This is a genomic window from Oscillospiraceae bacterium, assembly GCA_025757985.1.
Taxonomy (GTDB): domain Bacteria; phylum Bacillota; class Clostridia; order Oscillospirales; family Ruminococcaceae; genus Gemmiger.
This window is the reverse complement of sequence record CP107210.1, coordinates 688,264-745,934: the sequence shown is the minus strand read 5'-3', so window position 1 is coordinate 745,934 and position 57,671 is coordinate 688,264. Positions and strand designations below refer to the sequence as shown.

The following is a 57,671-nucleotide window of genomic DNA, read 5'->3' as shown; positions in this document are numbered from 1 at the left end:
TCAGTGTCGGCAATTTCGACCTGATGGATATGCCCGGCGTGCTGTGGAAAAAATTCGACTCGCTGGAAACGGCATCGAATCTGGCATTCATCGGCTCCATCCGCGATGACATTTTGGATATTGAGGAACTGGCCTGCGGCCTGCTTTCCAGCGTGCGGGGCATCTATCCCGCCCAGCTGCTGGCCCGGTATAAGCTGGAGGAGTCGGCGCTTGCGCTGCCGCCCTACGACCTTTTGCAGGCCATCGGCGCCAAGCGCGGTATGCTGATCTCCGGCGGCGAGGTCGATACCGAGCGTGCAGCCAAGATGCTGGTAGGGGAATTCCGCGCCAGCAAATGGGGGAGGCTCTCGCTGGAGCGCCCGCCGCAGCGCGCGGTACAGGAAGAACGGGAAGAGGTGACGGACGATGCCCCGCAGGACGACTGGGACGACGAGCAGTAACGAAGCGCTTTACGCCTTTGACGCTGCAAAGCGTGCTGAGCATGGTGTGGTCTGCGGTGTGGACGAGGCAGGGCGCGGCCCGCTGTGCGGCCCTGTCTGCTGTGCGGCGGTCATCCTGAACCCCGATGATCCCATCGAGGGAGTCAACGACTCCAAGAAGCTGACCGAAAAGCGTCGTGATGCACTGTTTGAGGAAATCACAAATCGTGCGCTTGCATACAAAATTGTCTTTATCACACCGCAGGAAATTGATGAACGCAATATCCTGTGGGCTACAATGGACGGCATGGCGCAGGCTGTGGCCGGGTTGGAAATAACGCCCGATTATGTGCTGATCGACGGCAACCGCTGCCCGCCGGGGCTGATACAGCCCGCCGAGGCTGTGGTCAAGGGGGACGCCAACAGTGCCTCCATCGCGGCGGCCTCCATTTTGGCCAAGGTCAGCCGTGACCGCTATATGCTGGAGCTGGACAAGCAATATCCCCAGTACCAGCTGGCTAAGCACAAGGGCTATCCCACAAAGCTGCACTATGAGCTGATCGCACAGTACGGCATCCAGCCGTTCTACCGACGCAGCTTCCTGAAAAAACAGGGCTACTGGCATGACTGATATAGTCGGTCATAAGGGCGAGGCCATTGCTGCCAAATACTATCAGCAGCGCGGCTGGCTGCTGCTGAACCATAATTACCGCACCCGCATGGGGGAAATCGACCTTATTTTATATAAGGAAAACACGCTGGTGTTTGCCGAGGTCAAGACCCGCGCAGGAACCATGCTGGACCGCCCGGCGGCTGCGGTGGATGCCCGCAAGCAGCAGCGGCTGATTTTGGCCGCCCAACAGTATTTGCAGCGCAGTCCCTATGGGGAGGCTGACATTCGTTTTGATGTGGTGGAGGTCACGCCCGCAGGCAGAGGCTGGCAGGTGCATTGTATTCCCGGCGCATTTGAGTGCTGAGAAACACTGGCGTCAACGCATGAAAGGTAGGGGCGGCCATTGGTCGCCCGCGGAACCCAGCAGCAAGGCCGATGACGGGCATCGACCCCCGCAACCCGTAGTGGCGGATTCCATATCCGCCCGCATCAGCGCTCCACACAACGGTATAGCGCCAACAAGGCTTATACGCATAGAGGAAGAGAATAAGAGAAAGGGTGTACAGTATGCAGTATTTTAGCACCAGAGATTCCGAGCTCCGCGTTTCCGCACAGGAGGCGATCGTCCGTGGTCTGGCACCGCAGAGCGGTCTGTTTGTACCGGAAGCTTTCCCGAAGGCTGATCTGGAGGGCTGGAAGAACCTTTCCTATCCGGAACTGGCCGAGAAGGTGCTGGCGGGCTTTCTGACCGATTACAGCGCTGACTTCCTGCACAATGCCACCGCTGCCACCTACGGCGCAGCCTTTGATGGCAAGGCGGGCCGCACGGTCAAGGTCCGTGAGGGCCTCTATTCCCTTGAGCTGTGGCACGGTCCCACCTGCGCCTTCAAGGACTACGCCCTGCAGCTGATGCCGAAGCTGCTGGTGGAAGCCAAGAAGATGCTGGGCCGCACCGAGACCACCCGCATCCTTGTGGCAACCTCCGGCGATACCGGCAAGGCTGCACTGGCTGGCTATGCTGATCTGGACGGCATCGAGATCGAGGTGTTCTACCCGAACGACGGCACCAGCGAGATTCAGCACCTGCAGATGGCCACCCAAAAGGGCGGTAATGTGCAGGTCTACGCCGTGCAGGGCAACTTTGACGATGCCCAGACCGGCGTCAAGAAGGTCTTTGCCGATGCAGCTGTGGCCGCCGAGCTGGAGAAGCGCGGAATCCGCCTGTCCAGCGCCAACTCGATCAACTGGGGCCGTCTGGTGCCGCAGATCGTCTACTACTTCTACGCCTATTTCCGTCTGGCGGAGCAGGGCGCAGTGGCATGGGGCAAGCCTGTGGACTTCTGTGTGCCGACCGGCAACTTTGGCGATATTCTGGCTGGTTACTATGCCAAGCAGATGGGTCTGCCTGTGGGCAAGCTGGTCTGTGCCTCCAACAAGAACAATGTCCTGACCGATTTCCTGACGACCGGCACCTACGATGCCCGCCGTACCTTCTATAAAACGACCTCCCCGTCGATGGACATCCTGATCTCCTCGAACCTCGAGCGTCTGCTCTGCCATGTCAGTGGCAGCAGTGAAAAGGTCGCGGGCTGGATGCAGGAGCTGAATACGACCGGCAAGTACACGGTGGATGCCGAGACGCTGGAAAAGATCCGGGAGACCTTCGCTGCAGGCTATGCCGATGACGCCGAGGGGGCCGCTGAAATCAAGGCTCGCTTTGATGAGGATCACTATCTCTGTGATACGCACACCGCCGTGGCCTTCCGTGTGGCTGAGACCGTGCGCACCGAGGCACCGATGGTGGTGCTGTCCACCGCCAGCCCCTTCAAATTCCCGCGTGATGTGCTGGCGGCCTTGGGGCAGCAGGCCCCGGTCAGTGATTTCGCTGCCATGGCTGCGCTGACCGCCAAAACCGGCGCGGAGGCCCCGGCCTCCCTGCGCGAGCTGGACAAGCAGGAGGTGCGGTTCAAGACGGTGCTGCAGCCTGCTGAGATCCGTGCCGCGGCCCTGAAATAAGCAACAACAACTAGAAAGTGAGGCTGTATGGCCATCTTTGCAATCGGGGACATGCACCTCTCCCTGGGAACAGACAAGCCGATGGATGTTTTCCCGGGGTGGGAGGGCTACCTGCCCCGACTGGAAGCCAACTGGCGCAAGCTGATAGGCCCGGATGACACGGTCATTCTGGCAGGCGACACCAGCTGGGCCATGAACCTGAACGACACAAAGGCGGATTTTGCCTTTATCCAAAGCCTGCCGGGCCAAAAATGGCTGCTGAAGGGCAACCATGATTACTGGTGGACTACGACCCGTAAGATGGAAACCTTCCTCGCCGCCAATGGCTTTGACACCCTGCATATCCTGCACAACAATGCCTGCATTGTGGACGATACGGCGCTGTGCGGCACCCGCGGCTGGCCGTTTGACGATCTGGCCGCTCAGGGCGAAAAGCTGATGGCCCGCGAGGCCGGCCGCCTGCGGATGAGCCTGCAGGCAGCCGGGGATGCCGCGCAGAGGATCGCATTTCTGCACTATCCGCCCATCTACCCGGGCGCTGCGGCGCAGGAGCTTGTGGATGTGCTGCACGACTTCGGCGTGACCGAGTGCTACTACGGCCATCTGCACGGAAAATCCATCCGCTATGCCACGCAGGGGGAGCGGGACGGCATCACCTACCGGCTCATTTCTGCCGATGGTCTGGCGTTCTGCCCGTATAAAATAAGGTGAAAACGCACAAAAGCGTAAAATTGCATGGCTTTTTTGCCCAAAATCGGTTAAAATTTTTGAAATAAGGCTGGTATTTTCTCTGCAGGCATGGTATAATAACTTGTATTTTTATGTACATCTATTTTTGGAGGAATTTATAAATGAAACTGATTTCCTGTGAAAAGCTCGAAAAGAGCATGGTCGAACTGCAGTTCTCCATTGACGCGGAGACCTTCAAATCTGCTGTCAATACCGCTTTCAAGCGTGAGGGCAAGAAGTACGCCATCCCCGGCTTCCGCAAGGGCAAGGCTCCCAAGGCCATGATCGAGAAGATGTATGGCAAGGACCTGTTCCAGTATGACGCCGTCAACGATCTGTTCCCTGAGAACTATGAGGCCGCCGTCAAGGAGGCCGGCATCGAGGTCGTTGGCCGTCCTGAGCCTGAGGTCGTCTCCATGTCCGAGGAGGAGGGCGCAACCCTGAAGGTCAAGGTTGCCGTCAAGCCCGAGGTCGAGCTGGGCGAGTACACCGGTTTAACCGTCAACAAAGATGTCAAGACTGTGGATGAGGCCGATGTTGACGCTGAGATCAAGCGCATGCAGGACCGCAACGGCCGTCTGCTGACCCGTGAGGGCGAGGCCCAGAACGGTGACACCGTGGATATCGACTTTGAGGGCTTCGTTGATGGTGTTGCTTTCGAGGGCGGCAAGGCTGAGCACTACTCTCTGGTGCTGGGCAGCGGCTCCTTCATCCCCGGCTTCGAGGAGCAGGTCGTCGGCCACAAGGCAGGCGAGGAGTTTGATGTCAATGTCAAGTTCCCTGAGGAGTATCAGGCTAAGGAGCTGGCCGGCAAGGACGCTACCTTCAAGATCAAGCTGCATGAGGTCAAGTACAAGGAGCTGCCCGAGCTGGACGATGATTTCGCCAAGGACGTCAGCGAGTACGACACCCTCGAGGAACTGAAGGATTCCATCCGCAAGGGCATCCAGACCAACCACGAGAAGCAGGCTGAGCAGAGCGTTGAGAACGACCTGATCGATCAGGTCGTGAACGGCATGAAGGCCGACATCCCCGATGCTATGATCGAGAGCCGCATTGAGGAGCTGGTGCAGGACTTCCAGTACCGCATCTCCCAGCAGGGCCTCAAGCTTGAGCAGTACCTGCAGTATATGGGCATGACCATGGACCAGTTCAAGGAGCAGTTCCGTGAGCAGGCCGACAAGCAGGTCAAGATGCGTCTGGCTATGGAGGCCATCGTTGCCAAGGAGTCCATCGAGGCTACCGAGGAGGAGTTCGAGGCTGAGATCAAGCGCATTGCCGATGCTTACCAGATGGAGGCTGACAAGGTCAAGAGCTTGGTTGACGCTGCCGCTGTCAAGAAGGATCTGGCTGTCAACAAGGCCATCGACTTCGTGAAGGAGAAGGCGAACATCGTCCTGGGCGCTGCCGAGGAGAAGAAGCCTGCCAAGAAGACCACCCGCAAGACCACCAAGAAGGCTGCCGCCAAGAAGGACGAGGAGCCGAAGGAAGAGGAGAAGGGCGAGTAATCGCACCTTTCCGTAAACATTGAGTAAAAGGGCCGGTACGGTTGTGCAGCTTTGCCGCCGTATCGGTCCCTTTATCATAAAACCGCTTTTCTGCAAGCTATCAAGGAGGGAAACCTGAATGAGCCTTGTACCTTATGTTGTCGAACAGACTGCGCGCGGTGAGCGCAGCTATGACATCTTCTCCCGCCTGCTGAACGACCGCATCATTGTGCTGAGCGAGGATGTCAACTCCTCCTCCGCCAGCGTGATCGTGGCACAGCTGCTCTACCTCGAGGGCCAGGACCCCGAGAAGGACATCTACTTCTATATCAACAGCCCCGGCGGCTCCATTTCCGACGGCATGGCCATCCACGACACGATGAACTACATCAAGTGCGATGTCTCCACCATCTGTGTCGGCATGGCGGCCTCCATGGGCTCTTTCCTGCTGGCCAGCGGTACCAAGGGTAAGCGCTTTGCGCTGCCCAACTCCGAGATCCTGATCCATCAGCCGCTCATCGGCGGTCAGGGCATCTCCGGCCAGGCCACCGATATCAAGATCCATGCTGACCACATCGTGCGCATCCGTGAGCGGATGAACACCCTGCTGAGCGAGTACACCGGCCAGCCGCTGGAAACAATCCAGCGCGACACCGAGCGCGACAACTATATGACCGCGCAGCAGGCAAAGGAGTACGGCCTGATCGACGATATCCTCTATAAACACTGATTCGGGGGAACAACATGGCAAATCAAACGTCCGGTAAGGACGGAAAAGGACGCGAGCTTATCTGCAGCTTTTGCGGACGCTCCCAAAACGAGGTAGAGCAGCTGGTCATCGGTCCCGGCGTCAATATCTGCAAGGACTGCATCGAAATGTGCTGCAATGTGCTGGAACGCGATGGTGAGCGTCCGGCCCCGCCGCGCGCCGGTATGCCGCCCCGTGACCGCCGCCGTCAGGCCCAGAAGCCCGGCGCAGATTACGGTGCCGATCCGCTCGAGAGCATCCATATCCTGACCCCTGCCGAAATCAAGGCAGGTCTGGATCAGTATGTCATCGGGCAGGATGCCGCCAAGAAGGTGCTGGCTGTCTCGGTCTACAACCACTATAAGCGCATCCTGTCCGGCCAGAACAGCGATGTGGAGCTGCAAAAGTCCAATGTGCTGATGCTGGGCCCCTCCGGCACCGGCAAGACGCTGCTGGCCCAGACGCTGGCCAAGATGCTGAATGTGCCGTTCGCCATTGCGGACGCCACCACGCTGACCGAGGCCGGCTATGTGGGCGAGGATGTCGAAAACATCCTGCTCAAGCTGATTCAGGCGGCGGATTTTGACATTCCGCGCGCTGAAATCGGCATCATCTATGTGGATGAGATCGACAAGATCACCCGCAAGAGCGAGAACCCTTCCATCACCCGCGATGTGGGCGGTGAGGGTGTGCAGCAGGCCCTGCTGAAGATCGTGGAGGGTACGGTCAGCAATGTGCCGCCTAACGGCGGCCGCAAGCACCCGCAGCAGGAGTTCATCCAGATCAACACCAAAAATATCCTCTTTATCTGCGGCGGTGCCTTTGACGGGCTGGAAAAGCTCATCCAGAAGCGCACCGACAATGCCTCGCTGGGCTTTGGCAGCCAGCTGCGTACCACGCTCGACAAGGACGAGACCCGCCAGAAGCTGCTGAAAAAGGTCGAGCCGGACGATCTGGTAAAATTCGGCCTGATCCCTGAGCTGATCGGCCGTCTGCCGGTCGTGACGGTGCTGGATCCGCTGGACGAGGAGGCGCTGGTTCGCGTGCTGCTTGAGCCGAAGAACAGCATTGTGCGCCAGTACAAGGAGCTGCTGCATCTGGACAATGCCGAGTTGGTCTTTACCGATGCGGCCCTGCACGCCATCGCCAGAAAGACGGTGGAGCGCAAGAGCGGTGCGCGCGGCCTGCGCAGCGTTGTCGAGGAACTGCTGATTCCGATCATGTACGACATCCCGTCCGATGCCACCATCACCAAAGTGACGATTGACGCCGACACGGTCGAGGGCGGCCAGCCTCATATCGAGCATGGCGCCATGCGCCCGCGTTATAAAAGTTTGACGGAACAGCAATAAAAACGATCTGCACCGGAGCCAATACGGCCCGGTGCATTTTTGTTCACAAAAATTTTATATAGAAAACACTTGATTTTTCGGTGCAAAGTGGCTATTATATATTTAGCACTCAGAGAGATTGAGTGCTAAATCAAAAATCATCAAAATTCAAAAGAGAAATCTTTTATAAGGAGGAACTTTCACTATGAAAATCAAACCTCTTGCAGACCGTGTTGTCATTAAAATGGTCGAGGAAGAAGAAACCACCAAGGGCGGCCTGATCCTGTCTGGCTCCGCCAAGGAAAAGCCGCAGGTTGCTGAGGTCGTCGCTGTCGGCCCCGGCGGCAATGTGGATGGCAAGGATGTCGAGATGATCGTCAAGGTCGGCGATAAGGTCCTGACCAGCAAGTATTCCGGCACCGAGGTCAAGGTCGATGGTGAGGAATGCACCATCGTCCGCCAGAGCGACATCCTCGCGGTTGTGGAATAATTTGATTTTTCAGTAATTTCTTTCAGATAAAAGGAGAGATCTATTATGGCTAAACAGATCAAGCAGGGCGAGGACGCCCGCAAGGCCCTTTGCGCTGGCATCGACCAGCTGGCCAACACCGTTAAGGTTACCCTCGGCCCCAAGGGCCGCAATGTCGTGCTGAGCAAGAAGTTCGGCAGCCCGCTCATCACCAATGACGGTGTCACCATCGCCAAGGAGATCGAACTGAAGGACGAGTTCGAGAACATGGGCGCACAGCTCGTTCGCGAGGTCGCCACCAAGACCAACGATGCTGCCGGTGACGGCACCACCACCGCCACCGTTCTGGCACAGGCTTTCGTCAATGAGGGCATGAAGAACGTCACCGCCGGTGCAAACCCGATGGACATCAAGCGCGGCATGCAGAAGGCTGTCGCCGCTGCTGTCGACGCTGTCAAGCAGCACAGCCAGAAGGTCAACGGTAGCAAGGACATTGCCCGTGTCGGCACCGTTTCTGCCGGTGATGCTGAGATCGGCCAGCTGATTGCTGACGCGATGGAGAAGGTCACGGCTGATGGCGTTATCACCATCGAGGAGAACAAAACCACTGCCGAGACCTACACCGAGGTCGTTGAGGGCATGCAGTTTGACCGCGGCTATGTGACCCCTTACATGGTCACCGACACCGAGAAGATGGAGACCGTCTATGACGACTGCTCCGTCCTGATCACCGACAAGAAGATCAGCGTCTTCCAGGATGTGGTTCCCCTGCTCGAGCAGGTCATCCAGTCCGGCCGCAAGCTGCTCATCATTGCCGAGGATGTCGAGGGCGATGCACTGTCCAACCTCATCATCAACCGTCTGCGCGGCGGCCTGAATGTTGTTGCTGTTAAGGCCCCCGGCTTCGGCGATCGCCGCAAGGAGATGCTGCAGGATATTGCTACCCTGACCGGCGGCACTGTCATCAGCAGCGACCTCGGCTATGAGCTGAAGGATGCTACCATGCAGCTGCTGGGCAGCGCCCGTCAGGTCAAGGTCACCAAGGAGAACACCACCATTGTCGGCGGTGCCGGTGACAAGCAGGCCATTGCTGACCGCGTGGCTCAGATCCGCAGCCAGATCGCAACGGCAACCTCTGACTTTGACCGTGAGAAGCTGCAGGAGCGCTTGGCCAAGATGGCCGGCGGTGTTGCCGTCATCAAGGTCGGTGCTGCTACCGAGGTCGAGATGAAGGACAAGAAGCTCCGCATCGAGGATGCTCTGAACGCGACCAAGGCCGCTGTAGAGGAAGGCATTGTTGCCGGCGGCGGCACGGCCACCATCAATGCTATTCCGGCTGTCGATAAGCTGGTTGGCGAGTTGGAGGGCGACGAGCGCACCGGCGCCAAGATCGTCCGCAAGGCTCTGGAGGCTCCTCTGCGCCAGATCGCTGCCAATGCCGGTCTGGAGGGCAGCGTTGTTATCGACAACATCCTGAAGGCCAACAAGCCCAACTACGGCTTTGATGCCCAGAAGGAAGAGTATGTTGAGGATATGATCGAGGCCGGTATCGTTGACCCGACCAAGGTCACCCGTTCCGCTCTGGAGAATGCTGCCAGCGTTGCTGCGATGGTTCTGACCACCGAGAGTCTCGTTGCCGATCTGCCCGAGCCGCCGGCTCCGGCTGCTCCGGCCCCTGACATGGGCGGTATGTACTAATTCGGTACACCCAAAAGCAACTACAAGGTCGAAGTCTTGGCGACAAGGCTTCGGCCTTTTTGTATAAGGCGCTGCGGCCATAGACCTGCGGCGGGAAAGCGTGCTATAATAAAGGTACGGCCGCATGACGCCGACTGCTTATACAGTAGTTGTGCAACGGTGCGGCGGTAATAAGCAAAAGCAGCGGGGGAGCCGCCATGAAGAAATATACAAAATATATGGCGCTGGCCGTGACGCTGGCGCTGCTGGGACTGATTTTCTACTTTTCTGCCCAGCCGGGGGCGGTTTCCTACAAGGTCAGCGAGACTGTGATGAACACAGTTCAATCCGGTAAAGCAAAGGCCATCACGCCGCAATGGTTCAGCACCACAAACCTCAATGTCAATGTTCGCAAATGGGCACATGTTTATATCTACTGCGCGCTGGGGGTCAGCATGGCGGTGGCGGTGCATCTGTGGACGGTCAGCCTTGCCCTGTGGCAGAGGACGCTGCTGTCTGCGGCACTGTGTATGCTGTGTGCCGCCGGGGACGAGCTGCACCAGTTCTTTGTCCCGGGCCGTGCCATGCTGCTGAGCGATGTCGGCATAGATGCAATGGGCTTTCTGCCCTGCATCGCGGCGGTCTTTCTCTGCATCCGGGTGTATCGTGGCTGCCGGAAGTGAGCATACTCCCCGTGGGGTGATGCTATGTCTTTGCGCCGCTTTTACGGCCTGTGTGCAGTGCTTGTGCTGCTGGCGGGTATTGTGCTGTGCCGAACCTACTGGGTGGGGCAGCAGACGGCCTATGCGGCCAACGCGGGCGGGCAGACCGTCCAGACGGTGGCGCTGCCGCGCGCGCGGGGGGATTTTTATGACCGGAGCGGCCGCAGGCTGACCGGCACGGCGCAGCGCTATTATGCGCTCTGCATGCCCGGTGAAGCAGGCTACACCGCACTGTTTCCCTATGTCTCCTATGAGGCGCAGGGCCTTTTGTATGAGCGGCGCAATCTTTCGACTCCGTTTTTGATACAGACCGACCGGGACCTGACAGGGCAGGGTATACCCACCTGCACGGTGCCGGAGCATTTCACCGGCACGACTGCCGCCCATCTGCTGGGGTATCTTGACGGGGAGGGCCACGGCGTTGCCGGACTGGAGTGTGCCTACGACGACCTGCTGGCGGCCTGCGGCGATAAGCGCAGCATCACCTGCATCATGACGGCGCGGGGGCGTCTGCTGGCAGACACAGCCCCTGCCGTCACGGTTGAGGAGACCGGTACGGGGCAGGGGGTACAGTTGACACTGGATGCCGATCTGCAGCGCGCCTGCGAGGCGTTAGCGGCGCAGGTCATGCCGCGCGGGTGCATTCTGGTTATGGACACAGCCACAGGTGAGGTGCTGGCCAGCGTAAGTATGCCAACTTTTGACCCGCGAAATATTGCGGCCAGCATCCGCGCAGATGACACCTCCCTGATCAATCGGCCGCTGCGCGCCTTCAGCGCGGGCTCGGTGTTCAAGGTCGTGCTGGCGGCTGCTGCCTATGAGAGCGGGCTGGACTGGTATACCCACGACTGTACCGGCGAGCTGGAGCTGGCCGGGCAGACCTACCGCTGCGCGCAGGGCCGTGCGCACGGCGAGGTAAATCTGCGCGGTGCGCTGGAGCAGAGCTGCAACACCTATTTTATTGAACTGGGGCAGCTGCTGGGGGCTGCGCGTATCTTGTCAACGGCGGAACAATTCGGCTTCGGCACAGCGGTACAGCTTGCCCCGAGCCTGCGGAGCGCGGCGGGTACACTGCCCGATGCGCAGACTCTTGCAAATGACGGACAGCTGGCAAGCTTCAGCTTCGGGCAGGGGGCGCTGACCGTGACGCCGCTGCAGATCACGGCTATGATGAACACCGTGGCCAATGGCGGGGTGTACCGCGCACCGGCATTTGTGAAGGGCATTGCCGATTCGACCGGGGCAGTTGCAGCGCCGTTGGAACCGTCCGCGCCGCGCACGGTCTGTGATGAAAAAACGGCAAAGGTCCTGCGCAGTATGCTTGTGTCGGTGGTGACGGAAGGCATCGGTGCCGAGGCCCGGCCCGCTGCAGGCATGGCGGGTGGCAAGACCGGCACGGCGCAGACCGGTCAATATGATGAAAACGGGGAGGAACTGCTGAACTACTGGTTCAGCGGCTTCTACCCGGCACAGGCACCCCGCTATACTGTAACGGTGCTGCAGGACGGCATATTGAAGCCCGAGCTGTCAAGCGCAGCAATTTTTGAGAAGATCACCGAGATACTGCATGTCTGGGATGCAGCCCTGTAAAAGACGGCAGAATAGGATTTTCGGCTTTCATTTTGCCGCAGGGTATTGCACTTTTGCCTTAAAAAAGATACAATAATAACTATCTATAGATCGTAACGAATCCATGCTGAAAGGGACAGGCCAATGCAGCATATCTTTATCATAAATCCTACGGCGGGCAAAGTGGATGCCAGTGTGGCGCTGATCCCTCAGATCCATGCTGCCGCCAGCCGCGCCGGTGTGCGCCCCACCATTGAGGTGACCCGCCGCGCCGGGCAGGCGCGGGACCTTGCCGCAAAATATGCGTCCTCCGGGCAGGAGGTTTTCCTCTATGCCTGCGGCGGCGACGGTACGCTGAACGAGGTTTTGCAGGGGGCTGCCGGCTATGACAATGCGGCGGTGGGCTGCGTCCCTTGCGGCAGCGGCAATGATTATGTACGCAACTTCGGTACGCAGGCGCAGTTCCTTGATCTGGATGCCCAACTGGCGGCGCGCCCCTTTACGGTGGATATGATCCGCACGCCGCAGGGCTGCGGCATTGACATCTACGCTGCGGGCATTGACGCCCAGGTGGCCAACGGCATCCCCAAGTGGAGACGGGTGCCGCTGTGCGGCGGCACCACGGCCTACACACTGTCGATCCTTGAGGCGGTGTGCAGCACCTTCCGCCATCGGCTGCGCATCACGGCAGATGACCGGCAGATGGAGGATGTTTACATGATGCTGGCGATCTGCAACGGCCAGCAGTACGGCGGCGGCTACTGTGCCGCGCCCCACGCCAGCATGACGGACGGTCTGCTGGATGTTGTCCTTCTCAAGCCTGTGCCGCGCCTGAAGCTGCCCGGGCTGCTGGGTGCTTACAAAAAAGGGGAGCATCTGTTGGAGGATGATGCCGTGGCGGAGAAATTCAAGCCCTACATGACCTTTTTCCGCACAAGCCAAATTGATATAGAGGTGCTGGACGGCAACCCGCTCATCACAACACTGGATGGCGAATGCTCGCCCCAGATGCACATGCATGCGGAAGCAGTGCGCAGTGCGGCGCACATTCTGCTGCCGCCTGAGTTGGCCGCCAATGCAAACGAGACGCCTGTTCTGCAGGCTATGGGAGAGTAAGCAATGTCTGAAAAAGTCAAAATCAAGATCGCCCGCAATGTGGTGCATCTTCCGGCCATCGCCCTGCGCGGGCTGGTGGTGTTCCCCAACAATGTGGTCCATTTTGAGGTGGGCCGCACCAAGTCCATCGCAGCGATCGAGGCTGCCATGCACAATAACAGCAGCGTATTCCTTGTGGCCCAGCGCGAGATGGATGTCGAGGAGCCTGCACTGCGGGACCTGTACGGCTACGGCGTGATTGCGGAGATCAAGCAGGTGCTGCGCGTCTCCGAGGATATCGTAAAGGTGCTGGTCGAGGGCAAGACCCGCGCGCGCCTGCTGGAGCTGGACGGGGAGGATAAATATCTGCAGGCCACGGTGCGCCCGGTGCCGGTACGCGGCATTGCCGCCGACAAGCGCACGCAGGTCGAGGCACTGGTCCGCAGCCTGAAGGACTGCTTTGAGGAGTACCTCTCCTACAGTCCGCAGATCTCCAAGGATGTTGTCTATAACATTATCTCGTCGGATTCGCCGCTCTACCTCAGCGAGTATATGCCCGCCAATCTGCTGCTCAAGTATGAGGACAAGCAGGTCATTCTGAACGAGTCCACGCTGCTGGGCCGTCTGGAAAAGCTGCTGACCCTGCTGCGTCAGGAATGCCAGGTCCTTGAGATCGAACGCGATCTGGACGACAAGGTCAATGCCCAGATGGACAAGGGCCAGCGGGAATACTACCTGCGTGAGCAGATGCACATTATCAGCGAGGAGCTGGGCGACTCCGAGGATACCCGCGCCGAGGCCGATACATACCGTGAGAAGATCCGGGCGCTGGCGCTGGATGAGGAATCCACCGAGAAGCTGCTCAAGGAGTGTGACCGTCTGGCCCGTATGCAGGGCAGCAGCGCCGAGAGCGGCGTGATCCGCAGCTATCTGGACGCCTGCCTTGCCCTGCCGTGGCATACCGCGACCGAGGATGACCTTGATCAGGCCCATGCCCGCAAGGTGCTGGACCGTGAGCATTACGGCCTGCAGAAGGTCAAGGAGCGTATTCTGGAGCTGCTGGCCGTGCGCAAGCTGAATCAGGATGTCAAGGGACAGATCATCTGCCTTGTCGGCCCTCCGGGTGTCGGCAAGACGAGTATCGCACATTCCATCGCCGAGTGCATGAACCGAAAGTTCGCCCGCATGAGTCTGGGCGGTGTCCATGATGAGGCTGAGATCCGCGGCCACCGCCGCACCTATATCGGCGCCATGCCCGGGCGCATCATCAGCGCCATTACAACGGCCAAGTCCACAAACCCGGTCATTCTGCTGGACGAGATCGACAAGCTGGCAGGCGATTACAAGGGCGACCCCTCCAGCGCACTGCTGGAGGTGCTGGACCCCGAGCAGAACCGCACCTTCAAGGATAACTATCTGGATATCCCGTTCGATCTGAGCGAGGTGCTGTTTATCACGACGGCCAACGATGCCTCGACCATCCCCGGCCCGCTCTATGACCGCATGGATGTGATCGAGCTGCCCAGCTATACCCGCACCGAGAAGTTCAACATTGCCAAACGCCACCTGCTGCCCAAGCAGCTGAAAAACAACGGCCTTGACGGCCGCGTGACCCTGACGGCCAGCGCACTGTACGCCATTATTGACGGCTACACCCGCGAGGCCGGTGTGCGCAATCTCGAGCGCACCATCACGGCAGTGCTGCGCAAATGCGCCCAGAAGGTCGCCGCCGGGGAGGAGGAAAAGATCAGCGTCTCCGTCGCCTCGGTCAAGGCGCTGCTCGGCCCCGAAAAGGTCAAGCCGACCTTTATCTCCCGCAGAGATGCCGTCGGCATCGCCAACGGTCTGGCATGGACCAGCGTCGGGGGTGAGATGCTGCCCGTGGAGGTGGCTGTCATCCCGAGCGGCACCGGCAAGATCGAAATCACCGGCAGTCTGGGCGATGTCATGAAAGAGAGCGCCCAACTGGCCGTGACTTACGCCCGTGTCCATGCCGAGGAATACGGTATCGCGGCGGATAAATTTAAAAACACTGACCTGCACATCCACGCCCCGGAGGGCGCTGTCCCCAAGGACGGCCCCTCTGCCGGCGTTACGCTGACCACGGCATTGATCTCGGCGCTGTCCGGCATCCCCGTGAACCACGATCTGGCCATGACCGGTGAGATCACGCTGCACGGGAATGTGCTGCCCATCGGCGGCCTGAAGGAAAAGAGCATGGCTGCCTTCCGCGAGGGCATCTCCACCGTGCTGATCCCAAGAGACAACGAGAGCGACCTGTATGAGGTGGATGCCGAGGTGAAGGAGAAGGTTCATTTTATCCCGGTCGGCAGCCTGTCCGAGGTGCTCAAGCATGCACTGGTGCGCCCCGGCCGCACCCCTGCCCGGGCTGCCCGCGGCGTGCCGCAGGCAACCTCCCTCATTGCCAATGAAAAGCCCGCCGATAGCCACAAGGAGCCTGCTGCGGTGATGTGATTCATCTTGAACGCTACGCTGTAGGGGCGGATTCCATATCCGCCCGCGTGCAACCAGAAACATAAAGGAAAACCCATGAACTATAATAACAGCGAGTTTCTCGCGTCCTACGGCCTGTCCCGTCAGCTGCCGGTCAGCGACCGGCCGGAAATCGTTTTCTCCGGCCGCTCCAATGTGGGCAAGTCGAGCCTTATCAACAAGCTCTGCAACCGCAAAAAGCTGGCCCGTGTCAGTGCTACGCCGGGTAAAACGGCCACTATTAATTTTTACCGCGTGGATACCGCCTATCTTGTGGACCTGCCCGGCTACGGCTACGCCAAGGTCTCCAATGTGGAGCGCGAGCGGTGGGATGATCTGATCAACAGCTATTTTGAGGCGGATCGCTCAGTCTGCCTGCTGGTTCAGCTGCTGGACAGCCGCCATGCCCCGAGCGCGGACGATCTGCAGATGCTGGAATACCTGCACTACCACCGCATCCCGTTTGTGGCTGCACTGACCAAGGGCGACAAGCTGAAAAAAAGCGAGATGGCCGCCTGCAAGGAAGAATTTGAGAAGATCTGCGCGGCCTACGGCTGCCGGGCTGTTGTGCTGACCAGCGCTGAGAACGGCTTGGGCTGTGACGAGCTGCGCGCCCTGCTGGAAGCCAGCATGGCCGGGGAGTGAGCCATGGCCTACAATGAGTTTGCCTATTTTTACGATGAGTTCAACGGCGAGGCCGACTACGATGCGCTCTACCGCTACATCACGGCAGAGCTGCAGGCTCACGGCATCCGGGACGGCATTCTGGCCGACCTTGGCTGCGGCACCGGGGATCTGACGCTGATGCTGACTCAGGCAGGCTATGATGTCATCGGTATCGACCGGTCGGAGGAGATGCTGAGCGTCCTGCGTGAAAAGGCGGATGAGCTGGGCTTGACCGGGCGTCTGCTGCTGCTTCGGCAGGATCTGCTCGAGCTGGACCTCTACGGCACCATCCGTGCGGCGGTATCCACCTTTGATACCTACAGCCATATCGGCCCGCTGGACAGCTTTGAAAAGGCCATACGCAAGGCGGCCTATTTTATGGAGAAGGGCGGCGTGTTCCTTTTTGATTTGAACACGCCCTATAAGCACCGGGAAATTCTGGCGGGGCAGACCTTTGATATTGAGGCCGAGGACGCCGACTGCCATTGGTCCAACCGCTATGCGGAGGACGCGCAGCGGGTGGATATCACCATCGACATTGACTACCATGAAACGGGCGAGCATTTCCGTGAGCAATTCAGCGAGTACAGCTACACGCTGGACACGGTGCGCGCCTTGCTGGAAAAGTACGGCTTTGCCGTGGCAAAGGTCGCTGACGGCGAGGATTTCGGCCCTGTGCGCGCCGACAGCCCGCGCTGGATCATTACGGCTGTCAAGCAATACACACAAGAGGATGAAAGCAATGGAACAGAATCATAACATGCTGCGCGGCATTTCCGAGAACGGCGGCATTGTATTTTACGGCGTGGACTCTACCGAGATCGTCCGCGATATGGAGCGCCTGCACAAGACGAGCGCTGTCACCACGGCGGCGTTGGGCCGCCTGCTGACGGCTGCTTCGATGATGGGCATCATGCTGAAAAGCACGCAGGACTCGGTGACGCTGCAGATCAAGGGCGGCGGCCCGGCGGGCCGTCTGCTGGCGGTTTCTGACGGTACAGGCAATGTCAAGGGCTATGTGGAGCATCCGGTCGTAGAGCTGCCCCCGCGGGCGGACGGCCATCTGGATGTAGGCACTGCTGTCGGCAAGGACGGCACCCTTGATGTTATCCGCGACCTCGGTATGCGCGAGCCTTATATCGGGCAGGTACCGCTGACCTCCGGCGAGATCGCCGAGGATGTAACAACCTACTTTGCCATCAGCGAGCAGATCCCCACGGTCTGCGCTCTGGGTGTGCTGGTGGATAAAGACCTGAGTGTCCGCTGTGCAGGCGGTTTTGTCGTGCAGCTGCTGCCCGGTGCCACCGAGGAGGAGATCGAGCATCTTGAAAAGAACATCAAGGCCATGCCCAGCGTGACAACGATGCTGGAGCAGGGCATGAGCGTGCGCGATATGCTGGAGCTGGCGCTGCAGGGCTTTCAGCCGGATATTCTGGACAGCTACCATGTGACCTATAAATGCGACTGCAGTCTCGAGCGCGTTGAAAAAATGATCCGCAGCCTTGGCAAAAAAGAGGTCGAAAAAATGCGCGATGAGGACCCCATCGCGGAGGTGAACTGCCAGTTCTGCAACAAAAATTACAGGGTCAATCTGAATGATCTGCTGAAAAACTGGCCGGACATCGTTGAAAACGAGGGTGCCAAAAAAGTTTGAAAAAACTTGTAAAAAACGCTTGACTTTTCTGCTCACATAGTCTATAATAACACCTGTCGCCCGGAGAGAGCGACTGAGCAAAAACCTCTCCAACATGCGGCCGTAGCTCATCTGGTAGAGCGCCACCTTGCCAAGGTGGAGGTAGCGAGTTCGAGCCTCGTCGGCCGCTCCATTAGGGGGAAGTTTAGCTCAGCTGGGAGAGCATCTGCCTTACAAGCAGAGGGTCAGCGGTTCGAGCCCGTTAACTTCCACCAAATTTGGCCCGGTAGTTCAGTTGGTTAGAACGCTAGCCTGTCACGCTAGAGGTCGTCAGTTCGAGCCTGATTCGGGTCGCCATTTGCCTCTGTAGCTCAGTCGGTAGAGCAGGGGACTGAAAATCCCCGTGTCATTGGTTCGATTCCGATCGGAGGCACCAGTTTCTTGTATGTTCTTCGTAAAGAATATACAGTATGCGGCCGTAGCTCATCTGGTAGAGCGCCACCTTGCCAAGGTGGAGGTAGCGAGTTCGAGCCTCGTCGGCCGCTCCAAAAAAATAGTGAAAAATCGGCTCAATAAGCCGATTTTTCACTCATATGGTGACGTGGCCAAGTGGTAAGGCAAAGGTCTGCAAAACCTTCATTCACCAGTTCAAATCTGGTCGTCACCTCCATAAGCCTGTGATAGTGATTCTATCGCAGGCTTTTTCATTGGTGAGGAATATACCTTCTTCAACGGGCAGCTTGTATGTAGATTGCCGGCGTTGCTGTTTGCCTTGCAAATTGCGGGGCGGCATGGTATACTAACTTGCGCAACACTTTATATACAAAAAAGCTACAGAGGGATTGGGGTTTAATGATTGAGACGATTGCGGCGGTCAATCAGGCTGTCAATAATTTTGTGTGGGGCGTCCCCGCCATGGTGTGCATCATCGGCGTAGGGCTGCTTCTCAGCGTGCGGACACGCTTTTTGCAGATCCGCAAATTTCCGTATGCCATCAAAACGACCATCGGGCGGATGTTCCGCAAAAAGGATGCCTCGGATGGCTCGATGACGCCGTTTCAGGCGGTATGCACGGCGCTGGCGGGCACGGTGGGCACCGGCAACATTGCGGGCGTAGCGGGCGCCATTGCCATCGGCGGTCCGGGGGCTGTGTTCTGGATGTGGTGTTCGGCGCTGCTGGGTATGTGTACCAAATTTGCAGAGGTCACGCTGGCGGTGCATTTTCGGGAGAAAAACGCGGCCGGGGAATGGGTCGGCGGCCCGATGTACTACATTAAAAACGGTCTGGGTAAGCACTGGCAGTTTTTGGCGGTGCTTTACTCGCTGTTTGGTGTTCTGACTGTCTTTGGCACCGGCAACGCCACGCAGGTCAACACCATTGTAGCAGCCATCGACACGGCGCTGCTGCAGTATAACCTTGTGGGCAGTGAGGTGCTCTCCACCCTGAATCTTGTGGTGGGCATCGCAGTGGCCATGCTGGTGGCGATGGTCCTGCTGGGCGGCATCAAGCGCATCGGCAGCGTCAGTGAGCGTCTGGTGCCTTTTATGGCGCTGTTTTACATTGTGCTGGCCGTGGGCGTGGTTGCGCTGAATCTGCCGCGCTTTCCGGCAGTGATGGAGTCGATTTTTGCCGGGGCGTTTAACCCGGCGGCTTTCACCGGCGGTACGGTCGGCAGCCTCTTTATCAGTATGCAGAAGGGCGTTTCCCGGGGCATCTTCTCCAACGAGGCGGGCCTTGGCACCGGTTCGATCGCCCACGCCTGTGCCGACACGAAAAAGCCGGTCAAGCAGGGCGTGTTTGGTATCTTCGAAGTGTTTGCCGATACCATCGTTATCTGTACGCTTACAGCGATGGTCATATTGTGCAGCGGCACGGCAGTCAGCTACGGCACGGCTGCCGGGGCTGAGCTGACGATCTCCGGCTTTACCACGACCTACGGCGGCTGGGCATCCATCTTCACGGCGGTGGCACTGTGCTGCTTTGCCTTCTCCACCATCATCGGCTGGGGGCTGTACGGCTCACGCTTTATCGCATTCCTCTGCCGCAGCGACAAGGTCGTGCGCCCCTTCTTCGTGGTGTACTCCTTCGTTTCCATCCTGGGTGCTACGATGGACCTGGGCCTGATGTGGAGCATTGCCGATACCTTCAACGGTCTGATGAGCATCCCGAACCTGATTGCGCTGCTGCTGCTTTCCGGCACAGTGGCGCAGCTGACAAAGGAATATTTTGAAAAGGAAAAGGTGTAAGAAATGTTTGTAGGAACTTGGTGGTCCCTGATGCCGCCGATCATCGCCATTCTGCTGGCGCTGCTCACAAAGGAAGTCTATCTCTCGCTGTTCGCCGGCTGTGCGCTGGGTGCGCTGCTGGTGGCAGAGTTTCACCCCTGGGTCGCGTTTGACACACTGTTCAACACGATGATCGACAGCGTCGACTTCTCGATTCTGATGTTCATGATCCTGCTGGGCATGGTCGTTATGCTCATGCAGGAGTCCGGCGGCACCCGCGCTTATGGTGAGTGGGCGGCGAAAAAGCTCAAGAGCAAGCGCGCGACGCTCGTGGCGACCTCGCTGTTGGGTGCGCTGATTTTTGTGGACGACTACTTCAACTGCTTGACCGTCGGCTCTGTCATGCGCCCGGTTACCGACAAGTACAAGGTTTCCCGCGCCAAGCTGGCTTACCTCATCGACGCCACGGCGGCCCCGGTCTGCATCATTGCGCCGATCTCGTCCTGGGCGGCGGCGGTCAACTCCTACGTCCCGGCGGGCAGCTCGATGTCCGGCTTTGAAATGTTCGTCCGCACGATCCCGTTCAACCTGTACGCGATGCTGACGCTCTACATGGTGTTCTTTACCTCGCTGCTGGGCTTCGACTTCGGCCTGATGAAAAAGCACGAGCGCAACGCCGCCCACGGTGACCTGTTCACCTCGGGCGGGGAGGCATTCCAAAACCAGGAAATCAAGGACCCCACCGAGGGCGGTAAATTTGCCAAGGGCAAGGTCATTGACCTGATTGCACCGATGATCGTCATGATCTTTACGGCCATCGCCACGATGATCTGGACCGGCTATCTGAACGGCGGCACGAACCTTGTTGAGGACTTTGCCAACTGCTCCTCGTCGGAGTCGCTGGTCTTTGCGGGTCTTGTCACGGTGGGCTTCCTGCTGCTGTTCTACCTGCCGCGCCGCGTTGTTGGCTTTAAGGACTTCATGAACTCCGTGCCCGAGGGCGGCAAGCTGATGATGCCTCCCATCCTGATTCTGGTGCTGGCCTGGACGCTGAAGGGCATGACCGACGCGCTGGGCATCGGCGACTTTGTGCGTCAGGCCGTCAGCCTGAATGAGGGTCTCATGCGCTTTGTGCCGCTGCTGATCTTCTGCATTGCGATTTTTATTGCGTTCTCCTCCGGCACCAGCTGGGGCACGTTTGCGATTTTGGTCCCCATCGTCGTCAATATGTTCTCCGAGACGGACCCCACCATGATGATCGTAGCGGTATCCGCGGTGCTGGCGGGTGCGGTCTGCGGCGACCATATTTCGCCGATCTCGGATACGACCATCATGTCCAGCTCCGGTGCACAGTCGAACCACATCAACCACGTGCAGACCCAGATGCAGTACGCCATGGTCGTCGTGGCGGCCTGTGTGCCCGGCTACCTGATCGCGGGCTTTACCGAAAACTGGCTCATCACGCTGGTGTCGTCGCTTGCCATTCTGACCGCAGCCCTGCTGTATCTGCGCAGGCGCAGTCTGGCCGAGGACGCCAGGGCATAAAGAAAAAGCAGTGCTTTCCAAGCGGAAGGCACTGCTTTTTTTGTAGGGGCAAATTCCGTATCCGCCCGGCCCAAAGCCTTTAGGCAATACCGCACAATTCCCGCCTAACGGCTCAAGCACCGCTCCGGCGGCTGCGGCGCGGCATCTGCGTTGCCAAAATGCTCGATAAGACATCCAGTATTATCTGCGCTTTTGGCTTAGCAGTTGCCGCACCTCGCTCGCCGTATCGGCGCTTAGAATTATGCGGTATTGCCTTTACTTCAGCGTACCGTCCAGAATCTGCTGGTAATACCACGGCTTTTCGGCGTGAAATACCCGCCCGGCCAGATGGGCAAAGCGCGGGTCGGCGATCTGAGCAGGAAACCGCAGCTCCCACGCGCAGAGGGCCTGATATTTGAACCGCAGCTCCCGGTTGGCGGCGTTGTTTCCATACTTGGAATCGCCCAGAATCGGGCAGCCGATGTGGGCCAGATGGGCGCGGATCTGGTGGGTGCGGCCGGTCACAAGCTCGACCTCCAGCAGCGCCAGACGGCCGCTGACAGCCAGCGTTTCGTAGCCGGTGATGACCTCCTTTGCACCGCCAGCAGTCGTGTCGGTGATGCGCACGATGCCGCGCTCGGCATCCTTCAAAAGGTAATCCCGCAGCAGGGCGGCGGGTGGATTCGGGCGGCCGAAGGTCACGCAGAGATACCGCTTTTCAATGGCGCGGCTCTTGATGGCGGTCGTCAGAAAGGCTTCCGCAGCGCTGCTTTTGGCCAACAGGACCAGACCGCTGGTGCCGGTATCCAGCCGGTGGCACAGCACGGCATGGGTCGGTTTCCCCTCGGCGGCCAGCTTTGCCTGCACGCGGCGCACCAGCGTGTCGCTGTCGGGGCCGTCTACCGCAATGCCTGCGGGCTTATTGGCGATAATGATGTCATCGTCCTCATATACAAACACGGCGGCAGGGGTGGGGCGGTTCTCCAGCTGCTCATCAGTCAGGAAGAGCCTGATGCTGTCCCCGTTCTGTACCCGGGTGGAGAGGGGCTGTTTTTTGCCGTTCAGCTTGATCTTGTTCTCCCGCAGGGCCTTGTTCAGCCGCCCCATGCTGAGGGCGGGAAACTGATCCATCAGATATTTGTCCATCCGCACGGGCAGCAGGCATTTTACATGCAGTTCTTTCATTTTGTCGTCAACTCCTGATCCCACAAAATCGTGGCGTCGTCAATATCAAGGGTGACCATCAGCCAGCCGGCGTCGTGGTCATCCACATCCAGTATCGGGTATTCCTGCCCGTCTGCACACAGCGCTGCGGCATCCGTTAAGCGGGCGCGTGCAAAGGGAGAATCGGCAAAGCAGACGGTCTTTTTTGTGGCGTCCAACACGCCGCGGTTCCACAGCGCATCGGTGTAATCGGCCAGCCGCAGAGGATAGCTTTCGTTATAGGGGGTGCAGAGGGCATCAAAGGTCTGCCCCTGCAGGCCGGGTGCAACGACATACCAGACGGCACCGCCCGGCCCGGTTACCTGTCCGCACCAGGCAAGGCTCCGCACAGGCTCCACAGCCTGCAAAAAAGTCCCCTCATCAGCAAACAGATAGAGCGTATCGCCCTCCGGCGTGCCGGCGGCCAAGGCATCCAGCGCGGTCTGCCGCTGGGCGGCGAGGGCGCTTTCGTCATACCGGGCGGCGAAAGGATCGTCGGTGGTCATGCCGTTGTCGGCAGCCCACAGCGCCAGATGCAGGCAGTCGGCCTGCAGGCCCTGCACCGAGAGGATGTGCCGGTATTGTTCGGCGGCCTGCCAGAAGTCGCTGACCATCTCAGTCGGGAAAGCTGCCGTTTTCTGCGCGCTTGTCATTGCGTCATGCCGTGCAGCCAGTGCGGGGCTGATGTCCCACAGCTGCACGGCAGCCAGCAGTGCGGCCCAGACGGCAGCACGGGGCAGGCGCGTCAGCCCTGCAAAGGCAGCCAGCGTCAGCAGGTCGTACACAGGCCAGAACAGCCGCCCGCCGGAGCGAAAAACAGAAAACAGCTTGATGAGGGACGGCGGCAGCGGCAGAACGGCCAGTGTCGCCCCGTTGGCGGTGATGACATTGCTGACAGCAAAGCAGGTCAGCACGCAGCAGACAAGGCAGAGCGCCCAGTGCCGCCGCACAGCGGCCAATATGCGCCGCCGCGCCGCCGTGAGCGTGATCGGCAGGGTCGCCAACACACCGAGGCCCAGATAGGCGAAGGCATCATAGTTGCCTTCGACCTGATTCTGCGCAGGCAGCAGGCGGCTGTAGAGAACGCCGTTTACCCCTACAGGGTTCCACAGTGCGTTCAGGTTCATGGCAAAATAGCCGTACAGCGCCTGCCCGCCGCTGGTGGCGGTGCCGTAGAAAAAGCCCAGCACCCAGCCCAGCAAGACAGTACAGGCCATATTGGCACCGAGGAAAAGCGCCGGGCGCAGCCATTGCCGTTTTTGCACGGCGTATTCCAGCAGCAGCGCCAGCGTGACGGCGTAGGTCATGGGCAAAAAATAGGGGTGGATGCCCACGGCGATCACATTAAGGAAAAACAGCCCCGGTGCAGCGTACCGCCCCTGCCGCCGCAGCGAGAAATAGCAGTACAGCGCTGCCAAAACAAGCCACTGCGCGCCTAACGAGGTGTGGCGGAACGCGCGCTCGATCAGAATGGGGCTTGCCGCGAACAGCAGAGCACCGGCCAGCGGTGCTGCCGTTCCTGCCGCAAACAGACTGCAGAGCAGCGCACCAAAGCCGCCCTGCAGCAAAAAGCAGAAAAATGTAAACCAGCCGAAATACTGAAAGGTACCGCCGCAGAGTGCGGCCAGCGGGCGGCAGAGCACCGCCAGCAGGGGGATAGAGTCGGTGTAGGCCACACTCACGCCGCTGGGGGCGTTGACGGCGGGGCTTACGCCCAGCGGCCAGCGCAGGGTGCTGTCGCGGTAAAAAAGCCACCCGGCGTAATGCTGCTGAATATCCTTTTCAACATAGCCGCCGCGGCAGAAGGCATCGTTTGCCACATCCAGCGGCGCGATACCGTACACAAGCAAAAACACGGCGGCCCCCAGCAGGGCCCCCAGCACAAACAACTGCGTCTTGCGCGAGGATTGAATCTTTGACATGGCTTCGCCTTTCTGATGCAAAAAAGCCCAGACAGCCGTTGGACTGCCTGGACTTTGGTTCCATGCCGCTGACCGGGATCGAACCGGTACGGTATCGCTACCGAGGGATTTTAAGTCCCTTGCGTCTGCCAGTTCCGCCACAGCGGCATAATATGGTTATTGTAGCGCAAAAAGGCGGAAATGTCAATCTTCCCGCCGGGTGTTTTTGCACAAAAAGGCCAAGGGACTATCCCCACTGCCCCGAAGGCGAGAAGATTTCTGTCTGTGCAGACAGTTTCCACTCAAAAAGCACAAAAAATTCAAATTCTTCCGCTTGTGCTTTTGGCCGCGATTTGCTATACTGATATGGTATGTTTGGACAGGTGCGCCCATTTTACAGTATGCGGGCGTTTTGGATAAGGAGAATTTAGTTGGAAAAGCTGACCTATACCCATAATGATGCCGCTGCCAAAGCGCTGGCATCCTATTACGAGACCCCGCCGCTGGCCTATGTCCGCAGCTACGGCTGCCAGCAGAATGTCAATGACGGTGAAAAGATCAAGGGCGTTTTGCAGGATGTGGGCTACGGCCTGTGCGATACGGTCGAGCAGGCTGATCTGATCCTTTTTAATACCTGCGCCGTGCGTGAGCATGCCGAGCAGCGCGTATTCGGCAATGTGGGGGCACTCAAAAAGCTCAAGGAAGAAAACCCGCGGCTGATGATCGGCATCTGCGGCTGCATGGCCCAGCAGGAGCATATTGTGGAAAAGCTGCGCCAGAGCTACCCGTATGTCGATCTGGTGTTCGGCGTGGACGGCATTGACCGTCTGCCCGCCATGCTGGCGGAGCGCATCCGCAAGGGAAAGCGCTATCTGGAAAAGCCCTCCGAGCGCAACGCCGTGGTCGAGGAGATGCCCATCCGCCGCGATTCCGGTTTCCGCGCGTGGCTGCCCATCATGTACGGGTGCGACAACTTCTGCACCTACTGCATCGTGCCGTATGTCCGCGGGCGGGAGCGCAGCCGTGAGCCCGCCGCCATTCTGGCGGAGTTCAGGCAGCTGGTGGCGCAGGGCTACAAGGAGATCACTCTGCTGGGCCAGAATGTCAACAGCTACGGCAAAGGGCTGGAAAACCCCATCGACTTTGCCGATCTTTTGAACCTGCTGTGCGCGGTCCCCGGTGATTACCAGATCCGCTTTATGACAAGCCACCCGAAGGACGCCAGCCGCAAACTGATCGACACGATCGCCGCGCAGGAGCATCTGTGCAAGCACATTCACCTGCCGGTGCAGTCCGGCTCTGACCGGCTGCTCAAGGAGATGAACCGCCATTATGATGTTGCGCAGTACATGGATCTTATCCACTACGCGAAGGAGAAGATCCCCGGTGTAACCTTCTCCAGCGACATTATTGTCGGCTTCCCCGGTGAGACCGAGGAAGATTTTGAGGACACGCTGGAGCTTATCCGCAAGGTGGGCTACATGCAGCTGTTCACCTTTATCTACTCCAAGCGCAACGGCACCCCGGCGGCCAAGCTGCCGGATCCCACGACCCACGCCGAGAAGGCTGCCCGTATGGACCGCCTGCTGAAAACGCAGGAGGAGTTCGCCTTTGCGGCCACCGCCGCCATGGCAGGGCAGACCGTCCGTGTGCTGGTGGAGGCCGCCGGCCGCAACGAGGGGACCGTCAACGGCCGCCTCGATAATAACCTTGTTGTGGAGTTCACAGCCCCCGAGGCGCTCATCGGCCAGTGGGCCATGGTGCGCATCACAGGCTCCCGCGCCGCCCTGCTGGTCGGCGAGCTTGCCGAGTAAACCGGTATCAAACCTACTATATATAATTAAGGAGAATATCTACCATGGATTGCATTGATCTTTTTAAGAAAGCCGCCGCCGCCCTGCAGACCGACCCCCGCTATCTGGAGCTGGACGCTGCCCGCCGTGAGAATGACGCTGACGAGGAACTGCAGCAGATGATCGGCGAATTCAACCTCGCCCGTCTGGACCTGAACAATGAAAGTGCCAAGCCCGAGACCGATGCCGCCCGTGTGGCCGAGCTGAACGAGCGCGTCAACAGCCTGTACAGCCAGATCATGGCCAGTGAGGGCATGGTCCGCTACAATACGGCTAAGAAGGAATGTGAGGAGATGGTCGGCCATATTGACGCCATCATCAACACGGCAATGAACGGCGGCGACCCGATGAGTGTCAAGGCACCCACCGGCGGCTGCACCGGCAGCTGCGCCAGCTGCGGCGGCTGCCACTAAAGCGTGAGGCGCGGTAGGAAACTGTAGGGGCGAGCATTGCTCGCCCGTCACTTCCCGTTGCCGCCCATAGCCCGGACAAACAACCCGCGGGCGGGCAATGCCCGCCCCTACAAAGCAATGCAACAACCAGACAAAACAGGAGTGTGAAACATGGCCGAGCAAGCAGTATCGCCCATGATGCAGCAGTATTTTGAAATCAAAAAACAGCATCCGAACGAGATCCTGTTTTACCGCGTCGGAGACTTCTATGAGATGTTCTATGATGACGCGCTGACAGCCTCGCGCGAATTGGAGCTGACACTGACCGGCAAAAACTGCGGCAAGGAGGAGCGCGCCCCCATGTGCGGCGTGCCGTTCCACTCCTATGAGACTTATATGGCGCGCCTGATCGCCAAGGGCTACAAGGTCGCCATCTGTGAGCAGATGGAGGATCCGGCGCTGGCGAAGGGGCTTGTCAAGCGGGACATCATCCGCGTTGTCACCCCCGGCACCGTCATCGAGAGCAGCATGCTCTCGGAGGATAAAAACAACTATCTGGCAAGCATTTACTGCCGCCGCACCCGTGGACGCTGGCGCGCGGGCGTCTGCTTTGCCGATATATCGACAGGTGAGGCCTACGCCACGGAGCTGAACGCCGAGAAGATCGGCGGCGCGATCATCACCGAGCTTTGCCGGTACATGCCCAGCGAGATCCTGATCTGCCCGCCGATGCTCGACTTCAAGGATGTGACGACCTACATCAAGCAGCACACCCACGCGCTGGTGGAGCTGCGCGAGGACGCCTGCTTTAAGGATGCCGTCATGGAGCAGACCATGGCCGACCAGTTCGGCGCCGACTGGCGCACGACCCTCGGCTATGAGAAGGACGCACTTGTCCCGTATGCTGTGGCGGCGCTTCTCAACTACCTGCACGAGACCCAGAAGCACGGCGTTGAGCGCATTAAGACCGTGCAGAACTATGCCGATGCCCAGTATATGCGGCTGTCCCCTGTGACCCGCGCCAATCTGGAGCTGACCGAGACGATGCGCGGCCGCGAAAAGCGCGGCACGCTGCTCTGGGTGCTGGATAAGACCGAAACCTCGATGGGCAAGCGGCTGCTGCGCTCCTGGATCGAGCAGCCGCTGGTGGATGCCGAGGCCATCAATGCGCGGCTTTGCGCCGTGCAGGCACTCTACACCGCCAACATGGCCCGCGCCGATTTGAAAGAGGCACTCGGCCATGTGTTCGACATTGAGCGCCTGACCACCCGCATCCTGTACGGTTCCGCCACCCCGCGCGAGGTCAAGGCACTGGGGGACACCTGCGCCATGCTGCCGCAGGTCAAGGCGCAGGCGGCCGCCTGCGGCGCGCCGCTGCTTGTGCAGCTGGCTGATCAGATCGATCTGCTGGAGGACGTGCTGCAAAACATCCGCACGGCCCTTGTCGATGATCCCCCCGCGAATATGAAGGACGGCGGCGCCATCCGCGCGGGCTTCAACAGCGAGGTCGATGAACTGCGCGACATCATGCACGGCGGCAAGGGATACCTCTCCAATCTCGAGGCCCGCTACCGCGAGGAGACCGGCATCCCCAAGCTGAAGATCGGCTTCAACAAGGTGTTCGGCTATTATATCGAAGTCAGCCGCTCTTACACCGATTCTGTGCCGGACAGCTTTACCCGCAAGCAGACCCTGACAACGGGGGAGCGCTACATCACACCGGAGCTCAAGGAGCTGGAGAATAAGATTCTGGGTGCGAACGAGCGGCTGCTGGTGCTGGAGCATCAGCTTTTTGCCGATCTGCTGTCGGCGATCTCGGCTGAGGTCATCCGCATCCAGCGCACGGCATCGGCTGTGGCGCAGCTGGATGTGCTGGCCGGCTTTGCTGAGGCTGCCCTGCAGAACAACTATGTCATGCCCACCGTTGATGAGAGCGGCGTCATGGAGATCAGGGAGGGCCGCCACCCCGTGATTGAGCAGATGCTCAAGGGCAGCCTGTTTGTGCCCAACGATACGCTGCTCGATGAGGAAGAAAACCGGATGCTGCTCATCACCGGCCCCAATATGGCCGGTAAATCCACCTACATGCGCCAGAATGCCCTCATCGCGCTGATGGCGCAGATCGGCAGCTTTGTGCCTGCTGCCAGCGCCCGTATCGGTGTTGTCGATGCCATTTTTACCCGCGTGGGTGCATCGGATGATCTGGCTGCCGGGCAGTCGACCTTTATGGTCGAGATGACCGAGGTGGCCGAGATCCTGAAAAATGCCACGAAGGAGAGCCTTGTCATTCTTGATGAGATCGGACGCGGCACTTCGACCTTTGACGGCATGAGCATCGCCCGCAGTGTGGTAGAATTTATCTGCGAGAACATCGGCTGCAAGACGCTGTTCGCTACCCATTATCATGAGCTGACCAGCATGGAGCAGGACATTCCCGGCGTAAAGAACTATAACATTGCCGTCAAAAAGCGGGGCGAGGACATCACCTTCCTGCGGCGCATCGTGGCGGGGCCTGCTGATGACAGCTACGGCATCGAGGTTGCAAAGCTGGCCGGTCTGCCCGGCAGCGTGACCCGGCGCGCCCATGCAGTGCTGCGCCAGCTGGAGGCCAGTGCCCCCGGCCACAGCAGCACGATGCAGCTGGATTTTGAGACGGTGGAGGCCTACAACAACCCGAGCGTTCCCAGCGAGGTCGTTGATAAGCTCCACAAGGTGGACATCGAGACGCTGACCCCGCTGGAGGCGCTGAACTTCCTGTATGAATTGAAAAATACCCTTGACAAAGACTAAAGGCAGGTGAAAGCAATGGCGGAGATCCGCGTATTGGACAAGCATACGGCAGAGCTGATCGCAGCGGGCGAGGTCGTGGAACGGCCGGCCTCTGTGGCGAAGGAGCTGCTGGAAAATGCCATTGATGCGGGCGCGACCCAGATCACGCTGTCCGCTGTCCGCGGCGGCATCCAGCAACTGCAGATCGTGGACAACGGCTCAGGCATTGAGGCAGAATATATCGACAAGGCGTTTATCCGCCATGCCACCAGCAAGATCGCCACGGCGGAGGATCTCGGGCATATCCACACACTGGGCTTCCGCGGCGAGGCACTGGCCTCGATCGCCAGCGTGGCCCGGGTCGAGGTGCTGACCAAGACAGAGGCCGATGAATATGCCTGCTGCTACCGCATTGAGGGCGGCGAGCCGCTGGGCATCGAGCCGGGCGCGCGGCCGGTAGGCACGACCATCACGGTCAACGACCTGTTCTACAACACGCCCGCCCGGATGAAATTCCTCAAGAAGGACGCCAGCGAGGCGACCTTTGTGGCGGATACAGTGCTGCACACGGCGCTGTCCCACCCCGAGATCAGCTTCCGCTTCCTGCGGGATGGCAAGCAGCAGTATGTGACCCCCGGTGACGGGGATCTGCGCAGCGCTGTCTATGCTGTGCTGGGCCGTGAGTTTGCCCGCGACCTGCTGGCTGTGGACGGCGGGAGCGAATTGTACCATGTCACCGGTCTGGTCACGCCGCCGCGTGCCTGCCGCGCCAGCCGCGGGGCACAGCATTTCTTTGTGAATGGCCGCTATGTCAAGAACCGCACGATCATGGCCGCGCTGGAAAATGCCTACAAGGGCACAATGATGCAGGGTAAGTTCCCCGGTGCCGTCCTCATGCTGGAAATGCCGCCCGACATGGTGGATGTCAATGTTCACCCGGCCAAGACGGAGATCCGCTTTGCACGGGAGAGCGATGTCTTTGACGCAGTATACCGCGCCGTGCGCGCCGCGCTTGCGACCCCCGGCAGCGGGGAGTGCCGCTTTGCGATGGGCCACACGGCCCCCGAGCCTGAGGGGAAAAAGCCTGCGGAGGCTCCGCAGCCGTTGGCACGGCCAACCGCTGCCCCGCAGAAGAAAGGCGGCTTCACCACGCTTTCTGCGGCAGAGTATCGCGCAATGGCCGGTCTGACGGCCCCCGTGCCCGTCAGACCTCTGCCGGATGTTCTGGAGGCACAGTCTCCGCGACCGGCCTATGAGGCCGGCCCTGTGCCGAAGCCGCTGGCACCTGCCGCGCCGGTGACGCCTGTGACCGCCGATACATCCATCCCCGTGCCGCAGCCGATGCCCTACACCGCCTTGACTGATGACACGGTGCTGGATGTGCTGCCCGACATGCCGGACGAAACGCCTGCCGAAGCAGCAGCCATTCCAACGGTGGCCCCGGCACAGCCGTCCGAGCCTGACGATGCAGAAAACGCAGAAAACGAACCCCGCGCCCTGAGTGCCCTGCCGGATGCCGCTGTCCCTGAGCAGACAACACTGGTGCCGCCGCCCCAAAGCGAGCCGCTGCGTCTTGTCGGCGAGGTGTTCAAGACCTACATCATTACGGAACGCGGCGGCGAGCTTTGCCTGATCGACAAGCACGCCGCGCACGAGCGTATTTTGTTTGAGCAGCTTGCCAGGGACTACGGCAATGTGCCGTCCCAGATGTTGCTTGTGCCGGTGCAGGTCAACCTGACCGCTGCAGAAAAGCAGGCTGTGCTGCAGAATCTCGATCTGCTGACCGATGCGGGCATTGAGGCCGAGGACTTTGGCGGCTCGACCGTGGTTGTCCGTGCCGTGCCCGCCGATGTGGCGGTGGACGATGTCGAGGATATGCTTGTGGAGTTGGCCGCAAAGCTGGCGGACGGCGGCCGCGATGCCCTGCGGGAAAAGACCGAGTGGGTGCTGCATTCCATCGCCTGCCGTGCCGCCATCAAGGCGGGGGATCGCACCAACGCTGCCGAGATGCTGGCGCTGGCCCAGCACATCATGGACGGAACGGTCCCGCCGTTCTGCCCCCATGGGCGGCCCTGTGTGCTGAAAATCACCCGGAAGGAGCTGGAAAAGCAGTTTGGCCGACTTGTCTGAACCCCGCGTTATCGCCGTTGGCGGGCCGACAGCCAGCGGCAAGACCGCGCTGAGCGTGGCGCTGGCAAAGACCTTTGACGGCGAGATCATCAACGCCGATTCGATGCAGCTCTACAAAGGGCTGGACATAGGCACGGCAAAGCCGAGCCCGGAGGAGCAGCAGGGGATACCGCATCATCTGCTGGACTTCCTGCCGCCTGAAACAGCCTACAGTGTGGCGGATTTCACCGCTGCGGCGGACCCGCTGATCCGTGAGATATCGGGCCGCGGAAGGCTGCCCTTTGTGGTGGGCGGCACAGGGCTGTACATTACCAGCCTGCTGAACGGTATGAGCTTTGCCCCTGAAAAGACCGACCCCGCTATCCGTGCCCGGCTGCAGGCACAGGCCGATGCGGGAGACGGTGCGGCGCTGTATGCAAGGCTGCAGCAAATCGACCCCGACTACGCAGCGCTTGTCCACCCGAACAACTTGCCCCGGGTCATCCGGGCGCTTGAGCTGTATGAGTCCACCGGCCGCAGGATGAGCGCCGAGCGGGTGAATGCCCGCGCAGCCCGGCCGCCGTACCGCTCGCTCTGTCTCTGTCTGACCTGCCGCGACCGCGCTGTGCTGTATGACCGCATCGGCCGGCGGGTCGATGCGATGATCGAAAGCGGTGTGCTGGACGAGGCCCGCCGGGTGTATGAACGCCGCGAGGCCTACCGCACAGCGGCACAGGCCATCGGCTACAAGGAGTTTTTTCCGTATTTTGCGGGGGAGCAGAGCCTTGCGGACTGCACCGAAAAGCTCAAGCAGGCCACCCGCAATTATGCCAAACGGCAGCTGACCTGGTTCCGCCGCCAGAATGAGGCTGTCTGGCTGTATCTCGACGAAGAGGATGTCACCGCACGCGCCTGCGCGCTGGTGCGTGAATTTTTGCAACAGTAGCCGAAAGGAGCGTGTACAGTGAGAGAACGGCAGGACCGCCCGGCGGCCAAGAAATTTTTTCAGGCTGTCGGCCTGCTGGCGCTGGCGCTTGTCTCGGTTTATATCATTGTGCAGTGCTTTGTCATCTTCCGCCAGTCCTACAAGACCGAGACGGCCATCCGGTACACGATGGCCGAGAGCGTGCGCCTGAGCGGCGTTGTCGCGTTTGACTCAGTGGATGTGGCTGGCAGCGGCAATCTGGGGTATCTGGTGCAGGACGGTGAGCGCGTGACGAACGGCACCGTGGTTGCAGAGTGCTATACCAGCGATGAGCAGGGCGTTCAGCGCGAACGGCTTGACCGGTTGGCGCGCACCATCACGCTGCTGACCAAGTCCCAGAATTCGACCGGCAGCGAGCTTTCCGTGCTGACCAACCAGACAAGGCAGTCCCTGTACAACCTGCTGGATAAGCTGGACACAGCCCAGTACGGCGGTATCTCCGAGGCAGAGGATAACTTTCTGCTGGCCCAGAACCGGCTGCAGATCAGCACCGGGCAGACGGCGGGCTTTTCCCAGACCATCGCGGCCCTGCAGGAGGAGTATGACGGCCTGAAAAGCCAGCTTGACACCCTGCAGACGATCACGGCGGCAACGAACGGCTATTTCAGCAGTACGGCGGCCTCGCCATCGATCCGGGCCGACCGGCAGGCGCTGGATGACGCTGACCCCGCCGCACTGCAGACCATGCTACAGGAGGGCTTCCCGGCTGCTGACGCCGACCGCGCCGGGCAGATCACAACAGGCTTCAGCTGGAAATTCTACGCCGTCTGCGACCTCGATACTGCCGCCCGCTTTGAAAATGTCGGTACAGTGAAGATCAGCGTGCCCGGCAAGCAGAACACCCCGCTTTCTGCCACAGTTGAGGAGGTGCAGACTGACAAGGACGGCGGCATTGCCAAAATCGTGCTGCAATGCCAGACCATCAACGCCGATATTCTGGGCTTCGGTCTGGAAACCGTGCAGATCGACCTCAAGACCTACGAGGGCATCCGCATCGACAAGCAGGCGCTCCACATCGTGGACGGCCAGCGCGGCGTCTATGTCAAGTACGGCAACCTGCAGCGCTTTCTGCGGATCGCGACCCTGTATGAGAACGACAGCTATATCCTGATCCCCGATAACGGCAAGATCGGCACCGATAACGAGGTGCGGCTGTATGACGAGATCATCGTGCAGGGCACAAACCTGCAGGATGGCAAACTATTATAACGAAAATACGGGCTTTTGTATTGACAAGAGTACCAAAAAAGAAGATAATATTTAATGTATATCGCTGTAGCAGTGTACTGACCGTGAACAGTGCATAGACAGTGCATAGTTTTTAAAGGAGTTTTACGACCATGTCCATGTTTGACAGTTTGAAAAGTAAACTCGGTATCGATTCCGAAGCAGAATCCTATGTGGACGATACCGAAGACGAAATCTTCCCCGGCGGGCAGGGCGGCGCTGCGGCGCAGGGCTACACCCAGCAGGAGGTCAAGCAGCACAGCAATAAGGTCGTGAATATCAATGCAACGACCCAGCTGCAGGTCGTTCTGGTCAAGCCGGAACGCTTTGAGGATGCCTCCGCCATTGCAGATCAGCTCAACGCCAAGCATACGGTGGTGCTGAACCTCGAGTCCACCGGCAAGGAAATCTCCCGCCGCCTGATCGACTTTTTGTCCGGCGTGGCCTACGCCAACAACGGCCAGATCAAGCGTGTGGCGACCAGCACCTTCATCATCACGCCGTACAATGTCGATATTATGGGTGACCTGATCGGCGAGTTGGAGAATAACGGTGTATTCTTCTGATACAGCCGACACAGCCCCGGCAGTCCGCGGCTTTGTGCCGCCCCAGAACGATGATGAACGCCGCCTGATGCGCCGCGTTGAGGAACTGTGCCGTATCTGCGAAAGCCGTGGTATCCCGCGCTATACGGGCTTTCTCTCCGACCGGGAGCAGAGTCTGGCGCAGGCCGCCTGCAACAGGGCTGGGTGCAGCTGCATCCGCTTTTGGGGCGGGTTTGACGGCGCGGAGCGAAAGGTCCTCTGCATAGAGCCGCCCGAGGCCTGGCAGGAGGAGCCGCTCGCGTATCTGCAGTTTGCCGCCTGCGGCGATAAGCTGCCGACACACCGCGATTATCTCGGCTCAATCCTTGGTCTGGGGCTGGAGCGCGCCTGTGTGGGAGACCTTTTGGCAGACACGGAAAAGCCTGATACCTTTTACGCTGTTGTTCTGGCAGATAAGCAGGAGTTTATCCGCACCGAGCTGACGAGCGCGGGACATTGCACCGTACACACCGAATGTGCCGATGCGCTGCCCGCCCATCTTTTGGAAAGCCGCGAGCGTGCCCTGCAGCAGGCCACTGTGCCGTCCCTGCGGGCCGATGCGGTGCTGGCCGTGATGCTGCATACCTCCCGCACCCGCGCGGCAGAATATATTGCTGCGGGCCGTGTGGAGATCAACCATCTGCCGCTGAAGGCCGCCCACGAGACCGCCTATGCCGAGGATATCTTTACGGTGCGGGGTGTGGGCCGTTTCAGGCTGGCGGCGATCGGCGGCAAAAGCCGCAAGGACCGCCTGTTTATATCCTTTTATCAATACTGAGCGCATGATCTGCCCACGGAACGCCGCGGGCCGGGAATAACGGGGCGTAAAGCCCCGCATACAGGAGGAAAGTCATGATCTCATCTGAGGATGTCCGCCGCGTAACGTTTGAAAAAGCGTTTCAGGGCTATCGCCGCGACGATGTGGACGATTATCTCAAGCAGGTGGCCCAGAGCATGGATGAGCTGGCCGCCCAGAACGATGATCTCCAGAAAAAGCTGGTTGTGCTGGCCCAGCGCATCGACCAGTACCGTGCCGAGGAGGATACGCTGCGCACCACGATGATCAATGCCCAGCGTCTGGGTGAAAATGTCATCCGTGAGGCCAAGCAGAAGGCGGCCGAGATCATACGCACCGCCAATATCAAGGCTGAGGACCGCGAGCAGCGCTCCCGCGATGATGTCGAGCTGGCCAAGCAGGAGATCGTCACGCTGAAAAGCGAGGCTGACAGCTTCAAGCGCTCGCTGATCGAGATGTACCGCAAGCATATCAACCTTATCAATAAGCTGCCTGAATACACCCCGCAGCCCGAGGATGCGCCGGCCCGCCCGGTTCAGCCTGCGGCCGAGCCTGTGCAGGCACCGACCCAGACGGCAGCCCCGGTTGAGCAGCCTGTCATGGCGGCGGAGCCTGCTTATACACCGCCCGCCCCCCAGCCTGCGGCCGAGTCTGCCCCGGCCCCGGTGCAGGAGACGGCATACTATGAGGAGCCTGCCTCGCAGCCTGCAGCCGAGCCGCTGCGCCCTGCGGCGGAAAAGGTGGATACGGTGGAGTTTGCCATCGCGCCCCACCCCGAGGAGCCGGAGGAACCGGCCCCGGTGCCCGAAATGGAAGCCCCGGCCATAGATGAGACGCGCTTTCAGGATGTCTCCGGCCTGTATGATGAGCCGGAGGCCAAGCCGGTGCGCCGTACCCGCAAGACGGGCACTGCGGCCAAACGCACCACCCGCAAAAAAGTAAGTGCCGAACCGCAGGAGGAGTTGAACTCCCCGGCGTTCGATAACTTTGAAGGCGTTGACTTTGACAGCTGACGCTGAAAGAATCCATAGAGGGCAGCCCCGCGCAATGTCGGCCCGGCGGGCGTTAAGCAGCGCTTCACCAGCGCTTGACAGCAGGCGGGATTGCCATCAATCCAAAAAATAGAGGAGAGTAGGAAACCTTGGCGCAGAACTACAACGACACGATCCATAAGATGCAGACCCCGTTTGAAATGCGGGCCGGCCTGCCGAAGAAAGAGCCCAAGATGCTCGAGGACTGGGAAAACAACCATGTCTATGAGCAGATGATCAAGAACAACGAGGGCAAGCCGCAGTACATCCTGCATGACGGCCCTCCGTATGCCAACGGCAACATCCACATGGGCACCGCGCTCAACAAGATCATCAAGGACATCATCATCCGCTATAAGAATATGACCGGCTTTGAGGCACCCTATGTGCCCGGCTACGATACCCATGGCCTGCCTATCGAGCTGAAGGCGCTGAGTTCTCTCGGCGATAAGAAGGCGGGTGTCTCCAAGCTTGAGCTGCGCAAGATCTGCAAGGAGTTCGCCACCGAGCATATTGATGTGATGAACTCTCAGTTCAAGCGTCTGGGCGTGCAGGGCGACTTTGAGAACCCCTACCTGACCCTGCGCCCCGAGTTTGAGGCCCGTCAGGTCGAGATCTTCGGCGAGATGGCCAAGAAGGGCTACATCTACAAGGGTATGAAGGCTGTCTACTGGTGCCCCGAGGATCGCACCGCGCTGGCCGAGGCTGAGATCGAGTATGCTGAGGACGAGTGCGATTCCATCTATGTCCGCTTTAAGCTGACCGATGACCCAAACGGCGTGCTGGCCAAGCACAACATCCCGCTGGACAAGGCATGGATCGTCATCTGGACCACGACCACATGGACCCTGCCCGCCAATGTGGCTACCTGCCTGAACCCCAACCTTGAGTACGCCTTCGTCAAGATCGGCGATGCTTACCACATCATGGCCGCCGGTCTGGTCGAGTCCACGATGAAGGGCTGCCATATCGATGAGTATGAGGTTCTGCCGGAGACTGTGCTCGGCAGCGAGCTGGAGCTGATGCAGTACCAGCATCCTTTCCTTGACCGCAAGGGTCTGGTTATTCTGGGCGACCATGTCACGCTGGAGGGCGGCACCGGCTGTGTCCATACCGCACCCGGCCATGGTGTCGAGGACTTTGAGGTCTGCGTCAACCACTATCCGCAGGTGCCTGTGGTTGTCCCTGTGGACGATGCCGGCCGCCTGACCGCCGAGGCAGGCGAGAAGTTCGCAGGCCTCAAGGTCTGGGATGCCAACAAGGTCATTCTGGAGCATATCAAGGAGAGCGGCCACTTGATGGGTGTACAGCACATCACCCACCAGTACCCGCATTGCTGGCGCTGCCATCATCCCATCATCTTCCGCGCGACCGAGCAGTGGTTCTGCTCCATCGACGCCTTCAAGGAGGATGTCTACAAGGCCATTGATAATGTGAAGTGGCAGCCCGCCTGGGGCCATGACCGCATGGCCGGCATGGTCCGCGACCGCAGCGACTGGTGCATCAGCCGCCAGCGCGTCTGGGGTGTGCCCATCCCGGTATTCTACTGCAAGAAGTGCGGCAAGTACCACATCACCGATGCCTCCATCAAGGCTGTCTCCGACCTGTTCCGCAAGGAGGGCAGCGATGCCTGGTACAAGTATGATGCCAATGACATCATGCCCAAGACCGAGGTCTGCGAGTGCGGCGCCGCCGACTGGGAGAAGGACCCCGACATCATGGATGTCTGGTTTGACTCCGGCTCCACCTGGAGCGCTGTCTGCCGTGAGCGTCCCGAGCTGCGCTGGCCCGTGGATATGTATATGGAGGGCGCCGACCAGTTCCGCGGCTGGTTCCAGTCCAGCCTGCTGACCTGTGTTGCCACTCAGGGCATTGCCCCCTACAAGGAGGTTCTGTGCCACGGCTGGGTCGTGGATGAGAAGGGCAAGCAGATGCACAAATCCGCCGGCAACGGCGTGGAGCCCAGTGAGATCATCCGTGATTACGGTGCCGACATCATCCGCCTGTGGGTCGCCTCCAGCGATTACACCGTTGATGTCCGCGCCGGCAAGGAGATCTTCCGCCAGCTGTCCGAGGCCTACCGCAAGATGCGCAATACCGCCCGCTTCATGCTGGGCAACATCAACGACTTTGATCCTGCCAAGGATATGGTTGCCGATGACCAGCTGTTTGAGATCGACCGCTGGGCGCTGGAGGCCTGCAATAAGCTGACCGCCAACCTGCGCGATGCCTATGACCACTATGATTTCAGCCGCGCCTACCACGCACTGTACAACTTCTGCGTCATTGATATGTCCAACTTCTACATGGATGTCATCAAGGACCGCCTGTACTGCGCGGATGACCATGCGCGCCGCTGCGCACAGACTGCACTGTACCGCATTCTGGTGGACTTCACGAAGCTGCTGGCACCCATCCTCTGCTTTACCAGTCAGGAGATCTGGAGCTATGTGCCGAAGCTGCCCGGTATGAAGGACTATGTGGTCTTTGAGCAGATGCCCGAGGCCAAGCCCGCTGCCGACGATGCCTTTACCGCCAAGTGGGATCGCATCATGGCGATCCGCGATGATGTGAAGAAGGTTCTGGAGCAGGCCCGTGCCGATAAGGTTATCGGCTCTGCACTGGAGGCCGGTCTGACGCTGTACTGCAGCAAGGAGGTCTACGACTTCCTGAACGCCATCCCGATGGATGAGCTGGCCGACCTGTTCATCGTCTCCCATGTCGAGTTGGTCGAGGGTGAAGGCGGTGTCAAGGGTCTGGTTGAGGGTCTCGGCGTCAGCGCCGCCCACGCCGCCGGCAACAAGTGCCTGCGCTGCTGGAAGTATGACACCTCCGTTGGGGAGGATGGTCTCTGCCCGCGCTGCGCTAAGGTTCTGAAGCTGTAAATTTACTCTGCCGTCAGCGGTGCTTATACGCGTAAGCACCGCTGATTTTTTCGGATAAGGTGTTGTATGATTTCTGGTTTGTTTTCTCTGCTGGGGGCGGCCGTTCTGGTCGTGATCGACCAGCTTATCAAGCACTGGGCCACGGCGGCGCTGCTGCCGGTGGGCAATATGGATGTGCTGCCCGGCATTGTCGAGCTGCGCTACTGCCTGAATGACGGTATGGCATTCTCGATGCTGGCCGGTAAGCAGACGCTGCTCATCGGCATGACCTCGGTCATGCTGGTGGTGGTGGCCGTCATGCTGTTTACCCGCAAAATGTCTGCGTGGGAGCGCATCTCTTGGACGCTGATTCTCGGCGGCGGTGTTGGCAACCTCATCGACCGGGTACTCAACGGCGTGGTGGTGGACTACATCAATGTGCTGTTCATGCACTTTGCTATCTTCAATTTTGCGGATATCTGCGTCTGTGTGGGTGTCGGCCTGCTGATGCTGGTCGTGCTGCTGGACTCCTTCAAGAAAGAGGAGACCGCAAAGCAAAAGGCGGATGACGATGGAGCTGCTTGAGCTTGCCGCCGTCCCCGGTGACAGCGGCCGGCTGGATGCGTGGCTGGCCGCGCAGTGCCCGACACTCTCCCGCAGTGCGCTGCAGGGGCTGATCGAGCAGGGGCTTGTCACCCGGGACGGCGCGCCTGTCAACAAAAAAGAGAAGGTGGCCCCCGGGGCTGTCTACCGTGTGGCGCTGCCCGACCCGCAGCCCATCGAGGCGCAGCCCCAGAATATTCCGCTCGATATTGTGTACGAGGATGATGACCTACTGGTGGTCAACAAGCCGAAGGGCATGGTGGTTCACCCGGCCCCCGGCAACCCGGACGGCACCCTCGTCAATGCACTGCTTTACCACTGTGCCGGGCAGCTGTCCGGCATCGGCGGCGCGATCCGCCCCGGCATCGTACACCGCATCGATAAGGATACCAGCGGTCTGCTGGTGGTGGCCAAAAACGATGCGGCGCATCAGGCGCTCAGCGCCCAGATGAGCGTACACAGCATCCACCGTGTTTACCATGCGGTGGTCTACGGCAACCTCAGGGAGGACGAAGGCTTTGTGGAGCGGTGGATCGGTCGTGATCCGCATGACCGCAAAAAGATGGCCGTGCTGGCGGAAAACGCTGCCGGGGCGCGGTATGCCTATACAGGCTGGCGTGTGCAGGAGCGGTACGGCAACTTTACCTACATAGCCTGCAAGCTAAAGACAGGGCGCACCCACCAGATCCGGGTACATATGGCATCCACAGGGCACCCGCTGGCGGGGGATGCTGTCTACGGCCCAAAAAACTGCATCAAATCGCTGAACGGCCAATGCCTGCACGCTAAGGAGCTGGGCTTTGTACACCCGAAAACAGGGGAGTGGATGCAGTTTGATTCCCCGCTGCCGCCCTATTTTACTGATTTTCTGACACGGTTAAGAAAGGAACATCGCGCATGAAACCACCCCTCGGCGATACCCTTGTGATCTGTGACATGGATAATACGCTGCTGACGGCCAAGGAGGGGATCCCTGCCTGCAACCGTGCTGTCATCCGGCTGTACACCAGCCTGGGCGGACTGTTTACGGTGGCTACCGGCCGCCCGCCGGAGTCAATCCGTGCAGCGCTGGGGGATATCCGCCTGTCCCTGCCGGCAATCTCCTGCAATGGGGCACTGCTGTATGATTTCTCCACCGAGTCAGTGCTGCATCGCGCAACCCTGAACCGTGAGCAGGCCACCACCGCCATTCTGGACATTCTGAACAAATTTCCCCGCATGGGGGTTGAGGTCATGGCCGGAAACGGCGAGATGTATGTCATCCATGCCAACGAAGTTACCCACGCCCATCAGGTGGACGAGCATCTGGGCAGCATCGCCTGCCCGGTCGAGTCGGTGCCCGATGGCTGGATCAAGGTCGTGTTTGCCTCCGACCCGGAGAGCATCCGCAAGCTGGGGCAGTACGCCAAGACGAAATACTACGGCCGGGATAACTATTTCCTTGCCACCAACAGCATCTATCTTGAGATCATGCCCAGCGGCGTAAGCAAGGCCAGCGGTCTGCACGACCTCTGCGCACTGATGAGCAAGTCCATGAAGAACACCGTCTTTATCGGTGACTACTATAACGATCTTGAGCTGATGCGGGAGGCTGGCTACGCGGTTGCGGTGGCCAATGCCCCGGCAGAGGTCAAGGCAGCCGCCGACCATGTAACGACCTGCACCTGCGCAGAGGGCGCGGTGGGTGAATATCTGTACAGCCTGATCGGCAAAACCGAGGGCTGACCAAAGAGGGTTTGACGATGAAAGTCAGCGAACTGATGGACCCTAAGGGCGTTCTGCTCCATGCAAAGATCGACAACTCTGCCGATGCATTGGGTATTCTGGTGGAGCTGCAGGAGGGCATCGGCGTTATTACCAACGGCAATGCCTATTATAATGCCGTCAGCTACCGGGAGACCTTCGGCGGTACAACGGCCATCGGCGGCGGCATCGCGCTGCCGCATGCCGGCAACGCCGGTGTGTCGGCACCGGGCATATCGGCCCTGCTTTTGCGCCACGGTGTGGATTGGGGCGCCCCGGACGGGGAACCGGTAGACCTTGTGTTTATGATCGCCGTTCCGCCGCGCTGCGAAAGCCTGCACCTACAGATATTGGCACGGCTGGTGAATTTGCTCAGCCGCAGTGATCTGATTGAGGCGCTGCACAACGCAAGCACCCCCCAGCGCTTTGTCGAGCTGATCGCCAAGGCGGAAAACGCCTGCTTTGCAGACTGAAATCTGATTTGCCCCAGCTTGTGTACAAGCTGGGGCGTTTTGTTTACATCCGCCCGCTGTACCTGCCGCAAACGGCGCGGGCGCATATGGAATGCGCCTCTACAAGATGTTCGTTAATTTGACTAAAAAATACTTTAAAGCAGGCAGAGTATTATACGAATTTACACTTGCTTTAAAGCCCTAAAGCGTGCTATACTTTAAAGCACTAAACCGGCTGCGCTTGAGGGACCTGCCTGATGGCAGGTGTACACCTGAAGAAAAAAAGGTGCGCAGCGGGTACTATTGGAGGAATTTACATGAAAAAAGCAGTTTCCCTTATGATGGCTGCCGCCATGACCATGGGTCTGGCCGCCTGCGGATCTTCCGCTTCTACGGATACCGCCGCATCCACCGCTGACGCCGCTTCCACCACCGAAGCCGCCGAGAGCACCGCAGACAGCGCTGCTGCCGCCGACGGCAAGGTCTACAATGTCGGCATCTGCCAGCTGGTTCAGCACGAGGCACTGGATGCCGCAACGCAGGGCTTCAAGGATGCACTTGTGGAGGCTCTGGGCGAGGGCAATGTGAAGTTTGATGAGCAGAACGCCTCCGGTGATTCTGCCAACTGCGCCACCATTGTGAACGGATTCGTTTCCTCCAATGTGGATCTGATTCTGGCCAATGCGACCGCCCCGCTGCAGGCGGCTGCACAGGCAACTGCCGATATTCCCGTTTTGGGCACCTCAGTCACGGACTATGCGACCGCGCTGGACATCAGCGACTGGACCGGCACGGTAGGCGGCAACATCTCCGGTACCTCCGATTTGGCCCCGCTGGATCAGCAGGCGGCCATGATTCAGGAGCTTTTCCCGGACGCCAAGACGGTCGGACTGCTCTACTGCAGCGCCGAGCCGAACTCGGTTTACCAGTGCGATGTCATTGAGGGCTATCTGACGCAGGAGGGCTACACCGTTGCCCGCTACGCCTTCACCGACACGAACGATGTCACCTCGGTGGCACAGACGGCTGCCGACAACTCCGATGTCATCTACATCCCCACCGACAACACCGCTGCCTCCAACACCGAGGCAATCGCCAATGTGGTTCTGCCGGCCAAGGTTCCCGTTGTGGCTGGCGAGGAGGGCATCTGCAACGGCTGCGGCGTTGCCACGCTGTCCATCAGCTACTATGATCTGGGCCATGCCACCGGTGAGATGGCCGCCAAGATTCTGGCCAAGGGTGGCGATATTTCTACCATGCCTGTAGAGTACGCACCCAATGTTACCAAGAAATACAACGCCGCCAACTGCGAGGCGCTGGGCATCACCCCGCCGGACGGCTATGAGGCCATTGGCTGATAGAACAGCAGCCGTTTAACCACCATCATAACAGCGAGGAAGGGGAGGTAAACTTTCTTTCCCCGCTGTTTTGGTGCTTATAAAAATTCTGGAGGATGTTTTTATGGATTTCCTGACCTCCCTGTTGAACTCAATGCCCGGTGCTGCGGCACAGGGGCTGATCTGGGGCATTATGGCCATCGGTGTTTATCTGACCTACCGCATTCTGGATGTGGCGGACCTGACCGTTGACGGCTCTCTCGGCACCGGCGGCGCGGTCTGCGTTGTGCTGGTGCTGAACGGTGCGCCGGTGGGGGCTGCCCTTGTGGCCGCCACGCTGGCCGGTATGCTGGCGGGCCTTGTCACAGGCCTGTTCCACACGGCCTGCGGTATCCCTGCAATTCTGGCCGGTATCCTGACCCAGCTGGCGCTCTATTCGGTCAACCTGCGCATCATGGGTACAGGCACGGGCGGCGGCAAGGCCAACCTGCCCATCAGCGTGGACAAGTACGGTCTGCTGGTTTCGGCCCGGTATGTCCGTGCGCTGGCACTCAACAATCCGATTATCGTGCTGCTTATCTTCTGCGCGCTCCTCATCGGCGTGCTGTACTGGTTCTTCGGCACAGAGCTTGGCTGCGCCCTGCGCGCGACCGGTGCCAACCAGCACATGGCTCGTGCGCAGGGCATCAACACCAATGTGGCCATCGTTCTGGGCCTGATGATCTCCAACGGCCTTGTGGCGCTGGCGGGCGGTCTGCTGGCTCAGTATCAGGGCTTCTCTGACATCAACATGGGCCGCGGTGCCATCGTCATCGGTCTGGCGGCGGTCATCATCGGTGAGGTCGTGTTCGGCAAGATCTTCCGCAACTTTGCACTGAAGCTGACGGCCTCCGTCATCGGTGCCATCATCTACTACATCGTCATGAACTTTGTGCTGCGCATGGGCCTGTCCACCGACGACCTGAAGCTGTTGACGGCGCTTGTTGTGGCGGTGTTCCTGACCATCCCGTATTGGAAGGGCAAATACTTTACCAAGGTACCTGTGAAAAAGGGAGGCAAGGACAATGCTTGAGATCAAAAATGTTTATAAGACCTTCAATGCGGGCACCGTCAACGAGAAGGTGGCCCTCAAGGGGCTGGATCTGACGCTGGAGGATGGCGACTTTGTGACGGTCATCGGCGGCAACGGCGCAGGCAAGTCCACGATGCTGAACGCCGTAGCCGGTGTCTGGCCGGTGGATATGGGCAAGATTCTTATTGACGGGCAGGATGTGACACGCCTTTCGGAGCATCAGCGCGCCAAATACATCGGCCGTGTGTTTCAGGACCCGATGATGGGCACGGCGGCTACCATGCAGATCGATGAAAATCTCGCACTGGCGGCCCGCCGCGGCCTGCCCCGTACGCTGAAGGTCGGCATCACAAAGAAGGAGCATGACACCTACTATGAGCTGCTCAAGACGCTCGATCTGGGGCTGGAGGAGCGGATGACCAGCAAGGTGGGCCTGTTGTCCGGCGGCCAGCGTCAGGCAGTCACGCTGCTGATGGCTACGCTGAAAAAGCCCAAGCTGCTGCTGCTCGATGAGCACACGGCCGCACTGGACCCCAAGACGGCCGCCAAGGTGCTGACTCTCTCGGAGAAAATCGTTGAGGAAAACCATCTCACAACGCTGATGATCACCCATAACATGAAGGATGCCATCAAGTACGGCAACCGCCTGATCATGATGTATGAGGGACACATCATCTACGATGTGCGCGGTGAGGAAAAGAAAAATCTGCAGGTCAGCGATCTGCTCAAGCGGTTTGAGCAGGTGAGTGACGGCGAGTTTGCAAACGACCGTATGCTGCTTTCCTGAGGCAGAGCCGCGCAGTCTCCGCTGCAGCGGCGGTTGAGATTGCGCAATAGTGCCCTGCTGTTTTAGCCCGGGATGTATCCCGGGCTTTTTGTGTACAGGCACTGCCACATAGGTGTGGCTGCTGCGGCAGGAAAAATAGTACGGTAATGGCTGTAATAAAATTGTAATCCGTGACAATTTTTTGAAAAGCATGTTCAAAACGCCGTAAATATGGTATAATCATTAACATGTATACTAGGAGGGATATAGCCTTTCGGCCTCCCGTTTTCAATAAGGCAGTACCGTATATTCCCTGTGCCGCTGCAGTGGGCGGTGCTGCCATACATAAGGAGGATACCATTTCCTATGAGCCGCGAACCGTATGAAGGAAAGAAGGGCTTCAGCCCTGCACAGCGCAAGGCCTGTGTTGTGCTGGCGTTCTGTGCGCTGGCAATCGTTTTGAGTATTCTGGCAGCGTGGGTGCTGCCTGCCAAGCTGGGGCTTTTCGCCGGTGGTGCAGGCGCCTATGATAAGGATGCCTATCCGCTGGACACATCGCTGGAGGCTGTGCTGCCGCAGGCCGCTGCAGACGATGCCTACATCACGGCCAGCGTCTTTGCCGGTGACCAGTACGCCGTCACCCTGCAGAAGGACGGCCGCATCACGCTGAATCAGTTTGTCGGGCAGGAGGGGCTCAAGACCTCCAAGGCACTCTCGACCTCCTGTGTCAACTTTGCATCGGATTCCAGCAATTATACGATCCCGCAGGCGATTCCCAAGATGAAGGCCCGCCGCGTTTTTGTGCAGCTTGGCGCCAACGATGTCGATGGCTCGGTCAGCGTGGATTCCTTTATTGCAGACTACAAACAGTTCCTGCAGAGCATCCGCTCTGCCTATTCTTACTGCGACATCATCGCGGTGGGTATCCCGCCCGTCACGGAGGACAGCACCAACGCTGCCGCGACCCAGACGATCATCGACCAGTTCAATCAGGCTATTGCCGTGGCCTGCAATGATCTGGGCTGCAAGTATCTGAACAGCGCCGAGGCGCTGAAAAACAGCCGCGGCTATGCCGAGAGCAGCTACTTTGAGGCCAACGGCTACAGTGCCTCCGGTGCGCGCGCCCTGCTGGAATACGCAAAGTCCCACGCCTACAATACGATGGACAGCCGGCCGGACACCAGCGACATTCCGCAGCGCGCCTCCCAGTCCAGCGGCTCCGGCAGTACGCCGCTGCCCACCGCAACGCCGACAAAGTTCACCGCCAGCTATGAGGTGGAGGACAGCGGCAAGGGCACCCTGACCGGCAACGGCCAGACCGGTGTATCGAGTGTTGAAATTCAGGCGGAGAGCGGCACCAGCGTCAATGTTACGGCGGTGGCTGCGGACGGCTTCGTCTTTTATAAGTGGAGCGACGGCGTTACGACCGCCACCCGCTACGACAACATCACCAAGGATATCTCCGTCAAGGCTATGTTCAACGATGCCCGCGTGGAGCTGACGCTTGACAAGGGTGACACGGCCATGAAGAAGGGCGAGAGCCTGACCGTGAACGCAACGGTCAAGCTTGGCAGCAAGGCGTATGACGCCACGAATGTGCAGTGGTCCATCAACGATGAGATGGAGAAGAACGGCAGCAGCCTGACCTTTACCCCCGATGCCGCCGGTACCTATGTCATCAAGGCCGGTATTGAGATTAACGGCACCTTCTCGACCGCACAGCTGACGGTCACGGTAGCGCAGGATGATCCCACCACGATTTCCATTGCCTATAATACGAATCAAATTACAACGGGAGCCTCGGTGAATTTGACTGCCAATGTTCAGAATGGCAACGGTGATACGACCTGGAGCTGTGACGGCACTGATTGGAGCGCTACAGGCGGCGCGGCAACCTTCACTGCAGCATCGGGCGGGCAATACACGATCCGCGCCAGGAACAATGGCGTTGAGGCTACCGTCACCATCACAGTGAACAATCCTGCGCCCGTAACTACGCCGGAGCCTGCGCCTACCCCGGCTGCACCCCCGCAGTCTGAAACCACTACCGACTAATCCCCACAGAGGTAAGAATATGGCAATTTACACTTGTGTCCTGCTGGACATCGACAATACGCTTCTTGACTTTGATGCTGCAGAGCGTCAGGCTCTGACCGACATGCTGGCAGAGTATGAGCTGCCCCACGATGAGCACGCCTGCGCCGTTTACCATCAGGTAAACCGGGAGCTGTGGGACGCACTGGCCAAGGGGCAGATGAACAAGCAAAAGCTGTTTCAGGTGCGGTTCGGCCGCTTTATGCAGGCTATGCAGCTGCCGGATAACGGCAAGGGCAAGGCCATGAACGACCGCTATGAGGAGCTGCTCTCCACCCACGCCGACCTGCTGCCCGGCGCGCTGACTGCGCTTGAGGAACTGAGCGAGGTGGCAACGCTTGCCATCGTCTCCAACGGCGCTGTTGCCGTGCAGGAGCCCCGCATTGCGGCCTCCGGCATCGACCGCTATATGGACGGCATCTATATCTCTGAAAAAATCGGCGCAGCCAAGCCCAGTGCCAAGCTGTTTGAGCATGCCCTGCGTGATCTGGGCATCACGAACCGCAGCCGCGTGCTGATGGTGGGGGACGACCTGCTTGCCGACATCAAGGGCGGCATCAACGCCGGGGTGGACACCTGCTGGTACAACCCCCAGAATGTCGAGAACAAGACCGACATCGCGCCGAAATTCACAGTTGGTTCCTATGAGGAGCTGTACCGCATTGTGATGGAGCCGGAAGAGCTGGAAAATCTGGGCGTGCGCAACCGCCGCCACAGCAACGAAGCCCTGCTGTAAGCAAGCACAGGGCATACTGCCGCTGCCCGTATATAAGGCGGCGGCATCATTTTGGAATTAAGGATGTACCGCTATGTTGTTGGAACTTCAAAATTTAGGCAAGAGCTTCGGCGAACACGAGGTACTGCATGATGTGACAGCCGGGGTGGAGCGCGGCGACCGCATCGGCATTATCGGCGCCAACGGCACCGGCAAGACAACGCTCCTGCGCATACTGTGCGGCGAGAGCCTGCCCGATGCGGGGGACGCGGCGTTCGGTACCGGCGTGACCACCGGCTATCTGGAGCAGAATGCCAGACTGGACCCCACGCTTGATGTCTATGCCACGATGAAGCTGGTGTTCACTCCGGCGCTGGATGCCATGCAGCAGATGGAAGGTCTGCAGAAGCAGCTGGCTGCCGATCCCCACAATGCAGAGCTGACCGATAAGATCGCGCACTGCACCGCTGTGGTGGATGCGATGGATGCCTACAATATGGATACCCAGATCAAAAAGGTGCTGAACGGCATGGGGTTCCCGGCCGACACATGGACAAAGGCGGCCGGGGTACTCTCCGGCGGCGAGCAGACCCGCCTGCGTCTGGCCCGTCTGCTGCTGGAACGGCCCGACCTGCTGATTTTGGACGAGCCTACGAACCATCTCGATCTGGAAACAATGGAGTGGCTGGAAAATTACCTGAAGGCCTACCGCGGCGCGGTGCTGGTCGTCAGCCATGACCGCTATTTTCTGGATGCCGTCTGCACCCGCATCTGGGAGCTGCGCGGCAAGAGCATCAAGACCTACCGCGGCAACTACTCAGCCTATCTGCCCCAGCGAGAGGCTGCCGATGAGCGCCAGCAAAAGCTGCACGATGCCGCCGTGGAGAAGGCAGCCAAGCTGCAGGATTATGTGGACCGCAATCTCGTGCGCGCCTCCACCACCAAAATGGCGCAGAGCCGCCGCAGGCAGCTTGAAAAGCTGGAGATCGTGGAGGCACCCACCGCAGAGGCGTGGGAGCTGAACTTCCGCTTTGAGTATGACATTGAGCCGTATGATGAGCTGGTCATCATGAAAAACCTGAGCGTTCGCATCGGGGAGCGCACCCTCATTGATGCGCTGGACTATGTGGTCCACCGCGGGGATAAGCTTGTCATTGCCGGCCCCAACGGCGCTGGCAAGTCAACGCTTTTGCAGGTGCTGGACGGCAAGCGCCGCCCCTCCGGCGGCATGGTGCGGCTGGGCAGCGGCGCCAAGCCGGGCATCTTCACCCAGCAGCAGGCGCGCCGCGCAGGCCGCGTCATGGATGCCATCTGGAACCAGTACCCCCGCTTTACGGAACTGGAGGTGCGCAGCCATCTGGCGCGGTTCGGCTACCGCGGCGAGGAGGTATTCAAGGACTGTGCCTCTCTCTCCGGCGGCGAGCTGGCCCGCCTGCGCTTTGCCGAGCTGGCGCTCGAGCGGCCGAACCTGATGTTCCTCGATGAGCCTACGAACCATCTGGACATCTATATGCGGGAGAGCCTGACCCAGGCGCTGGCGGCCTACACAGGCACGCTGCTGCTTGTCACCCATGACCGCTACCTTATGCAGACGCTGGATTGCCCGATCATGTACCTTGAAAACGGCAGTGCGGCATTTTACCAGAACTTTGCCGCACTGCAGAACCGCGAGGCCGGCAGAGGGGCGAAGGCACAGGAAACGCAGCAGAAGGCGGAGGACAGCGCCAAAAAGCAGGGCTACGGCAAGGAGCAGCGCAAGCGCCGCGCCGAGGTGCGCGCCCGCCTGAAAAAGGTCGAGACCGAGATCGAGGAGCTGGGAGCGCACATCGTAGAACTGGAAAACGAGATCAACGACCCTGAGGTGCTGCGCGATCATCTGCTGCTGCGGGATAAATGCGATGAGTTAGACGATACAAGGTTCCATCAGCAGGAGCTGTATGAGGAATGGGAAAAGCTGGCAGAGGAGCAGGAGCGCTTCGAAAACGAGGGGGAATAGGGTAATACAGCATAATTCTAAGTGCCGATACGGCGAGCGAGGTGCGGCAGATGCTAAGCCAAAAGCGCAGATAATACTGGATGTCTTATCGAGCATTTTGGCAACGCAGATGCCGTACCGCAGCCGCCGGAGCGGTGCTTGAGCCGTTAGGCGGGAATTGTGCGGTATTGCCATAGGCTTTTACCGTTCTGTAACTTGTATTCCGACGAAAAAGCGTTATACTATAGGTTTAGCAAGAATAGTCGGAACAGTGTAGGAAAAGTATATAAGGCGGGTTGAACACATTGCAGACCACCATTATCGTAGCAACGCATAAACCGTACTGGGTGCCGGAGGACCCGATGTATCTTCCGGTACAGATGGGCCATGCCATCCACCCGGCCATCGGCTATATCGGCGATGATACCGGCGAAAATATCTCGGAGCGCAACGCAAATTTCTGTGAGCTGACGGGCCTGTACTGGGCAGCGCACAACATTGATTCCGACTATATCGGTATCGTGCATTACCGCCGTTATTTTGCCAGCCGGAAAAAGAGCCGCTTTGCGCCCAAGAAGGAGCGCGTCATCAGCCATGAGGAGCTTTGCTCCATTTTGGCCACCACCAATGTAGTGCTGCCGCGAGAGCGCCATTACTTCATTGAAACAAACTATACCCAGTATATCCACGCCCACCACAAGCGGGATCTCACGGCAACCCGCGCCATCATTGCGCGCAAATGCCCGGAGTATCTGCCCGCCTATGATATGTATATGTCCAAGACCCACGGCCACCACTTCAACATGTTCGTCATGAAGAAGGAACTGCTGCGGCATTACTGCACATGGCTGTTCGATATCCTGTTTGATCTTGAGCGGGAGTTGGACATGACCGGTTATACGGTGAATGACCGCCGTGTGTTCGGCTTTGTGAGTGAGCGCCTGCTGGACGCATGGCTCATTACCAACAACATCAGCTTTGAGGAACTGGATATCGTCTATATGGAGCATCAGAACTGGCTGCACAAGGGCACGGCCTTCCTCAAGCGCAAATTATTCCCGAAAAAAGATGATTGATGCAAGAGATGTCACGGCGGTGGTCGTGACCTACAACCGTCTGCCGCTGCTGCGCCGGTGTCTGGCCGCTCTGCAGGCTCAAACTGTGCAGGGGCTGCGGGTGCTGGTGGTGGACAATGCCTCCGCCGATGGCACGGCAGAGTATCTGAAAACGCTCGCCATGCCGGGTCTTGTCTGCCGTATCCTCACAGAAAATCTCGGCGGTGCGGGCGGCTTTGCCTACGGTATGCAGGCTGCGGCGGAGCTGGGCTGCAAGGCGGTCTGGCTTATGGACGATGACACATTTCCCGAGCCGCAGGCGCTGGAAGCACTGCTGGCAGCCGATGCTGCCCTAGGCGGGGCATACGGCTGGCTGTCAAGCCGGGCTTTGGCCCCGGATGGCAGCGACCAGCCGATGAACCTGCAGCGCAAAACGATGTACCGCGACATAGACGGCTTTGACGGAAAAGAGATACCGGCTGTGATGGCCAGCTTTGTGTCACTGTTTTTGCGCATGGATACCGTGCGGCAGCTCGGCTTGCCCATCGCGGAGTTTTTTATCTGGTCAGATGACTGGGAATATACCCGCCGTATCTCGCGCTGCAAGCCCTGCCGTGTTATTCCGGCCAGCCGGGTCGTGCATGCCATGCAGAACCCGGGCGTTGTGAACATTGCCCGGGATGTACCGGAGCGCTGGGGGCGCTACCGCTATTTTTACCGCAACGATGTCGTGCTGTACCGCCGCGAGGGGGCTGCAGGCTGGCTGTGGCTGCTGGCAAAGGACGCATGGCATACCGTGCAGGTGCTGCGCGACAGCCGTGGCCGCCGCGCCGAGCGCATCGGCATTATCTGGAAAGGCTTTGCTGCGGGGGTGAAATTCCACCCGCAGACACCCTATCTGCCATGAATCTGACTGAATCGATCTGCCGCAGGGCTGCCCGCGCCGATGCGGTGGCGTTTGATGTGTTTGATACCCTCATCAAGAGGGATACCGCAACCCCTGCGGATCTGTTTCGTCTGCGGGGAGAGGCTTTCTATACGGCCCGCATCGAGGCCGAGCGCGAAGCACGCGCGGTCAAAGGCGGGGAGGTGACGCTGGCGGAGATCTACGCCCGGCCCTGCCTTGCGGGCTATGACCCGGCGCAGGAGTGTGCCGCCGAGCTGGCCGCCTGCGTGCCGTACCGACCGGTGCTGGATGCAGTGCAGCAACTGCGCCGACAGGGCAAAAAGCTCTACTATATTTCAGACATGTACCTGCCGCAGGCGCAGGTTGATGCGATGCTGCGCCGCTGCGGCTACCCCGCCTTTGACGGCGGTCTTGTATCCAGCACCTACGGTGTGCAGAAGCGAAGCGGAAGGCTGTTCCGGCAGTTTCTGCATGAGACGGAGCTGGACGCAAGGCAGGTGCTTTTTATCGGGGACAGCTGGCGGGCAGATGTGGCCGGTGCGGCGCTGGCCGGTATTCCGGCCTGGCATCTGCCAACGCCGCCGCAGCCTGCGGATGCCGTGGCCGCCTTTGCGGAAAACCGTCTGCCCGCACTGCAGCCGGGCGGGCAGGCACTGGGATTTTCAGTGCTGGGGCCGCTTGCCGTGGCATTTTGTCACTGGCTGCATGACCGGCGGGCTGCATGCCCGGCCGCAAGGCTTTATTTCCTCGCGCGGGATATGTATCTGATGCGGGAGGTCTACGGCCTGCTTTACCCCGAGGAAAAGACCGAGTATCTGCAGGTTTCCCGCCGCAGTCTGGCCCCGGCGTTTCTGGCAGAGGGAGAGTATGCGTGCGTGCTGGCGGCGCTGCCGCGCCAACGGCTGACCGGCGCGCAGCTTGCCGCGTACTGCGGCACCATCTGCCCGGATAGCGAGGCTGAAAGCGTTTTCGACCTCAAGACGCCGGACACAGAAGCACTGTATGCGTTTTTGGCAAAGCTGCCGCGCCCCGAAACGGCCGATACAGTCATGGGTTACCTGCAGAGCAAACAGCTGCGGGCGGGGGATATTCTTGTGGACATCGGCAGCGGCGGTACGACCCAGCTGCTGCTTGAAAAGCTGCTTGGGACGGAGCTGCACGGGATGCAGCTCTCGGCGGATGACCGGCTGCGCAGCCGGTTCAGTGCGGCGCGCACCGAGGTGTTTCTCTTTGACGGTGCCCCGGCGCCGCGCATCTACTGGGCAGGGCAGCCCCTTTTGGAGCGCCTGCTCTCGCAGGATGTCGGGGCGACCCTCAGCTATACGAAAACGCCTGCGGGCTTTCGCGTCAATACCGACGCCCAGCCAGCCGAGCCGTTATTGGCAGAGCTGCAGCGCGGTGTGCTCTATTTTGCGCAAGGGTGGCAGCATAGCGTGCTGAACGGGCAGGCGATAGAGCCGCAGCGCGCAATCGCCCCGTTTTTGCGATTGGTGGAAAGCCCCACTGCTTTACAGGTGAAACTGCTCGGGGACTTGACCGTTGAGGACGGCGGTATCTACCCGCTGGCAGCACCCCGCAGCGTGGGGTATTACCTGACCCACCCTGCAGCCGCCGGGCGCGACCTTGGCACGGCGCGGTGGAAGATCGGCTTTTTAAAGCGGCTGGCTCCGTTGCCGCTGCCCTACGGGAAAATCTATCAGAAGCTCAAAAAGTAACTGCGAAGGGAGGGCAGCGTCATGGCAAAGCTCAGTGTGATCGTCCCGGCGTACAACGCCGAGACGACGCTGCGCACCGCAGTCGAGTCGATCCTTTCGCAGCAGGTGCCGGGGCTGGAGATCATCATCGTCAACGATGGCTCTACGGATGCAACGGACAAAATATGCCATGCGCTGGCCAGCGAAAACCAATGCATCCATGTCATAACCCAAAAAAACGCCGGGATCTGTGCGGCCCGCAACCGCGGGCTGGAGGCAGCAAGCGGAGAATTCCTGACCTTCTGCGATGATGATGACCTGCTCTGGCAGGGGGCGCTCAAGCTGCTGCTGCAGACGGCGGAGGATACCCATGCGGACATCGTGCGCGGCGGCTATGAGCTGCTGCGCCAGCGCCCTGACGGGACAATGGTCCAGCAGCCGCATCCTGCCGGGCAGGCCTGCACAATCGAGCTTGGCAGCGGCGGCTACGGCTCCTTTTTGACAAACAGCGGCCCGCAGTTTGTCTGGAACGCCCTCTACCGCCGCACCGCGCTGCTGGGGCTGCGCTTCAATGAGCGATGCAGCTTCGGGCTGGAGGATTTCGTTTTCAATGCCGCCGCCTACCGGCGCATCAGCAAAGCGGTCTATATCCCGCAGGTGGTCTACCGCCATTTTGAAGGCATGCAAAGCACCTCCTGTGCGCGGTCAGCCCAGGCGCTGCTGGGGCGCATCCGGGCACTGGAGCCATGGATGGAAGCGGAATTTCACGCCGCCCAGCGCTGGTGTGACGCCGATGAACTGCAGGTCGTCTGGAAGGATCGCCGCGCTCAGGCAGTCACATTTTTGATGCACCAGCTGCGGGACGCCCACGCCCCCGGCGCCATCCGCCGCCGCGCCTGGCAGACGCTGCGGCAGGTGCTGGGCCCTTATCCCGGCGGGATGGTTGACATTTTACACGATGCAGGGCACAATAAAAAACAGACCGTGGCACTGCTTTTATACCAGATGCGGCTGCAGAGACTGTATGATCTGCTGCCGGTCAGAGAGGAACAGCTATGAAAACGATTCTTATTACCGGCGCGGCGGGGTATATCGGCCGTCATGTTGTAAAGAATGCCCTTGACCGCGGCTATCGTGTCATTGCGGCGGATTTCAACTTCAAGGGCGTGGATGAGCGTGCAGAATTCTGTGATGAGCCGCTGTTCAGCGGGGATCCTGATCTGTACAAGAAGCTGGGCAGCCCGGACATCTGCATCCATCTGGCGTGGCGCGACGGCTTCCGCCACAATTCTGCTGCCCACATGAAGGATCTGTCCAGCCATGTGACCTTTCTCAACACGCTGGTGGAGGGCGGTCTGCAGGGGCTGAGCGTTATGGGCACGATGCATGAGGTCGGCTACTGGGAGGGTGCCATCAACGAAAGCACCCCCTGCAAGCCGCAGAGCCAGTACGGCATTGCGAAAAACGCCCTGCGCCAGAGCCTGATGCTCAGCCTTGCGGATTCCCCCTGCAGGCTTCACTGGCTGCGCGCGTACTATATCACGGGGGATGAGGCCCACGGCAGCTCGATCTTTGCCAAGATCACGCAGGCAGAGCAGGACGGCAAGGCGACCTTCCCGTTCACGAGCGGCAGCAATCTTTACGACTTTATTGATGTGGATGAACTTGCCAATATGATCGTGGCTGCCAGCGTGCAGGACCGGATCAACGGCATCATCAATGTATGCACCGGCAAGCCCATGAGCCTGGCAGACCGTGTGGAAAAATTCCTGCGGGACAAAAACTATAAGATCAGGCTCGACTACGGTGCATTCCCGGACCGCCCCTACGACAGCCCGGGCACCTGGGGTGACCCGGCAAAAATCAACCAGATTCTGGCCATGGATAAAAAGGAACAGCAATGAAACGATTAGGCATCTTTTTCTTCTACGAAAAAAACGGCGATGTGGATGATTTCATCACCTACTATCTCGCAGATCTGCATAAGAACCTGACCGAGCTGGTCGTTGTCTGCAACGGCAAGCTCAGCGCGCAGGGGCGCGCCGCTTTTGAGCAGTTCACCGATACGATCATCGTGCGGGAAAACAAGGGGCTTGATGTATGGGCCTACAAGACGGCGCTTGACTTCTACGGCTGGGAGAAGCTGTCGGAATATGACGAGATCGTCATGACAAACTCGACCCTTATGGGCCCCGTGCGCCCGCTGCGGGAGATGTTCGAGGCCATGTGGGAAAATCAGGATCTGGATTTCTGGGGCCTTTCCGTACACCACGGCGCAAAGTCAAACCCTTTCAAGGGCAAGCATCTTTACAACTATCTGCCGGTGCATATCCAGTCCCATTTCATTGTCTACCGCAAGCGCTTTGTGCAGAACCCGGAGCTGCAGGCCTATTGGGATACGATGCCGATGATCGAAAGCTACACCGACTCGGTGCAGCGGTATGAGGCTGTGTTCACCAAGCAGTTCGGGGACAAGGGCTTTAAGTGGGATGTCTATGTCAAGACCGACGACCTGAAGGAGTTTACCGACTACCCGCTGCTGGTCTGCCCGACGCTGTTGCTGCGCGAAAAAAAATGCCCGCTTTTCAAGCGCCGCAGCTTTATGCATGAGCTGGAGGCCTACCTCAACGATACCGCAGGCGAGCCGGTGCAGGAGCTGTATGACTATCTGCGCGATGAGACGGACTACCCGCTGGAGCTGATCTGGAAGAATATGATCCGGACGATGCACCCCCACGATTTCACACGGAATCTGGCGCTGACCCGCATCATTGAACCGACCGTGCAGGATGCCGCTGCGGCGCAGAGCCTTTGCCAAAACCGCCGCATCGCGCTGGCCATGCATCTGTATTTTATGGATATGCTCGGCCAGAGCAGGGCCTTTGCCGCCAAATTCCCGCCACAGACCGATGTCTTTATCACAACGAGCAGCGCCGATAAAAAGCCGCAGATCGAGGCGGCCTTTGCCGGCCTGCCGGTACACAGCGTTACCGTGACTGTGGTGGAGAATCAGGGCCGCGATGTGGCAGCCTTCCTCTGTGATCTGGCCCCGCAGCTGCGGGAATATGATTACGCCTGCTTTATGCATGATAAAAAAGCCGTCCAGACAAAGCCCGGCAGCGTGGGTGCTGGCTTCGGCTATGTCTGCAATGAGAATGTCTGCAAAAATTCGGCGCATGTGCTGAATGTTCTGTGCGAGTTTGAGAAGGACCCTTACCTCGGTATCCTTTGCCCGCCGTACCCGACCCACGGACTGTATTTTATGAATATGTGCTCCGGCGGCTGGGGCCCGAACTTTGAAAATACGAAGAAGCTGATGAAGGATCTGGGACTGGATGTACCCATCTCGGGTGAAAAATCGCCCATTGCGCCCTACGGCAGTGTGTTCTGGTTCCGCCCGCGGGCGCTCGCGCCGCTGTTTGACCACGGTTGGAAGCATACTGACTTCCCGCCGGAGCCGCTGCCGCAGGACGGTACGATCAGTCATGCCATCGAGCGCATCTACCCGTTTGTGGCCCAGAGCGCAGGCTACTACCCGGCCGTTGTCATGAGCAAAAGCTATGCCGTCACCCACAACGATACGATGCAGGCCTACGCATCTGCCATGATCCGCCCGCTGGCCCGCGTCTTTGACTGCACGACCTTCTATGGGGCGTCCAGCTCGGCGGTAGGGTTTGCCTACAAACGCCACCATCTGTTCAGCCACTACGGCCCGTATTCTGACAGCAAGCGCCGCCATGCCCGGAACTGGCTGCGGGACAATCTGCCCGGCGGCTCCTACCGGGTCATCATCAATACAAAGCGCGCGATTTTCGGCCCGCATGAGGGCCCCTATGAGGACTGATCTGCCATGAAACGACTGGTCATCTACTTCCATTATGACCCGGCGGGCTGTATTGACACTGCCTGCCGTATTGCCGTGCAGGCAGTGCAGAAATATGGCAAGGTCATCTTTGTCACAAACGGTGCGCTGGCCCCGGCGGACCGGGTGTGGGTGCGCCAGTCCGGCGCGGGCTGCATAGAGCGGGAAAACACCGGCTTTGATGTGGGGGCTTACCGGGAGGCACTGCTCACCATCGGCCGGGAGGCACTGGCGGAATATGAGGAGATCATCCTCATGAACTACA

At 59.4% G+C, this 57,671-nt stretch carries 48 protein-coding genes and 7 tRNA genes (2 of these 55 only partly in view); 52 read left to right on the top strand and 3 right to left on the bottom strand.

Translation table 11 applies throughout. The features are described from left to right. The 25 genes from ylqF to OGM67_03595 all read left to right on the top strand — a co-directional run. On the top strand, positions 1–440 hold the final stretch of the coding sequence (gene ylqF / locus OGM67_03715) for a ribosome biogenesis GTPase YlqF (GenBank protein ID UYJ35447.1). The gene continues 508 nt to the left of window position 1, outside the view; the window shows 440 of its 948 coding nt (coding positions 509–948); the start codon falls outside the window, past its left edge; its stop codon occupies positions 438–440. Further along, positions 406–1,050 (top strand): ribonuclease HII, encoded by a 645-nt coding sequence (gene rnhB, locus OGM67_03710; GenBank protein UYJ35446.1) that lies wholly within the window; start codon positions 406–408, stop codon positions 1,048–1,050. The genes ylqF and rnhB overlap by 35 nt, the downstream gene beginning before the upstream one ends. Next, on the top strand, positions 1,043–1,396 hold the full coding sequence (locus OGM67_03705) for a YraN family protein (GenBank protein UYJ35445.1): 354 nt from the start codon (positions 1,043–1,045) through the stop codon (positions 1,394–1,396). The genes rnhB and OGM67_03705 overlap by 8 nt, the downstream gene beginning before the upstream one ends. Before the next feature lie 203 nt (positions 1,397–1,599). After that, positions 1,600–3,048: a threonine synthase gene (gene thrC / locus OGM67_03700; GenBank protein ID UYJ35444.1), complete on the top strand. Its 1,449-nt coding sequence runs from the start codon at positions 1,600–1,602 to the stop codon at positions 3,046–3,048. A gap of 27 nt (positions 3,049–3,075) precedes the next feature. Next, entirely contained in the window at positions 3,076–3,759 is a 684-nt protein-coding gene (locus OGM67_03695; GenBank protein UYJ35443.1) for a metallophosphoesterase, read from the top strand. Between the two features lie 140 nt (positions 3,760–3,899). Continuing rightward, positions 3,900–5,285: a trigger factor gene (gene tig, locus OGM67_03690; protein UYJ35442.1), complete on the top strand. Its 1,386-nt coding sequence runs from the start codon at positions 3,900–3,902 to the stop codon at positions 5,283–5,285. A gap of 118 nt (positions 5,286–5,403) precedes the next feature. Next, a complete protein-coding gene (locus OGM67_03685) occupies positions 5,404–5,994 on the top strand; it encodes an ATP-dependent Clp protease proteolytic subunit (protein ID UYJ35441.1) in 591 nt (196 codons plus the stop codon). 14 nt (positions 5,995–6,008) lie between these two features. After that, entirely contained in the window at positions 6,009–7,364 is a 1,356-nt protein-coding gene (gene clpX / locus OGM67_03680; GenBank protein UYJ35440.1) for an ATP-dependent Clp protease ATP-binding subunit ClpX, read from the top strand. Positions 7,365–7,548: 184 nt separating this feature from the next. Beyond that, positions 7,549–7,833: a co-chaperone GroES gene (locus tag OGM67_03675; protein ID UYJ35439.1), complete on the top strand. Its 285-nt coding sequence runs from the start codon at positions 7,549–7,551 to the stop codon at positions 7,831–7,833. Between the two features lie 45 nt (positions 7,834–7,878). After that, positions 7,879–9,510, top strand: coding sequence for a chaperonin GroEL (groL, locus tag OGM67_03670; protein ID UYJ35438.1), 1,632 nt, complete (start codon positions 7,879–7,881; stop codon positions 9,508–9,510). Between the two features lie 197 nt (positions 9,511–9,707). After that, positions 9,708–10,172: a VanZ family protein gene (locus OGM67_03665; protein UYJ35437.1), complete on the top strand. Its 465-nt coding sequence runs from the start codon at positions 9,708–9,710 to the stop codon at positions 10,170–10,172. Between the two features lie 24 nt (positions 10,173–10,196). Then, on the top strand, positions 10,197–11,801 hold the full coding sequence (locus tag OGM67_03660; GenBank protein UYJ35436.1) for a penicillin-binding protein 2: 1,605 nt from the start codon (positions 10,197–10,199) through the stop codon (positions 11,799–11,801). Between the two features lie 123 nt (positions 11,802–11,924). After that, on the top strand, positions 11,925–12,896 hold the full coding sequence (locus OGM67_03655) for a YegS/Rv2252/BmrU family lipid kinase (GenBank protein UYJ35435.1): 972 nt from the start codon (positions 11,925–11,927) through the stop codon (positions 12,894–12,896). A gap of 3 nt (positions 12,897–12,899) precedes the next feature. Further along, positions 12,900–15,350, top strand: coding sequence for an endopeptidase La (gene lon, locus OGM67_03650; protein UYJ35434.1), 2,451 nt, complete (start codon positions 12,900–12,902; stop codon positions 15,348–15,350). A gap of 75 nt (positions 15,351–15,425) precedes the next feature. Next, on the top strand, positions 15,426–16,013 hold the full coding sequence (yihA, locus tag OGM67_03645; protein ID UYJ35433.1) for a ribosome biogenesis GTP-binding protein YihA/YsxC: 588 nt from the start codon (positions 15,426–15,428) through the stop codon (positions 16,011–16,013). A gap of 3 nt (positions 16,014–16,016) precedes the next feature. After that, a complete protein-coding gene (locus tag OGM67_03640) occupies positions 16,017–16,793 on the top strand; it encodes a class I SAM-dependent methyltransferase (GenBank protein ID UYJ35432.1) in 777 nt (258 codons plus the stop codon). Further along, a complete protein-coding gene (gene hslO, locus OGM67_03635) occupies positions 16,777–17,688 on the top strand; it encodes an Hsp33 family molecular chaperone HslO (protein ID UYJ35431.1) in 912 nt (303 codons plus the stop codon). Before OGM67_03640 ends, hslO begins: the two co-directional genes overlap by 17 nt. Before the next feature lie 96 nt (positions 17,689–17,784). Further along, a tRNA-Gly gene (locus OGM67_03630) sits at positions 17,785–17,860 on the top strand. Between the two features lie 6 nt (positions 17,861–17,866). Then, positions 17,867–17,942 (top strand) — tRNA-Val (locus tag OGM67_03625). 5 nt (positions 17,943–17,947) lie between these two features. Next, positions 17,948–18,024 (top strand) — tRNA-Asp (locus OGM67_03620). Between the two features lie 3 nt (positions 18,025–18,027). Then, a tRNA-Phe gene (locus OGM67_03615) sits at positions 18,028–18,103 on the top strand. 36 nt (positions 18,104–18,139) lie between these two features. Then, positions 18,140–18,215: transfer RNA gene (locus OGM67_03610), tRNA-Gly, on the top strand. A 47-nt stretch (positions 18,216–18,262) separates the two neighbouring features. Then, a tRNA-Cys gene (locus OGM67_03605) sits at positions 18,263–18,337 on the top strand. Between the two features lie 182 nt (positions 18,338–18,519). After that, positions 18,520–19,914 carry a sodium:alanine symporter family protein gene (locus OGM67_03600; GenBank protein UYJ35430.1) on the top strand — a complete coding sequence of 465 codons (1,395 nt, stop codon included), beginning with the start codon at positions 18,520–18,522 and terminating at the stop codon, positions 19,912–19,914. 30 nt (positions 19,915–19,944) lie between these two features. Continuing rightward, positions 19,945–21,438, top strand: a complete 1,494-nt coding sequence (locus tag OGM67_03595) for a Na+/H+ antiporter NhaC family protein (protein ID UYJ35429.1) — start codon at positions 19,945–19,947, stop codon at positions 21,436–21,438. 255 nt (positions 21,439–21,693) lie between these two features. On the opposite strand, the gene OGM67_03590 is transcribed toward OGM67_03595, so the two are convergent. The 3 genes from OGM67_03590 to OGM67_03580 all read right to left on the bottom strand — a co-directional run bounded on the left by OGM67_03590 (position 21,694) and on the right by OGM67_03580 (position 24,689). Beyond that, on the bottom strand, positions 21,694–22,602 hold the full coding sequence (locus OGM67_03590) for an RluA family pseudouridine synthase (GenBank protein ID UYJ35428.1): 909 nt from the start codon (positions 22,600–22,602) through the stop codon (positions 21,694–21,696). Beyond that, complete coding sequence (locus tag OGM67_03585; GenBank protein ID UYJ35427.1) at positions 22,599–24,542, bottom strand: DUF6311 domain-containing protein; 1,944 nt, start codon at positions 24,540–24,542, stop codon at positions 22,599–22,601. Before OGM67_03585 ends, OGM67_03590 begins: the two co-directional genes overlap by 4 nt. 63 nt (positions 24,543–24,605) lie before the next feature. After that, positions 24,606–24,689 (bottom strand) — tRNA-Leu (locus tag OGM67_03580). Positions 24,690–24,952: 263 nt separating this feature from the next. Here OGM67_03580 and miaB point away from each other — a divergent pair. The 27 genes from miaB to OGM67_03445 all read left to right on the top strand — a co-directional run. After that, positions 24,953–26,335: a tRNA (N6-isopentenyl adenosine(37)-C2)-methylthiotransferase MiaB gene (gene miaB, locus OGM67_03575; protein ID UYJ35426.1), complete on the top strand. Its 1,383-nt coding sequence runs from the start codon at positions 24,953–24,955 to the stop codon at positions 26,333–26,335. A gap of 44 nt (positions 26,336–26,379) precedes the next feature. Continuing rightward, positions 26,380–26,787, top strand: coding sequence for a YlbF family regulator (locus OGM67_03570; GenBank protein ID UYJ35425.1), 408 nt, complete (start codon positions 26,380–26,382; stop codon positions 26,785–26,787). A 150-nt stretch (positions 26,788–26,937) separates the two neighbouring features. After that, positions 26,938–29,556 carry a DNA mismatch repair protein MutS gene (gene mutS / locus OGM67_03565; protein UYJ35424.1) on the top strand — a complete coding sequence of 873 codons (2,619 nt, stop codon included), beginning with the start codon at positions 26,938–26,940 and terminating at the stop codon, positions 29,554–29,556. A gap of 15 nt (positions 29,557–29,571) precedes the next feature. Next, complete coding sequence (gene mutL, locus OGM67_03560; GenBank protein ID UYJ36185.1) at positions 29,572–31,665, top strand: DNA mismatch repair endonuclease MutL; 2,094 nt, start codon at positions 29,572–29,574, stop codon at positions 31,663–31,665. After that, complete coding sequence (miaA, locus tag OGM67_03555; protein UYJ35423.1) at positions 31,658–32,590, top strand: tRNA (adenosine(37)-N6)-dimethylallyltransferase MiaA; 933 nt, start codon at positions 31,658–31,660, stop codon at positions 32,588–32,590. Before mutL ends, miaA begins: the two co-directional genes overlap by 8 nt. Positions 32,591–32,608: 18 nt before the next feature. Continuing rightward, on the top strand, positions 32,609–33,838 hold the full coding sequence (locus OGM67_03550; protein ID UYJ35422.1) for a hypothetical protein: 1,230 nt from the start codon (positions 32,609–32,611) through the stop codon (positions 33,836–33,838). 131 nt (positions 33,839–33,969) lie between these two features. After that, positions 33,970–34,422 (top strand): cell division protein SepF, encoded by a 453-nt coding sequence (locus OGM67_03545; GenBank protein ID UYJ35421.1) that lies wholly within the window; start codon positions 33,970–33,972, stop codon positions 34,420–34,422. Further along, the gene (locus OGM67_03540) at positions 34,409–35,218 is read left to right on the top strand and encodes a YlmH/Sll1252 family protein (GenBank protein UYJ35420.1); all 810 of its coding nucleotides are present in this window, start codon (positions 34,409–34,411) and stop codon (positions 35,216–35,218) included. The genes OGM67_03545 and OGM67_03540 overlap by 14 nt, the downstream gene beginning before the upstream one ends. A gap of 74 nt (positions 35,219–35,292) precedes the next feature. Then, positions 35,293–36,249, top strand: coding sequence for a DivIVA domain-containing protein (locus OGM67_03535; GenBank protein ID UYJ35419.1), 957 nt, complete (start codon positions 35,293–35,295; stop codon positions 36,247–36,249). 161 nt (positions 36,250–36,410) lie between these two features. Further along, positions 36,411–39,152 carry an isoleucine--tRNA ligase gene (gene ileS, locus OGM67_03530; protein ID UYJ36184.1) on the top strand — a complete coding sequence of 914 codons (2,742 nt, stop codon included), beginning with the start codon at positions 36,411–36,413 and terminating at the stop codon, positions 39,150–39,152. Between the two features lie 66 nt (positions 39,153–39,218). Then, positions 39,219–39,716: a signal peptidase II gene (gene lspA, locus OGM67_03525; GenBank protein ID UYJ35418.1), complete on the top strand. Its 498-nt coding sequence runs from the start codon at positions 39,219–39,221 to the stop codon at positions 39,714–39,716. After that, positions 39,703–40,635: an RluA family pseudouridine synthase gene (locus OGM67_03520; GenBank protein UYJ36183.1), complete on the top strand. Its 933-nt coding sequence runs from the start codon at positions 39,703–39,705 to the stop codon at positions 40,633–40,635. The genes lspA and OGM67_03520 overlap by 14 nt, the downstream gene beginning before the upstream one ends. After that, a complete protein-coding gene (locus OGM67_03515; GenBank protein ID UYJ35417.1) occupies positions 40,632–41,459 on the top strand; it encodes an HAD family hydrolase in 828 nt (275 codons plus the stop codon). The genes OGM67_03520 and OGM67_03515 overlap by 4 nt, the downstream gene beginning before the upstream one ends. A gap of 17 nt (positions 41,460–41,476) precedes the next feature. Further along, a complete protein-coding gene (locus tag OGM67_03510; protein UYJ35416.1) occupies positions 41,477–41,950 on the top strand; it encodes a PTS sugar transporter subunit IIA in 474 nt (157 codons plus the stop codon). Between the two features lie 296 nt (positions 41,951–42,246). Continuing rightward, entirely contained in the window at positions 42,247–43,287 is a 1,041-nt protein-coding gene (locus tag OGM67_03505; GenBank protein ID UYJ35415.1) for an ABC transporter substrate-binding protein, read from the top strand. A 103-nt stretch (positions 43,288–43,390) separates the two neighbouring features. Next, positions 43,391–44,338 carry an ABC transporter permease gene (locus OGM67_03500; GenBank protein UYJ35414.1) on the top strand — a complete coding sequence of 316 codons (948 nt, stop codon included), beginning with the start codon at positions 43,391–43,393 and terminating at the stop codon, positions 44,336–44,338. Next, positions 44,331–45,125: an ATP-binding cassette domain-containing protein gene (locus OGM67_03495; GenBank protein UYJ35413.1), complete on the top strand. Its 795-nt coding sequence runs from the start codon at positions 44,331–44,333 to the stop codon at positions 45,123–45,125. Before OGM67_03500 ends, OGM67_03495 begins: the two co-directional genes overlap by 8 nt. 345 nt (positions 45,126–45,470) lie before the next feature. After that, a complete protein-coding gene (locus OGM67_03490; protein ID UYJ35412.1) occupies positions 45,471–47,159 on the top strand; it encodes a GDSL-type esterase/lipase family protein in 1,689 nt (562 codons plus the stop codon). Between the two features lie 19 nt (positions 47,160–47,178). Continuing rightward, complete coding sequence (locus OGM67_03485) at positions 47,179–47,934, top strand: YjjG family noncanonical pyrimidine nucleotidase (protein UYJ35411.1); 756 nt, start codon at positions 47,179–47,181, stop codon at positions 47,932–47,934. A 73-nt stretch (positions 47,935–48,007) separates the two neighbouring features. Then, positions 48,008–49,909: an ATP-binding cassette domain-containing protein gene (locus OGM67_03480; protein ID UYJ35410.1), complete on the top strand. Its 1,902-nt coding sequence runs from the start codon at positions 48,008–48,010 to the stop codon at positions 49,907–49,909. A 284-nt stretch (positions 49,910–50,193) separates the two neighbouring features. Continuing rightward, positions 50,194–50,964: a DUF4422 domain-containing protein gene (locus OGM67_03475; GenBank protein ID UYJ35409.1), complete on the top strand. Its 771-nt coding sequence runs from the start codon at positions 50,194–50,196 to the stop codon at positions 50,962–50,964. Beyond that, a complete protein-coding gene (locus OGM67_03470) occupies positions 50,957–51,850 on the top strand; it encodes a glycosyltransferase (GenBank protein UYJ35408.1) in 894 nt (297 codons plus the stop codon). The genes OGM67_03475 and OGM67_03470 overlap by 8 nt, the downstream gene beginning before the upstream one ends. Then, positions 51,847–53,565, top strand: a complete 1,719-nt coding sequence (locus tag OGM67_03465; GenBank protein ID UYJ35407.1) for a hypothetical protein — start codon at positions 51,847–51,849, stop codon at positions 53,563–53,565. The genes OGM67_03470 and OGM67_03465 overlap by 4 nt, the downstream gene beginning before the upstream one ends. Positions 53,566–53,586: 21 nt before the next feature. Continuing rightward, the gene (locus OGM67_03460; protein UYJ35406.1) at positions 53,587–54,603 is read left to right on the top strand and encodes a glycosyltransferase; all 1,017 of its coding nucleotides are present in this window, start codon (positions 53,587–53,589) and stop codon (positions 54,601–54,603) included. Continuing rightward, positions 54,600–55,448 (top strand): NAD(P)-dependent oxidoreductase, encoded by an 849-nt coding sequence (locus OGM67_03455; protein ID UYJ35405.1) that lies wholly within the window; start codon positions 54,600–54,602, stop codon positions 55,446–55,448. Before OGM67_03460 ends, OGM67_03455 begins: the two co-directional genes overlap by 4 nt. Next, positions 55,445–57,388 carry a rhamnan synthesis F family protein gene (locus tag OGM67_03450; GenBank protein UYJ35404.1) on the top strand — a complete coding sequence of 648 codons (1,944 nt, stop codon included), beginning with the start codon at positions 55,445–55,447 and terminating at the stop codon, positions 57,386–57,388. Before OGM67_03455 ends, OGM67_03450 begins: the two co-directional genes overlap by 4 nt. A gap of 6 nt (positions 57,389–57,394) precedes the next feature. Then, positions 57,395–57,671, top strand: the 5' end (the start) of a protein-coding gene (locus OGM67_03445) for a rhamnan synthesis F family protein (protein UYJ35403.1). Its footprint extends 1,133 nt past the window's final position; the window shows 277 of its 1,410 coding nt (coding positions 1–277); the start codon lies at positions 57,395–57,397; the stop codon falls past the right edge of the window.

Excerpts from the sequence above, each read along its gene's own strand:
- OGM67_03450 (UYJ35404.1), top strand. The coding sequence starts at position 55,445 with ATGAAACGATTAGGCATCTTTTTCTTCTACGAAAAAAACGGCGATGTG.
- OGM67_03655 (UYJ35435.1), top strand. The coding sequence starts at position 11,925 with ATGCAGCATATCTTTATCATAAATCCTACGGCGGGCAAAGTGGATGCC.
- OGM67_03510 (UYJ35416.1), top strand. The coding sequence starts at position 41,477 with ATGAAAGTCAGCGAACTGATGGACCCTAAGGGCGTTCTGCTCCATGCA.
- OGM67_03595 (UYJ35429.1), top strand. The coding sequence starts at position 19,945 with ATGCCGCCGATCATCGCCATTCTGCTGGCGCTGCTCACAAAGGAAGTC.
- clpX (UYJ35440.1), top strand. The coding sequence starts at position 6,009 with ATGGCAAATCAAACGTCCGGTAAGGACGGAAAAGGACGCGAGCTTATC.
- OGM67_03490 (UYJ35412.1), top strand. The coding sequence starts at position 45,471 with ATGAGCCGCGAACCGTATGAAGGAAAGAAGGGCTTCAGCCCTGCACAG.
- OGM67_03660 (UYJ35436.1), top strand. The coding sequence starts at position 10,197 with ATGTCTTTGCGCCGCTTTTACGGCCTGTGTGCAGTGCTTGTGCTGCTG.
- hslO (UYJ35431.1), top strand. The coding sequence starts at position 16,777 with ATGGAACAGAATCATAACATGCTGCGCGGCATTTCCGAGAACGGCGGC.
- OGM67_03640 (UYJ35432.1), top strand. The coding sequence starts at position 16,017 with ATGGCCTACAATGAGTTTGCCTATTTTTACGATGAGTTCAACGGCGAG.
- OGM67_03590 (UYJ35428.1), bottom strand. The coding sequence starts at position 22,602 with ATGAAAGAACTGCATGTAAAATGCCTGCTGCCCGTGCGGATGGACAAA.
- OGM67_03585 (UYJ35427.1), bottom strand. The coding sequence starts at position 24,542 with ATGTCAAAGATTCAATCCTCGCGCAAGACGCAGTTGTTTGTGCTGGGG.
- OGM67_03500 (UYJ35414.1), top strand. The coding sequence starts at position 43,391 with ATGGATTTCCTGACCTCCCTGTTGAACTCAATGCCCGGTGCTGCGGCA.
- OGM67_03515 (UYJ35417.1), top strand. The coding sequence starts at position 40,632 with ATGAAACCACCCCTCGGCGATACCCTTGTGATCTGTGACATGGATAAT.
- tig (UYJ35442.1), top strand. The coding sequence starts at position 3,900 with ATGAAACTGATTTCCTGTGAAAAGCTCGAAAAGAGCATGGTCGAACTG.
- OGM67_03505 (UYJ35415.1), top strand. The coding sequence starts at position 42,247 with ATGAAAAAAGCAGTTTCCCTTATGATGGCTGCCGCCATGACCATGGGT.
- rnhB (UYJ35446.1), top strand. The coding sequence starts at position 406 with ATGCCCCGCAGGACGACTGGGACGACGAGCAGTAACGAAGCGCTTTAC.
- OGM67_03455 (UYJ35405.1), top strand. The coding sequence starts at position 54,600 with ATGAAAACGATTCTTATTACCGGCGCGGCGGGGTATATCGGCCGTCAT.
- mutS (UYJ35424.1), top strand. The coding sequence starts at position 26,938 with ATGGCCGAGCAAGCAGTATCGCCCATGATGCAGCAGTATTTTGAAATC.
- ileS (UYJ36184.1), top strand. The coding sequence starts at position 36,411 with ATGCAGACCCCGTTTGAAATGCGGGCCGGCCTGCCGAAGAAAGAGCCC.
- OGM67_03675 (UYJ35439.1), top strand. The coding sequence starts at position 7,549 with ATGAAAATCAAACCTCTTGCAGACCGTGTTGTCATTAAAATGGTCGAG.
- OGM67_03495 (UYJ35413.1), top strand. The coding sequence starts at position 44,331 with ATGCTTGAGATCAAAAATGTTTATAAGACCTTCAATGCGGGCACCGTC.
- groL (UYJ35438.1), top strand. The coding sequence starts at position 7,879 with ATGGCTAAACAGATCAAGCAGGGCGAGGACGCCCGCAAGGCCCTTTGC.
- OGM67_03570 (UYJ35425.1), top strand. The coding sequence starts at position 26,380 with ATGGATTGCATTGATCTTTTTAAGAAAGCCGCCGCCGCCCTGCAGACC.
- OGM67_03520 (UYJ36183.1), top strand. The coding sequence starts at position 39,703 with ATGGAGCTGCTTGAGCTTGCCGCCGTCCCCGGTGACAGCGGCCGGCTG.
- OGM67_03600 (UYJ35430.1), top strand. The coding sequence starts at position 18,520 with ATGATTGAGACGATTGCGGCGGTCAATCAGGCTGTCAATAATTTTGTG.
- OGM67_03460 (UYJ35406.1), top strand. The coding sequence starts at position 53,587 with ATGGCAAAGCTCAGTGTGATCGTCCCGGCGTACAACGCCGAGACGACG.
- lspA (UYJ35418.1), top strand. The coding sequence starts at position 39,219 with ATGATTTCTGGTTTGTTTTCTCTGCTGGGGGCGGCCGTTCTGGTCGTG.
- OGM67_03480 (UYJ35410.1), top strand. The coding sequence starts at position 48,008 with ATGTTGTTGGAACTTCAAAATTTAGGCAAGAGCTTCGGCGAACACGAG.
- OGM67_03685 (UYJ35441.1), top strand. The coding sequence starts at position 5,404 with ATGAGCCTTGTACCTTATGTTGTCGAACAGACTGCGCGCGGTGAGCGC.
- OGM67_03545 (UYJ35421.1), top strand. The coding sequence starts at position 33,970 with ATGTCCATGTTTGACAGTTTGAAAAGTAAACTCGGTATCGATTCCGAA.
- OGM67_03535 (UYJ35419.1), top strand. The coding sequence starts at position 35,293 with ATGATCTCATCTGAGGATGTCCGCCGCGTAACGTTTGAAAAAGCGTTT.
- OGM67_03695 (UYJ35443.1), top strand. The coding sequence starts at position 3,076 with ATGGCCATCTTTGCAATCGGGGACATGCACCTCTCCCTGGGAACAGAC.
- OGM67_03470 (UYJ35408.1), top strand. The coding sequence starts at position 50,957 with ATGATTGATGCAAGAGATGTCACGGCGGTGGTCGTGACCTACAACCGT.
- lon (UYJ35434.1), top strand. The coding sequence starts at position 12,900 with ATGTCTGAAAAAGTCAAAATCAAGATCGCCCGCAATGTGGTGCATCTT.
- OGM67_03465 (UYJ35407.1), top strand. The coding sequence starts at position 51,847 with ATGAATCTGACTGAATCGATCTGCCGCAGGGCTGCCCGCGCCGATGCG.
- OGM67_03485 (UYJ35411.1), top strand. The coding sequence starts at position 47,179 with ATGGCAATTTACACTTGTGTCCTGCTGGACATCGACAATACGCTTCTT.
- thrC (UYJ35444.1), top strand. The coding sequence starts at position 1,600 with ATGCAGTATTTTAGCACCAGAGATTCCGAGCTCCGCGTTTCCGCACAG.
- mutL (UYJ36185.1), top strand. The coding sequence starts at position 29,572 with ATGGCGGAGATCCGCGTATTGGACAAGCATACGGCAGAGCTGATCGCA.
- OGM67_03705 (UYJ35445.1), top strand. The coding sequence starts at position 1,043 with ATGACTGATATAGTCGGTCATAAGGGCGAGGCCATTGCTGCCAAATAC.
- yihA (UYJ35433.1), top strand. The coding sequence starts at position 15,426 with ATGAACTATAATAACAGCGAGTTTCTCGCGTCCTACGGCCTGTCCCGT.
- OGM67_03665 (UYJ35437.1), top strand. The coding sequence starts at position 9,708 with ATGAAGAAATATACAAAATATATGGCGCTGGCCGTGACGCTGGCGCTG.